The following is a 43,731-nucleotide window of genomic DNA, read 5'->3' as shown; positions in this document are numbered from 1 at the left end:
TGGGGACCGGTGGGGCGACGGGTGGTGGGTGGGGCGGGAGAATGGGGGCCATGGCCGACCTCGACGCCCTGCGTCTCCGCTTCGCCCGTGCCCTGGAGGCAGCCCGCGCCCCCGGCGGCGGCCCCGACCCCGCTCCCTACGCCGACGACCTGCTCGCCCGCTGGCAGGAACCGCAGCGCCACTACCACACGGTGTCGCACCTCACCGCCGTACTCGACCACGTCGACACCCTGGCGGAGTACGCCGCCGACCCGGACCTGGTCCGCCTGGCCGCCTGGTTCCACGACGCCGTCTACCTCCCCGAGCGTTCGGAGAACGAGGAGCGCTCCGCGCGGCTGGCCGAGCGCGCCCTGCCGGAGGCCGGCGTGCCGGACACCGGCACGGCCGAGGTGGCCCGGCTGGTCCGGCTCACCGTCACCCACGACCCGGCCGACGACGATCACGACGGCCAGGTGCTGTGCGACGCCGACCTCGCGATCCTGGCCGCGCCCCCGTCCGGGTACGCCGCCTACGCCGCCGCGGTCCGCGAGGAGTACCACTTCGTACCGAACGACGCCTTTCGTGCGGGACGCGCCGCAGTGCTGCGCCAACTGCTGGAGCTGCCCCGGCTGTTCCGGACCCCGTACGGACAGCGGCGGTGGGAGGCGACGGCCCGCTATAACCTCGCCGGTGAGCTGGAAATGCTGTCGACCTGAGCGGTCGGCCCGCCTAGGGTGCGGTCCATGCGTGCCATGGGCGGGGAACAGGTGGAAGAGGCGGTCGCGGGCTGCGTTGCGGCACTGCGGCCGGCGGTGGACCGGGACTGGAGCGAGGTGACGGCCGCCGGGCTTAAGTGGAGTTGCCACGAGACGGCGGTCCATGTCGCCGACGATCTCATCGCGTACGCGGGCAACCTGGTGGGACGCGCCCAGGACGACTACGTCCCCTTCGAGCTCAAACTCGACGACGGCACCGACAACTCCGGCCTGCTGCACGTCATCGAGACGACCGGCGCGCTGCTCGCCGCCGCCGTCCGCACCGCCCCGCCCGGCGTCCGCGCCTTCCACCCCTACCCCTTCGGCAACGCGGACCGGGTCGGCTTCGCCGCCATGGGTGTCGCCGAAGTCCTCCTGCACACCCATGACATGACCCAGGGGCTCGGTCTCGCCTACGAGCCGTCCGCGGACCTCGCCGAGTCCCTCCTGGCCTGGCTCTTCCCGCACGTCCAGCCCGGCCCCGCGCCCTGGCCGACCCTGCTGTGGGCGACCGGCCGGGGCGAGCTGCCCGGCCGCGCCCCGGTCACCGAGTGGCGCTGGCGCAACAACCTGGTCCTGCCCGCCGAGCGCGTCACCCTGACCGGCATCCGCCCGGCCGCCGCGGACGACCTGCGCCTGGGCGGCACGGGCGGCTTCGACTGGGTCGAGGGCGGCCCGTACGAGGGCACCCGGCAGGCCTGCTCGTACCTGATGAAGGCCTACGAAGCCGGCGTGCACCGGCCGGAGTTCGGGGTCTTCGCCCTGGTGCGGCCCGAGGACGGCCGGACCGTCGGCGGCATCGGCTTCCACGGCGTCCCGGACGAGGAGGGGCGGGTGGAGATCGGCTACGACCTCGTCGAGGGCGCCCGCGGCAACGGCTACGCGACCGAGGCGCTGCGCGCACTGGCCGGGTGGGCACTGGCCCGGGAGGAGGTCGACCTGGTCTTCCTGACCATCGAGCACGACAACGCCCCCTCCCAGGGCGTGGCCCTCCGCGCCGGGTTCACCCGGGCGACCGTGGAGGAGGAACGGATCGCGCACGACGAGCACGACATGGACGCCGGGCTCCGGCTCTACGTCCTCCGCGGCTGACGCCGGACTCCGGCTCCGCCCCCACTGCGCCCACCGCGCGTGACGCCGGGCGTCGGGCGTCAGGCATCAGGCATCAGGCATCAGGCATCAGGCATCAGGCTGGGACGTCTGGCGTCTCTTCGGCCTGCGCAGGCCCGACGCCCGCAGCAGCCGCACCACCTCGCGGCTGCTGACCTCCACCGCCCCGGCGGCCACCGCGTCCGCGTAGCGGTGCGCCGGAAGGTCGTAGTGGTCGCGCTCGAAGGCCCGCCTCGGCACGCCCAACCCCGCGGCGAACACATGGAGTTCGTCGTACGAGGCGTCGCTGACCAGGTGCGACCACATACGGCCGTGGCCGGGCCAGGAGGGCGGGTCGATGTACAGCGTCACGACGAGACCGCCCCGCCGGCGGCCGACCCCAGCGAGCCCACCGACGCCACCCGCACGCCCGCCTTGTGGCACACCCAGTGCGGATCGGGGCCCAGCTCCGGCTCCACGTCCAGCGCGTGCGGGTCGCCGGAGCCGCACACCGGGCACAGCGGCCAGCGGCCGTACCGCTCCAGCAGCGCGTCCTGCACGTCCTGGGCGACCAGCCCCGCGACGAAGGCGACGCCGTCCGGCCACTGCTCGACCCACCAGCGCCGCTGGACGATGGACTCCTCCACCAGTGAGACCACGTCCGCCTCGGCGACCTGGCCCGCGACGAGATCGGCGAGCACCAGGGCGCGGGCGGCGTGCAACGCCTGCTCCAGGGGGCTGATGGGGTCCATGCCCCCCATTGTGCGCACTCTTGACCGCGACACCGAACCGAAAATATCTTTCAATCGTGACCCAGGACGTGAAGGAAATTTTCGGCAGTCCGGGCGGCTCCCTCGCCGCCAAGGTGCGCACGCTCGCCCCGTCCATGACCCGGTCCATGCAGCGCGTCGCCGAGGCGGTCGCGAACGACCCGGCCGGCTGCGCCGCCCTCACGGTGACCGGCCTCGCCGAACTCACCGGCACCAGCGAGGCCACGGTCGTGCGCACCGCCCGGCTGCTCGGCTACCCGGGCTACCGCGACCTGCGTCTCGCCCTCGCCGGCCTCGCAGCCCAGCAGCAGTCCGGGCGGGCGCCGGCCATCACCACCGACATCGCCGTGGACGACCCCATCGCCGATGTCGTCGCAAAGCTGGCCTACGAGGAGCAGCAGACCCTCGCCGACACCGCCGCCGGACTCGACACCGTGCAGCTGGGCTCCGCCGTCACCGCGCTGGCCGCCGCCCGCCGCACCGACGTGTACGGCATAGGGGCCTCCGGGCTCGTCGCCCAGGACCTCACCCAGAAGCTGCTGCGGATAGGGCTCATAGCCCACGCGCACAGCGACCCGCACCTCGCGGTGACCAACGCGGTGCAGCTCCGTTCGGGTGACGTGGCGATCGCGATCACCCATTCCGGGTCGACGGGCGACGTCATCGAGCCGCTCCGGGCCGCCTTCGAGCACGGGGCGACCACCGTGGCGATCACCGGCAGGCCCGACTCGCCGGTCACCCAGTACGCCGACCTCGTGCTGACCACGTCGACCTCGCGGGAGACGGAGCTGCGGCCCGCCGCGATGTCCTCCCGGACGAGCCAGCTGCTGGTGGTGGACTGCCTGTTCGTGGGCGTGGCGCAGCGGACGTACGAGACGGCGGCGCCCGCGCTGGCCGCGTCGTACGAGGCGTTGGCGCACCGCCACCGGAGCGGATCGCGATAGACCGCCGAACCGGCCGTTCGCGAGGAACCGCGGGCCGGACACGGCCGGACGCGCCCCGCGGCCCGGCCGCACACCGGGCGCACACCGGCCGGTGAGCGGCCACGGCCTCGCGCCCCTCAGGAAACCGCACGTCCCGTGACGGAGAGAGCCACCCCCCAATGACCTCTCATGACCTGCGCACCCAACTGGCCTCGCTGACCACCGAGGCCTTCCGGCCCGAACTCGCCGGCATCGACCGGTTGCCCACCCTCGACATCGCCCGGCTGATGAACGGTGAGGACGCGGGCGTACCCGCTGCCGTGGCGGCCCAGTTGCCCCGGATCGCCGCCGCCATCGACGCCATGGCCGCACGCATGAGCCGCGGCGGACGGCTCGTCTACGCCGGTGCCGGCACCGCCGGACGGCTCGGCGTACTGGACGCCTCGGAGTGCCCGCCCACCTTCAACACCGACCCCGAGCGGGTCGTCGGCCTGATCGCGGGTGGTCCCGCGGCCATGGTCACCTCGGTGGAAGGCGCGGAGGACTCCGGCGAGCTGGCCCGCCGGGACCTCGACGCGCTGAAGCTCACCCCCGACGACACCGTGGTCGGTGTCTCCGCCTCCGGCCGCACCCCCTACGCCGTCGGCGCCGTCGAACACGCCCGTGCCCTCGGGGCCCTGACCATCGGTCTGGCCTGCAACGAGCACAGCGCGCTCGGGGCCGCCGCCGAGCACGGCATCGAGGTCGTCGTGGGCCCGGAACTGATCGCCGGCTCCACCCGGCTGAAGGCGGGCACGGCCCAGAAACTGGTGCTGAACATGCTGTCGACGATCACGATGATCCGGCTCGGCAAGACGTACGGGAACCTGATGGTCGACGTGCGCGCCTCCAACGACAAGCTCCGCGCCCGCTCGCACCGGATCGTCTCCCAGGCCACGGGCGCGTCCGACGCCGAGATCGAGAAGGCCCTCACGGAGACCGGCGGCGAGGTGAAGCAGGCGATCCTGACCCTGCTCGCCGGCGTCGACGGCCCGACGGCCGCCCGCCTTCTGGAGGAGTCCGGCGGTCATCTGCGTGCCGCGCTGGCGCACGCGCCCCGCTGACCCGCACGCTCGGGGCGTGCGCAACGACCCCGCCTCCACCGCGACCGCCGTCCTCGCCCGGGTCGGCGGTCCGGCCAACGTCACCTCCGTGACCCACTGCATGACCCGGCTCCGGCTGGCCCTCGCCGACCCGGCGGCCGCGGACGAGCGGGCCCTGCGGGCCGTACCCGGGGTGCTGGGTGTGGTGGCCGCCGGAACCGACTGGCAGATCGTGCTCGGGCCGGGGGCGGTGGACGCGGTCACGGCGGCGGTGACGACGGCGGTGACGACGGCGCCGGCCCGGCCGGCGTCCGCCCCCGCCCCCGCCCCCGGCGCCGGCCCCGCCACGGACAGCGGCGCCGGTCCGGACGGTGGCACGGCCGATCAGGAGGCCCGCGCGGCCGGTCAGGGTGCCCTGGTGAAGGAGCGGTTGCGCCGGCGCGACGCCACGCCGTTCAAGGCCGCCCTGCGCCGCGTGGCGAACGTCTTCGTCCCGCTCATCCCCGCCCTGATCGGCTGCGGCATCCTCGCCGGTCTCAACGGCCTGCTGCTGAACGCCGGCCTGCTGCCCGGCCTCACCCCCGCCCTCTCCGCGATCGCCTCCGCCTTCATGGCGCTGATCGCGGTGTTCGTCGGCGTCAACACGGCCAAGGAGTTCGGCGGTACGCCCGTACTGGGCGGCGCGGTGGCGGCCGTAGTGGTCTACCCGGGCGTGGCGAAGGTGACGGCGTTCGGCGTGCACCTGGCGCCCGGACAGGGCGGGGTGCTCGGCGCGCTCGCGGCGGCGTTCCTGGCGACGCGGGTGGAGAAGTGGTGCCGGGGCCGGGTGCCGGGCGCGCTGGACGTGCTGCTCACCCCGACCGTGACGGTCCTCGTCCCCGGCCTGGTGACGCTGTACGGCCTGATGTACGCGGCCGGCGCGGTGGCGACGGCGACCGGCACGGCCGCGAACTGGCTCCTCACGACCACCGGAGCGGTGGCGGGACTCGTCCTAGGCGCCCTCTTCCTGCCGCTGGTCATGCTGGGCCTGCACCAGGCCCTGATCCCCCTGCACGCCACCCTGATCGACCAGCAGGGCTACACGGTCCTGCTCCCGCTGCTGGCCATGGCGGGCGCGGGCCAGGTCGGCGCGGCCCTCGCGGTCTACGTCCGCCTGCGCCACGACGTCCCGCTGCGCACGACGATCCGCTCGGCGCTCCCGGCCGGTCTGCTGGGCGTCGGCGAACCCCTGATCTACGGCGTCTCCCTGCCCCTCGGCCGGCCGTTCCTGACCGCTTGCGCGGGCGGGGCGGCGGGCGGGGCGTTCGTCGGGTTCTTCGCGATGCTCGGCACCGAGGTCGGCGCCACGGCGATCGGCCCGTCGGGCTGGGCCCTGTTCCCGCTGCTGACCGGGAACAGGGGGCCGGGTGCGGCGGTGGCCGTCTACGGGGGCGGGCTGCTCACCGGGTACGCGGTGGGCTTCGCGGCGACATACCTGTTCGGCTTCACGCACCGGCCCCGGACCCCCGCGGATGCGTGACACCGACGGCAGCGGGGGTGAGGCGCCGACGGCCGTGGGAGCGTGGTCCGACCGTCGCGGGAAGTGGTCTGACCGTCGCGGCTGGGTGACGCCGGCCGCCGCGGGTGGATGACGCCGGCCGTCGCGGGGGTGTGGCGTCGGTCGGCGCGGGTGCGTGACGCTCCGTCATGGCGGGTCGTTTGCCGGGCATGATGACGAAGCTTCTGGCCACCGCCGCCCTCACGGTCTCCGTCGCCGCGCTGGCCGCTCCCGCCCACGCCGACGGCCACTGGACGGCCACCGGTACCGCCCTGTGCGCCGGTGGCATGGCCGCCGGTCCCGTGGTCAGGACCGTGTCCCCGGTGCCGCTGACCGGCGCCGCCCCCGCGTGCGACAAGGGAAGCCTGCTGCACCACGGCGGCTGATCCCCGGCGCGGTGGCCTCAGCGCTCCGACGGCTCCGCCGGTGCCCGCCAGACGAGGGTGTAGCGCCAGAAGAGGCGGCGCCGCAGCCGGGCACCGGGCAGCAGCCGGCGTGCCGCACCGGAGATCTCGGCGAAGGTCTCCTCCGGCGCCCGGGTGCGTGCGGTCATGGACACGGGCGGGAGCGACGCCGGCCGGCCGCGGTTCTTCACCCAGCCCAGGAGCGGGTTGAGCGCCAGGGCCACGAGGCCGAGTGCGTGGTCGGCCGGCCCCGACGCCCGCGCACAGCCGACGACCACCAGGGTGCCGCCGGGCGCGAGCCGCCCCCGCAGCCGGGTGAGGGTCTCGGGGAAGGGCAGGTGGTGGAGCACGGCGACGCAGGTGATCACGTCGTACGGGCCGGCGGGGAGGTGGCGGGAGGCATCGGCGACGCTGTACCCGACGGCTGCCGTCCCGTTCGTCAGCTCCCGCGCCCTGGCCACGATTTCCGCGTCGGCGTCGATCCCGTGCACCTCCCGGGCGCGCCGGCCGAGCAGCCGGGCCAGCTCGCCGCTTCCGCAGCCGACGTCCAGTGCGGTGCCGAATCGACGGGGCAACCGCCGCAGCAGCCACGGGTGGTAGCGGGCGTTGTGGTCCCAGGGGTGGGCGGCGTTGAAACGGTGGAGGGCGGCGAGGATGCGGTCCGTGAAGGTCGTCGTCACGCGGCCCACTCCACCACGGCGCCGCCGGCCCGGTCCGTCGGCACCGGACTCGGGGGGCCGGGGCCGAACTCGGGGGCTGGGGCAGGACGCGGGGGGCTGGGGCAGGACGCGGGCGGCCGGGGTCGGGCGGGGCAGGGCACCATGGAGGGGAGGAGGCGACCTACCGATATGAACCACGCCCAGCTCACCGCCCTCGGACGGGCTCTCCGGCTGCTCGGCGAGCACGGGGAGGCCCTGACCGCCGACACCCCGGACGCCCGGCTGCACGAGATCAAGGACGACCTGCGGCGGGCCCTCGATCTGCTGGACGACAGTGTCACCACCGCGGCGCCCACCACCCGGTGCCCCGAGCATCCCCAGGGCCCCGTGGACGAGAGCGCGCCCGATCTGTGCCTGCTGTGCGAGACCCGGCGCCGGGCCGCACGGCGTTCGGAGTTCCAGGGCGGCAGGTCCCGCCCGGGGGACCCGGTCCCCACCGGGCCCTCCCGGTACGGCGTCCGCGGGGACCGTCCACAGCCCCAGCAACGGTGGCTGCCGGAGCTGTGGAACGGGCAGGAGTGGCAGCTGTGCGGCACACCCCGCCGGGACCGGCACGAGGCGGAGGCCTATCTCGCGGCCCAGCGCCGAGGTTCCCGGCCCGCCATGGCATACCGGCTCGTCCACGAGTTCACGGACTACGAGGTGCTGCGGGTGTGGGGGACACCGGTACGCGTGGACATCGAGCCCATGGGCAACCTCTAGGACCCGTCCGTCCGGCCATCGGCGGCGCCGTCCCGAGGGCGGTCCCGTTGCGTGTCGGGTGCGCGCACCCGGCGGACGGAGCGGTCAGCTCAGGCTCTGCAGCGCCGCCGCGTCGTACGGCTTCAGCTCCTCGAAGCGGTCGGCCAGGACCTTGGCCGCCCACTCGGGGTCCTGGAGCAGCGCGCGCCCGATGGCCACCATGTCGAACTCGTCGGCCTCCATGCGGTCCAGGAGGTTGTCGATGCCCTTGACCGGGGAGCCCTCGCCCTGGAAGGCGTTGATGAAGTCGCCGTCGAGGCCGACCGAGCCGACGGTGATGACCGGCTTGCCGGTGAGCTTCTTCGTCCAGCCGGCCAGGTTCAGGTCGGAGCCGTCGAACTCGGGGAGCCAGTAACGGCGGGTGGAGGCGTGGAAGACGTCGACGCCGGCCGCCGCGAGCGGCGTGAGGATGGCCTCCAGCTCCTCGGGGGTCTCGGCGAGGCGGGCCGTGTAGTCCTGCTGCTTCCACTGCGAGTAGCGGAAGATCACCGGGAACTCGGCGGACACCCGCTCACGGACCGCGGCGACGATCTCCGCGCCGAACTTCGCGCGGGCCACCGGGTCGCCGCCGTACGCGTCCGAGCGGGTGTTGGTGCCCGCCCACAGGAACTGGTCGACGAGGTAACCGTGGGCGCCGTGGATCTCCACGCCGTCGAAGCCGATGCGCTCGGCGTCCGCCGCGGCCTGCGCGAACGCGGCGACGACGTCGTCCAGGTCCTGCTGGGTCATGGCCTTGCCGGTGGCCTCGGCGCCGGCGTTGACCAGGCCGGAGGGGCCCATCGCGGGGGCGTCCGGGTAGGGGTTCTGGCCCTGCTCGCGGACCATGCCGATGTGCCACAGCTGGGGCACGATGGTGCCGCCGGCCGCGTGCACGTCCTCGGCGACCTTCGCCCATCCCGCGAGCTGCTCCTCGCCGTGGAACCGGGGCACGCGCGAGCTGTTGCCGGCCGACTCGTGGCCGACGTAGGTGCCCTCGGTGACGATGAGGCCGACGCCGGCGGCGGCGCGGCGGGCGTAGTAGGAGCGCACGTCCTCGCCGGGGACGCCGCCCGGGGAGAACATGCGGGTCATCGGCGCCATCGCGATCCGGTTCGGGACGGTGAGACCGTTGAGCGTGATCGGGCGGGACAGGATCTGGGCCGCGCGGGACGTGGCGGAGGGCGTGACGGTCACGTGGGGGGCTCCTCGTGAAGGGCGATGTTAACCGGGCGGTATGTGAGCACGCATTGTTGCAGCTCCTTAAGTAACCGCCTATGCGCTGCCCCACATTCCGCCCCCACGAAGTACTTCACGTGACACCGCTCACGCTCTCCCCGGTCAGCCCTCGCATCCGGCCGCTTCTCCAATCACCGGTGGAGACGACGACGCCGCCCGGATACGGCCGAGGGCGGTACCCCCGGCCAGAAGCTGGGGGTACCGCCCTCGGTTCGAAGGACAGGCGATCAACCGTCAGGTCGATCAGAAGTCCATGTCACCGCCCGGCATGCCGCCGCCGGCCGGCGCGGCGGCCTTCTCCGGCTTGTCGGCGATGACGGCCTCGGTGGTGAGGAACAGCGCGGCGATGGAGGCGGCGTTCTGCAGCGCGGAACGGGTCACCTTCGCCGGGTCGATGATGCCCTCGGCGACCAGGTCGACGTACTCGCCGGTCGCGGCGTTCAGGCCGTGGCCCGGGGTCAGGTTGCGCACCTTCTCCACCACGACACCGCCCTCGAGGCCGGCGTTGACGGCGATCTGCTTCAGCGGGGCCTCCAGGGCGATGCGCACGGCGTTGGCGCCGGTCGCCTCGTCACCCTCGAGCTCCAGCTTCTCGAAGACCTGGGAGGCCTGCAGCAGGGCCACGCCACCACCGGCGACGATGCCCTCCTCGACGGCGGCCTTCGCGTTGCGGACGGCGTCCTCGATGCGGTGCTTGCGCTCCTTGAGCTCCACCTCGGTGGCGGCACCGGCCTTGATGACCGCGACACCGCCGGCGAGCTTCGCCAGGCGCTCCTGCAGCTTCTCGCGGTCGTAGTCCGAGTCGCTGTTCTCGATCTCGGCGCGGATCTGGTTCACCCGGCCGTTGACCTGGTCCGAGGAACCGGCACCGTCGACGATGGTGGTCTCGTCCTTGGTGATGACGACCTTGCGGGCGCGGCCCAGGAGGTCCAGGGTCGCGTTCTCCAGCTTGAGGCCGACCTCCTCGGAGATGACCTCGCCGCCCGTGAGGATGGCGATGTCGCCGAGCATGGCCTTGCGGCGGTCGCCGAAGCCCGGGGCCTTGACGGCGACGGACTTGAAGGTGCCGCGGATCTTGTTGACGACCAGGGTCGAGAGGGCCTCGCCCTCGACGTCCTCGGCGATGATCAGCAGCGGCTTCCCCGACTGCATGACCTTCTCCAGCAGCGGGAGCAGGTCCTTGACGGAGCCGATCTTGGAGTTCGCGATGAGGATGTAGGGGTCCTCGAGCGACGCCTCCATGCGCTCCATGTCGGTCGCGAAGTAGGCGGAGATGTAGCCCTTGTCGAAGCGCATGCCCTCGGTGAGCTCGAGCTCCAGACCGAAGGTGTTGCTCTCCTCGACGGTGATGACGCCTTCCTTGCCGACCTTGTCCATCGCCTCGGCGATGAGCTCGCCGATCTGGGTGTCGGCGGCGGAGATGGACGCGGTGGAGGCGATCTGCTCCTTGGTCTCGACGTCCTTCGCCTGCTCCAGCAGGGCGGCGGAGACGGCCTCGACGGCCTTCTCGATACCGCGCTTCAGGGCCATCGGGTTGGCGCCGGCGGCGACGTTGCGCAGGCCTTCCTTGACCAGGGCCTGGGCGAGCACGGTCGCGGTGGTCGTACCGTCACCGGCGACGTCGTCCGTCTTCTTGGCGACTTCCTTGACCAGCTCGGCGCCGATCTTCTCGTACGGGTCCTCCAGCTCGATCTCCTTGGCGATGGACACACCATCGTTGGTGATCGTGGGGGCGCCCCACTTCTTCTCGAGGACGACGTTGCGGCCCTTGGGGCCGAGCGTCACCTTGACGGCGTCCGCGAGCTGGTTCATGCCGCGCTCGAGGCCGCGCCGCGCCTCCTCGTCGAACGCGATGATCTTGGCCATGTGAAGTGGTCCCTCCAGGACTGGGGGTGATTCCTTCGGACCGCGCCCGCGCCCGCGACGGACGGCTCGCCGGCCGCGTGGTTCCTTGCCCCACTTGGCCTGCGGGCCTCACCGACCCGGTCCTTCGTTGTCACTCTCACCTTCAGAGTGCTAACGCAATGATTAGCACTCGGCATGGCCGAGTGCAAGCTCCTGACGGGGGTCCGGGGCACCCGTCAGCCCCCCGCGAACACCGGGGTGCGGGCACGACGAAGGGCCCGCACCCTCTGCGAGGTGCGGGCCCTTCGTACAAGAAACGTTCAGGCGCTGAGGCGAACCATGTCGGCCTGCGGGCCTTTCTGGCCCTGCGAGATCTCGAACTCCACCCGCTGGCCCTCTTCCAGGGTGCGGTAGCCGTCCATCTGAATGGCGCTGTAGTGGACGAAGACGTCCGCACCACCGTCGACCGCGATGAAGCCGTACCCCTTCTCCGCGTTGAACCACTTGACGGTGCCCTGAGCCATGCCTAACTCCCCTATTACTGGCCCTTGCACAGATCCACACTTCGCGGACCCGGGTCAGACCTCACCCCCCATGGGACGGGGGCGTGCGCCGGAACGCGTCGACCGCGGCTGAATGTATCTGTCCAACTGCCGTCTGCAACAGGTCAATCGGACGAGAATTCTGGACGCCAACGGTCCGGAATGTGGTGAGAATTCGCCTGACTTCAGGGCAAGTCGGGCCCCATGAAAGCCACAAAAGCCGCAGACAACCCCCACACTTTGGCTACTTCTTGTCGGGGGCGCGGCATGAATCCAGGGCTCGCAACCCGGAGGTCGCGACCGTGTTCCCCAACTCTACCGCGCTCAATCACGCAGAATTGCCCCCTCCGCTTCTCTCACGGAGGGGGCAATCGGATGAACAATCGGTAACCGGCGTTACCGACGGTAATAACGGGGCCGTATCAGCCGCCCGCGACCGCCGGGATGATCGAGACGCCGGCGCCGTCGGGGGTCGCCGTCTCCAGGCCCTGCTCGAAGCGGACGTCGTCGTCGTTGACGTACACGTTCACGAACCGGCGCAGCTTGCCCTGGTCGTCCAGGACGCGGGCGGCGATCCCGGTGTGGTTCTTCTCCAGGTCCTCGATGACCTGGGCGAGGGTCCCGCCCTCGGCGCTCACCTCGGCCTGACCGCCGGTGTAGGTGCGCAGGATGGTGGGGATGCGAACGGTCACGCTCATGCGAGGCCAGCCTCTCGGAAGGAGTCCAGGGTCGGGCGGATGGTGGCGGTGAGGCCGGTGCCGGCCACCGCGTCGAGGGTCTTGAGACCGTCGCCGGTGTTGAGGACGACCGTGGTCTTCGCCGGGTCCAGCACGCCGTCCTTGAGAAGCTTGCGGGTGACGCCGACGGTCACCCCGCCCGCCGTCTCCGCGAAGATGCCCTCGGTGCGGGCGAGCAGCTTGATGGCGTCGACGACCTCGGCGTCCGTCACGTCCTCCACGGCGCCGCCGGTGCGGCGCGCGATGTCGAGGACGTAGGGGCCGTCGGCCGGGTTGCCGATGGCGAGGGACTTGGCGATGGTGTTCGGCTTCTGGGGGCGGACGACGTCGTGGCCCGCCTTGTAGGCGGTCGACACCGGCGAGCAGCCCTCGGCCTGCGCGCCGAAGATCTTGTACGGCTTGTCCTCGACCAGGCCCAGCTTGATCAGCTCCTGCAGGCCCTTGTCGATCTTCGTGAGCTGGGAGCCGGAGGCGATCGGGACCACGATCTGGTCGGGCAGCCGCCAGCCGAGCTGCTCGCAGATCTCGTACGCGAGGGTCTTGGAGCCCTCCGCGTAGTACGGCCGCAGGTTGACGTTGACGAAGCCCCAGCCCTCGCCGGCCGGGTCGCCGATCAGCTCGGAGCAGAAGCGGTTCACGTCGTCGTAGTTGCCCTCGATGCCGACGAGCTCACCGCCGTAGACCGCGGCCATGACGACCTTGCCCTGCTCCAGGTCGTGCGGGATGAACACGCAGGAGCGGAAGCCGGCCCGGGCGGCGGCGGCGCCGACGGCACCGGCCAGGTTGCCCGTGGAAGAGCAGGAGAGCGTGGTGAAGCCGAACGCGCGGGCGGCCTCCAGGGCCTGGGCGACGACCCGGTCCTTGAAGGAGTGCGTCGGGTTGCCGGAGTCGTCCTTCACGTACAGGCCGCCGGTCACACCCAGCTCACGGGCCAGGTTGTCGGCCTTGACGAGCTTGGTCCAGCCCGGGTTGATGTTGGGCTTGTCGGCGACGTCCGCCGGGACGGGCAGCAGGGGCGCGTACCGCCAGATGTTCGCGGGGCCGGCCTCGATGCGCGCCCGCAGCTCTTCGGTGTCGTAGGCGGAGAAGTCGTAGGCGATCTCCAGCGGGCCGAAACACTCCTCGCAGGCGAAGACCGGGCCGAGCGGCACCCGGTGACCGCATTCGCGACAGCTCAGGGCGGCGGCGGGACCGAGGTCTACGGTGGAGTCGGTGCTGGTTGCAACTGTCTGCACAGCCATGGAGGCGAGGCCCTTTCTCCTCATCTTCCCCACGACGCATCTCGTCGTGAGACGGATTTGGCACCTTCCCTAGCCGGGAGCCTCGCGAAAACGATCAAGAATGATCTACGAGAACCGACTGGAGGGTTGCCGGGGCTTCATCGGGCCGTTTCCCTCTGCCCCTCTGGATGAGCTGTATGTGGTTGTGGACGCTCGAGACCCCCGACATGCGATGGTCATCGGCGTTGTTCAAGACTGTAACCGAAGGCCAGGACAGTTGAGATAGTCGTCCGAACCGCGAGATGGATCACACGGTTCGCCCGTGTGGTCACGAACAGTGAGGAGCCGCAGACCGTGCTGGAAGAAGTCGAGCGCTGGCTGGCCACCCGCTCCTGGTCCGTGGCCGATCGCCCGCTCCACCGGCTCCTGTCCGCCAAGCAGCGCACGGGCCAGACGATCAGCGTCGTGCTGCCCGCGCTCAACGAGGAGGAGACCGTCGGCGACATCGTCACGGTCATCCGTCACGACCTCATGGAGCGGGCCCCGCTCGTCGACGAGATCGTCGTCGTGGACTCCGGCTCCACCGACCGCACCTCCGCGGTCGCCGCCGCCGCGGGCGCGCGGGTCGTTCACCGCGACGAGATCCTGCCCCGCCTCCCGGCGGTCCCCGGAAAGGGTGAAGTGCTCTGGCGCTCCCTGCTGGTGACCGGCGGGGACATCCTCTGTTTCGTCGACGCCGACCTGAGGGAGTTCTCCTCCGACTTCGTCCTCGGGATCGTCGGCCCGCTGCTCACCGAGCCGGACGTGGACCTGGTCAAGGCGATGTACGACCGCCCGCTCGCCGCCGGACCGGAGGCGCTCGCCGCCGGCCCGACCGCCGGGCAGGGCGGCCGGGTCACCGAGCTGATGGCCCGACCGCTGCTGAACATGCACTGGCCGCAGCTGGCCGGCTTCGTGCAGCCGCTGGGCGGCGAGTACGCGGCCCGCCGCTCCCTGCTGGAACAGCTGCCGTTCCCCGTCGGCTACGGCGTGGAGCTCGGCATGCTGGTGGACGCGCTGCACCTGGTCGGCCTGGACGCGCTGGCCCAGGTCGACGTCGGCGTGCGCAAGCACCGCCACCAGGACGGCCAGGCCCTCGGCCGGATGGCCGCCGCGATCTACCGCACGGCCCAGCTCCGGCTGGCCCGCGGCCATCTGGTGCGGCCCTCGCTGACCCAGTTCGTACGGGGCGAGGACGGCTTCGAGCCGCGCACCTACTCGGTGGACACCGAGGAACGGCCGCCCATGCTGGAGATCGTGGAGTACGCCGACCGGAAGGTGGCGTGAACGGGCCGTATACGGTGCCCTTCCCTCCCCTTACCGGACGGAACGCACGTTTGAGCGTTTCCGGGCCGGGCTAGGTTGAGGCGTATGGCTTCCACGCGCGGTGCTGCCGAAAAAGCTCAGGTGCTGGTCGCGTCGAATCGCGGCCCGGTCTCCTATCAGATGCACGACGACGGCTCGCTGCACGCCAGGCGGGGCGGTGGCGGGCTGGTCTCGGGGCTGTCCGCCATCGGGCCGGACGCGGACTCGGTGTGGGTGTGCGCCGCGCTGGGCGACGGCGACCGGGCGGCCGCCCGGCGGGCGGACGGCGGGCTGCTGCCGGCCGGCGACACGGGCGGGCAACGGGTGCGGATGCTCGACATCGACGCGGCCGTGCACGCCGACGCGTACAACGGCGTGGCCAACTCGGTGCTCTGGTTCGTCCACCACATGCTGTACCAGACCCCGCTGGAGCCGGTCTTCGACGCGGAGTTCCGGCGGCAGTGGGCGTCGTACGAGAGCTACAACCGGGCGTTCGCCGAGGCGCTGGCCGAGGAGGCGGCCGAGGGCGCGGCGGTGCTGATCCAGGACTATCACCTGGCCCTCGCCCCCCGCATGCTCCGCCGGCTCCGCCCCGATCTGCGCATCGGACACTTCTCCCACACCCCGTGGGCCCCGCCGGAGTACTTCCGGCTGCTGCCCGACGACATCGCGGCCGAGCTGCTCAGCGGCATCCTGGGCGCGGACCGGGCGGCGTTCCTCACCCACCGGTGGGCGGACGCGTTCCGGGACTGCTGTCACGCGGTGCTCGGGCCGGGCATCCCCTCCGGCACCCGGATCGGGGTGCACGGGCTGGGCGCGGACGCGGAGTTCCTGCGCAAGCGGGCCCACGAGGACGACGTGAACGAGCGGATGGCGGCGCTGCGGGAGGAGATCGGAGCGGACCGCAGGACCATCGTCCGGGTCGACCGCACGGAGCTGTCGAAGAACATCGTGCGCGGGCTGCTGGCGTACCGGCAGCTGCTGGACGACCACCCGGAGTGGCGTGAGCGGGTCGTCCACGTGGCGTTCGCCTACCCCTCGCGCCAGGACCTCGCCGTGTACCGCGAGTACACCGCCGAGGTGCGGCGGGTCGCGGACGAGATCAACGAGCGGTACGGCACGTCGGGCTGGACGCCGGTGGAGCTGCATGTGAAGGACGACTTCGCGCGCTCCCTGGCGGCGTACCGACTGGCCGACGTGGCGCTGGTGAATCCCATCCGGGACGGCATGAACCTGGTCGCCAAGGAGGTCCCGGTCGTCTCGGACGAGGGCTGCGCGCTGGTGCTGTCGCGGGAGGCCGGGGCGCACGAGGAGCTGGGCGAGGACGCGTTCACGGTGAATCCCTACGACATCGGCGGGACCGCGGAGGCGTTGCACGAGGCGCTGAGCCTGCCGGCGGAGGAGCGGGCGGCCCGCTCGAAGCGGCTGGCCGCCGCCGCGACCGCGCTGCCGCCGGCCCAGTGGTTCCTGGACCAGCTGAGCGAGCTGACCGGCCGGCCTGGATGAGCTGACCGGCCGGCCGGGACGAACCGACCCGTCGGCCGGGATGAGCCGACCGGCCGGCCTGGTCGACCTGACCGGTCAGCCGAGGTGATCCGCCAGCCGCCGCAGCAGGTCCACGACTCCCTCGGGGCCGTCCACCACCAGGTCGGCCCGCTGGGCCAGTTCGGTGACCTCGGTGCTGCCGCTGCAGACCAGCAGGCCGGGGGTGCCGTTCTTGCGGAGTTCGTCGACCGCGGCGAAGGCGGGGAGGTCGCCCAGGTCGTCGCCGGCGTAGACGACGCAGCCGGCGCCGGTGGTGCGGGCGTGGTCGAGGAGGGCCACGCCCTTGTCCATGCCCGGCGGGCGCAGTTCCAGGACCATGCGGCCGGGTTCCACGATCAGGCCGTGCCGGGCGGCGAGGCCGGCGAGGGGGGTGCGCAGGGACTCGAACGTGGCCTGCGGGTCGGCGGCGCGGCGGGTGTGGACGGCGACGGCCCGGCCCTTCTCCTCGATCCACGTGCCTTCGCCGGCGCCGATGCGTTCCAGCAGGGCCGGCAGTTCCGCGCGGACGGCGGCGACGCCGGGGTGGGGGGCGGGCGCGGTGAGGGTGCCGGTGGCCGCGTCCCAGCGTTCGGCGCCGTAGTGGCCGAGGACGGTCAGGTGTTCCAGGCCGGGGACGCCGTCGAAGCCGCCGTAGCGGACCGCGAGCTCGGCCGGGCGGCCGGTGATCACGGCGACGGAGGCGATCTTGGGGGCGAGGGCGGCCAGGGCGGGTACGGCGGCGGGGTGGGCGCGGGCCTGTTCGGGGTCGGCGACGATGGGGGCCAGGGTGCCGTCGAAGTCCAGGCCGATCAGTGCGGTGCGGGGCTGCGCGAGCAGGGCGGCGAGTCCGTCGCGGCCGGGCTGGGTCTGCGGGGTCGGCAGAGGGTCCATACCGCGACAGTATCCGGCCCGGGGCGTGGTCACTCCCGGGGCTCCGCCCCTGGACCCCGCCTTGCCCACCCGCCACCCGACTCGCTCGGCCGAAAAGACAACGGTCAGCGTTCTGTGCGGCGGGTGGCTCGGATTCGTCTCAGGCGGTTCACGGTGACCGGGTCGTGGGCCAGGGCCCGCTCGTCGTCCAGGAGCGCGTTGAGGAGCTGGTAGTAGCGGACCGGGGCGAGGCCCAGTTCCTCGCGGATCGCCCGTTCCTTCGCGCCGGCGCCGGGAAAGCCCCGGCGCTCCAGCGCGAGGATCGCCTTCTCACGGCTGCCCAGTTCCATGCGAGCCACCGTAACGCCGGGCACCGACAGTCCCCGGCCCGCCCTCCCCCGGTCCTAGCTCGCGCTGCTGCTGTCGGCCGCCATGGCCGTGGCCTGCAGCCGGGTCAGGACGCCGGAGGGGCTGCCGCCGGGGACGACCGCCTGGCCGATGTTCTGCTTCACGGCCGCGCTGACCGCCGCCCAGGAGGTCTTGCCGGCGGGGTACAGCTCGGAGGTGGGCAGCTGGTCCAGGAACGGCCGCAGGGTCTTGTCGGTGGTCTGGCCGGACACGCTCATGGCGTTGGAGGCGGAACCGGTGACCGGCAGCAGCCCGTACGTCCGGGAGAACTCGAGGACGTTCTTCTTCGCGTAGACGAAGTCGAGGAAGTCACCGATCCGGTCGGCGTGCCCGTTCTGCTTGAAGCCCATCATCCAGTCGGAGACGCCCATGGAGGCCCTGGCCTTGCCGGTGCGGCCCGGCATCGGCACCATGCCGAACTTCACGCCCTTCTTCGTGGCCTGCTGGATCAGCGTCGGGTGCCCGTTGAGCATGCCGACCTGGCCGTCGGCGAAGGCGGCGAACGCGGTGGCGCGGTTGAGCTTGCCGGGGGCGACCGGACCGGTCAGGTCCTTGCCGACCAGCTCGTCCTTGAGCCAGGCGAAGGTCGAGACGTTCGCCTCGGAGTTGATCGTGTAGGTGCCGATGTCGTCGGTGTAGCCGCCCCCGCCGTTGCCCCCGCTGAGCAGCCACTGCATGGTCTCGGCCTGGGCCTCCTCGGGGCCGAGCGGCAGGGCGAAGGGGTACTTCACGCCCTTGCCCTTGAGTGCCTGGGCGTCGGCGGCCAGCTCGTCCCAGGTGGTGGGCGGGGTGATGCCGGCCTGGGCGAACAGGGTCTTGTTGTAGAAGAGCACGCGCGTGGAGCCGGCGAAGGGGATGCCGTACTGCGTGTGCTCCCACGCTCCGGCGTCGGAGAGCTGGGAGAGGAAGTCGGCCTGGGTACGGATGGAGAGCAGGTCCGAGGCCGCGTAGAGCTTGCCGGCGGCGGCGTAGTCGGCGTAGGCGCCGATCTGGGCCATGTCGGGGGCGTGGCCGGCGTCGACCATCTCCTTGACCTTGCGGTCGACGTCGTTCCAGGAGTAGACGCTGACCTCGACGTTCACATCGGGGTGCTGCGACTCGTAGTCCTCGACCAGGGCGTCCCAGTACTTCTTGGAGCTGTTGGCGGCGGAGTCGCCGTAGTCGGCGGCGACGAGTCTGAGGGTCACGTCGGAGGAGCCCGTGCTCCCGCAGCCGCCGAGGACCACCGTCATGCCCAGTGCGGACACCACCGCGATCATTCCTGCCGTACCCCGACGCACGCTCAAAGCCCCAACCCTGCTGTCTGACCGTTCAATATATGGACACATAAGGTCTACACCACGTGAGTGGACTAGACCTCTCCCGGGTGGGAGGGCCACACTAGGCCCCGTGGTGAGACATGTCATCGCCCTCGACGTGGGCGGTACCGGGATGAAGGCCGCCCTCGTCACGGACGGCGGCGAGCTGCTCCACCGCGCCCGCCGCGCCACCGGACGCGAGCGCGGCCCGGACGCGGTGGTCGCGACGATCCTCGACTTCGCCGCCGAGCTGTACGCGTACGGCGCCGAGCACCACGGCGCCCCGGCCCTCGCCGCCGGCCTCGCGGTCCCCGGCATCGTCGACGAGGAGCACGGCGTCGCCGCCTACGCGGCCAACCTCGGCTGGCGGGACGTACCGCTGCGCGCACTGCTCACCGAGCGGCTCGGCATCCCCGTCGCCCTCGGCCACGACGTGCGCACCGGCGGCCTCGCCGAGGGCCGGATCGGTGCGGGCAAGGGCGCCGACCGGTTCCTGTTCGTGCCGCTCGGCACCGGGATCGCGGGCGCCATCGGTATCGACGGCCGGGTGGAGGCGGGCGCGCACGGCTTCGCGGGCGAGATCGGCCATGTCGTCGTGCGGCCCGGCGGCACCGACTGTCCCTGCGGGCAGCGCGGCTGCCTGGAGCGGTACGCCTCCGCGTCCGCCGTCAGCGAGGCCTGGGCGGCGGCCTGCGGGGACCCGGACGCCGACGCCGCCGACTGCGCCAAGGCCGTCGCGTCCGGCGACCCGAACGCCGTCCGGGTCTGGCAGGAGGCGGTGGACGCGCTCGCCGACGGGCTGGTCACCGCCGTCACCCTGCTGGACCCCCGCACGCTGATCATCGGTGGCGGGCTGGCCGAGGCGGGGGAAGTGTTGTTCCAGCCGCTGCGGGACGCCGTCCGGCGCCGGGTCACCTTCCAGAAACTGCCCACCATCGTCCCCGCCGCCCTCGGCGACACCGCCGGCTGCCTGGGCGCGGGACTGCTCGCGCGGGACCTGCTGACGACCACCCACCCCACGACTGCGGAGGTAAGCACCTGATGGCCACTGAGCGGGACAGTCGATCGCCGGGTGGGAGCAGCGCCCCCGAAGGGGCGCGGGGCGCCGCTGATCAGCGGCTCCACCGCGGGGCGCGCTCAGCCCCCACCGGCCCGCAGGTGCTCACCGGCGCGAACGTGGTGCTCCCCACCGGGACCGTGGCAGGCGGCCGGCTGGCCGTGGACGGCAGGCGCATCGCCGCCGAGCCCCCGGCCGGCGCCCAGGCCGTCGACGTCACCGGCCACTGGCTGGTCCCCGGCTTCGTCGACATCCACAACCACGGCGGCGGCGGAGCCTCCTTCTCCGGCACGGCCGACGACATCCTCAAGGCCATCGGCACGCACCGCGCCCACGGCACCACCACCCTCGTCGCCTCCACCGTCACCGACGAGATGGACCTGCTGGTCGGCCAGGCCGGACTGCTGAGCGAGCTGGCCGAGCAGGGCGACATCGCGGGCATCCACTTCGAGGGGCCGTTCATCTCGCCGTGCCGCAAGGGCGCGCACTCCGAGAAGCTGCTGCGCGACCCGGAACCCGCCGAAGTCCGCAAGCTGATCGACGCGGCACGCGGCCAGGCCAGGATGGTCACCCTCGCGACCGAACTGCCCGGCGGCATCGAATCCGTACGGCTGCTCGCCGAGCACGGCGTGATCGCGGCGATCGGGCACACCGACGCGACGTACGAGCAGACGGTACGGGCCATCGACGCGGGCGCCACGGTCGCCACCCACCTCTTCAACGCCATGCCCGCCCTCGGCCACCGCGCGCCCGGCCCGGTCGCCGCGCTGCTGGAGGACGAGCGGGTCACCGTCGAGCTGATCAACGACGGCACGCACCTGCACCCGGCCGCGCTGGAGCTGGCGTTCCGGCACGCGGGAGCGGACCGGGTCGCGTTCATCACCGACGCGATGGACGCGGCCGGCATCGGCGACGGCCGCTACATGCTCGGCCCGCTGGAGGTCGAGGTCAGCGAGGGCGTGGCCCGGCTGGTGGAGGGCGGCTCGATCGCGGGCTCCACGCTCACCCTGGACCGCGCGTTCCAGCGGGCGGTGACGGTCGACAGGCTGTCGGTCGAGGACGCGGTGACGGCCCTGTCGGCCAATCCGGCCCGCCTGCTCGGCCTCTCCGACCGCATCGGTTCCCTGGAGCCCGGCAAGGACGCCGACCTCGTCCTGCTGGACGCGGACTTCGGGCTGAAGGGCGTGATGCGGCGCGGCGAGTGGCTCGTCACGCCGCAACTGGCCTGATCCGTCCCGGTTTCCTCGCACGGCGGCCGACCTGGGTCTGGGCCGACCGCCGTGTCTTTGGCATGATCGGGTCCCCGGAAACCGAGTGACAGGCACAGGGACTTCGAGGGAGGTCGGCCCGGGTGATCCTCACGGTCACACTGAACACCGCTCTCGACATCACCTATCGCGTGCGGTCGCTGCGGCCGCACGCCTCGCACCGCGTCTCGGAGGTCGTCGAGCGGCCCGGCGGCAAGGGCGTGAACGTGGCCCGGGTGCTGGCCGCCCTCGGCCACGAGGTGACGGTCACCGGGTTCGCCGGCGGCGCCACCGGCGAGGTGGTGCGCGACCGTCTGTCGGCCGTGCCGGGCCTGACGGACGCGCTGGTGCCCGTCGCGGGAGCGACCCGGCGCACCATAGCCGTCGCCGACGAACTGAGCGGTGACACCACCCAGTTGAACGAGCCGGGGCCGGCGATCGAGCCCGCCGAGTGGGGTGGCTTCCTCGACCGGTACGAGGAGCTGGTGGCCGGGGCCTCGGCGGTGGCGCTGTGCGGCAGCCTGCCGCCCGGGGTGCCGGTGGGGGCGTACGCGAGCCTGGTCCGCACGGCACGGTCCGCGGGAGTGCCGGTGCTGCTGGACACCAGCGGCGAGCCGCTGCGGCGCGGAGTGGCCGCCCGCCCGGACATCATCAAGCCCAACGCCGACGAGCTGGCCGAACTCACCGGTTCCCACGAGCCGTTGCGCGCCACCCAGGACGCCCGCCGCCGCGGCGCCCGCACGGTCGTCGCCTCGCTCGGCGCGCAGGGCCTGCTCGCGCTCACCCCGGAGGGCGACTGGCGCGCGGTCCCGCCCGCCCGTGAGCACGGCAACCCCACTGGCGCGGGCGACTCGGCGGTCGCCGGCCTGCTGTCCGGCCTGGTGCACCGACTTCCCTGGCCGGACCGCCTGACCAGCGCCGTCGCCCTGTCGGCCGCGACCGTACGGGCCCCGGCCGCGGGCGACTTCGACCGTGTGGCCTACGAGAAGCTCCTGGCCCGCGTCTCGGTGACGGCAGCGTGAGAACATCCCGGCCCTCGCCGGACTTGCCCGGTCCGACCTGACATCAGGTCCGTTCAATGCGTGAAGACGGCCTCCAGTCCGTGCTGGTAGGGCCGTCTTCGTGCTGAGGGTGGCCGCTGGTGCCAACGCGCCCTAGCTGTCGCGCGTGACCTGGCCCTTCTTCAACCAGAACTGGTCGAGCAGGACGTTGCACTTGTCACCGGGCTGGCAGGAGAGCGAGATGGTGTTCGACCCCTTGTTCAAGGTCAGCCAGGCGTAAGTCTCCATCCAGGCCTGTGCCGGGTCCTTGATGCCGGCGAAGTTGCCGAGGTTGAACTTGCGGTCGATCGGCTTGCCGTTGACGGTCAAGGTCATCGCCTGATCCTCACCGGCATTGTTGAACCGTCCGAAGAGCGTGTACGCACCGTCCTCGGGGATGTCGTTGAACGTCCAGGTCATCGAGGCACCGACGGTGTTCAGGCCGCCCACGTAGGTGCCGCCCGCGGCCTGCGCTCCGGGGACGTCCGAGGCAGGGGCCGCACCCCCCGACAGCTGGACCGACTTGTCCACGGCGGCCACCTTCGGCAGCTCGCCCGGTGCCGCCGAACCGCTGCCCGAAGGGCTGGGGTCCTGGCTCTGGGACTGGGTCGGGTTCGCGTCGGCCTGGTTGCCGGACTTGTCGTCGTCCGTGTTGCCGTTGATCATCGCGACGCCGATGCCGATGACGACCGCGGCGACCACCGCGATCGCACCGATCAGCAGGCCCTTGGTGTTCGGGCCGCGGCGGCCGGTGTCCCCGGCGGGCGGCGCGGACCGGCGGCCGGCCGGCGCACCGCCGGGCAGCGTCTCCGGCGCCTGGTAGTTCGCGTTCGGCTGGCCGTAGGCACCCTGCTGCGGCACGGTCTGGCCGTAGGCGGCCTGCGGCGGCTGGCCGTACGGCGCCTGCTGCTGGCCGTACTGGCGCTCGCCGACCGCGCGCACCCTGCTCCTGCTGACCGAGTTCGGGTAGCCGTAGCCACCGGACGGCGGCTGTGCTCCCCGGGCCTGGCCGTCTGCGTACAGGTAGCCGAACGGGTCGTCGTCCTCGGGCGTGCTCGCGCCGTTGTCGCCGGGCGTCATCCCTTGGTACTCCTCAACAGGTGCGGGCGGATGCGGTACAGGTTGGAATGGCGAGCCTACCCGCTCTGTCTCGCCCAAACGGGTGACTCACACCGCATCAACTCTCTGACCTGCGGATCATCCGGCGCGCCGATGTTGTTTGGGACGAGATCGTTTCTCTACGTACATCCGCTCGTCCGCGGACTTCAGCACTTCGTCCGCCGTCATGCCGCAATGTGCCCACCCGATGCCGAAGCTCGCGCCCACCCGGACGGCCCGGCCCTCGGCCCGGATCGGCTGGATGATCTCGTTGCGCAGCCGTACGGCGAGGTCCTGGGCATCGGCCCGGCCGAGGCCGTCGGCGAGGATCACGAACTCGTCGCCGCCGAGGCGGGCCACCGTGTCGCCGTCACGGACACCTCGCGTCAGGCGCCGGGCGACCTCGATGAGAACCGCGTCACCCGCGTTGTGCCCGAAGCGGTCGTTGATCGACTTGAAGCCGTCGAGGTCGCAGAAGAGGACCGCGAGGCCCTTGGTGCCGTCGTCGCGGCCGTCCTCGGGGGCGATGGTGTGCACATGGTGGTCGTAGGCGTCGTACGCCTGTGTGCCCGGCGCGAAGTCGAAGCCGTGGCCGGCGGGGGCGTCGAAGACCGGGTGCCCGTAGGCCGCGTCCAGGGACTCCATGGCGTCGGCGTGGGCGGGGCGCTGGCAGAGCCGGGCCGACAGGCGCGAACGCAGCTCGGCGGAGTTCGGCAGTCCGGTCAGCGAGTCGTGGGAGGCGCGGTGGGCGAGCTGCAGCTCGCGCCGCTTGCGTTCCTCTATGTCCTCGACGTGGGTGAGCAGGAAGCGGGGGCCGTCGGCGGCGTCCGCGACGACGGAGTTGCGCAGCGACACCCACACGTAGCTGCCGTCCCGGCGGCCGAGCCGCAGCTCCGCGCGGCCGCCCTCCGCCGAGGTGCGCAGGAGGGTGCCGATGTCCTCGGGGTGGACGAGGTCGGAGAAGGAGTAGCGGCGCATCGCGGAGGCGGGCCGGCCGAGCAGCCGGCACAGGGCGTCGTTGGTGCGCAGGATGCGGCCGTGCTGGTCGCCGCCCATCTCGGCGATGGCCATGCCGGAGGGGGCGTACTCGAAGGCCTGACGGAAGGATTCCTCGCTGGCGCGCAGGGCCTGCTGCTCGCGCTCCAGGCGGACCAGGGCGCGCTGCATGTTGGCGCGCAGCCGGGCGTTGCTGATCGCGATGGCGGCCTGGAAGGCGTACATCTGCAGGGCCTCACGGCCCCAGGCGCCGGGACGGCGGCCGTTGCGCGGCCGGTCGACGGATATGACGCCGAGCAGTTCGCCGGAGGAGCCGCCCTGCACACCGGGGGTGTACATCGGCGCGAAGAGGCGGTCGGAGGGGTGCCACTCGTCCTCGAAGCGCGGCGCGGGCCCGTCGGTGTACCACTGCGGGACGTCGTCGTCGTCGAGGACCCAGCCCTCGGTGTGCGGTATGAACACGAGGTCGCCCCAGCGTTCGCCCATGTTCAGCCGGCGCTCCCAGGACTCGCGGGAGCCGACGCGGCCGGTGATCAGGGCCTCGGCGGCGGAGTTGCCGGAGAAGGCGGCGACCACGAGGTCGCCGTCGGGGCGTACGAGGTTGACGGCGGCCATCTCGTACCCGAGGGCGCCGACGGCGCCGTCGGCGACGGTCTGCAGTGTGTCCGCCAGGCTGCGCGCCGTGTTCATGTCGGCCATGACCTGGTGCAGCTGCCGCAGGGACGCAAGGCGGACATACGGCTCCGACTCGGTCTCCATGCTCGCCCTCCCCCCGAGACCTCGCAGCGAATCAAGGGTTGTCTTCGGCGCTTCTCCCGCGTCTTGCGCGGCGGCTCATTACGGTGTTCTTCGCGGCTTCCCAGCCACTGAATCACAGCGCGCTGCCCACTCGGTACACAGGGTCAACAATTACTGCCTCTTGTGACTCAAGTCACAGGAGAACGTGAACAATTGAGTGGAGTTTCTGCATTTGATCCGCGCGTTCACCGAACGCGGAGCGTGCGGATATGAGCGCATCTTGCACACACGCATGCGCCTCTGGTCCTAGGACCCGGCTCCGGCGAAGGGCCGATGCGTCGCGCGGCGCGCGAAGACTAGCGTTTCCGGCGTGCTGAAGACTCCCTCCCCCACCGCCCCCCTGCCCACCGGGCATGCTGAGGGGGTGAGCAACGACGAGTTCCGGGCCGCGATGTCCCGGCTGGCCGCGGGTGTGGTCCTGGTCACCGCGCAGGAACCGCCGCTCGACCCGGACGACCCCGGGGCGCCGGGCGTGGAGGACGTCGGCATGACCGCCACCGCCTTCATGTCCGTCTCCCTCGACCCGCCGCTGGTGCTGGTCAGCCTGCGCGAGGGCGCCCGCATGGACGACCTGCTCGCCGAACAGCCGCTGTGGGCGGTGTCGGTCCTCACCGAGAGCCAGCGGCACATCGCGGGCCGCTTCGCCATGAAGGGCCGGATCAGCGACCGGCTGCTCTTCGAGGACATCCCCTGCACACGCGGCGAGGCCACCGGCGCCCCGCTGGTCGGCGGCGCCCTGGCCACGCTGGAGTGCCGCACCGAGCAGCGGGTGAGCGCCGGGGACCACACCCTGGTCATCGGCCGCGTCCTCACCGCGCACGTGCCCAGCGCCGAGGGCGGCCCGCTGATGTACTTCCGCGGCCGGTACCGGCAGATGGGCTGAGCCGGAGACGGCGCCCAGAGGCCGGACGAGAGACCCTAGACCTCCTCGACGGTGAGGTCCGCCAGGCGGGACGGCTCCGAGACGATGTCGATCACCGAGATGCGGTCGGCGACGAAACCGAAGGCCAGGACCCGCTCCGGGCGGCCGTCGGCGAACACGGCCAGACCGGTCGCGCCGTCGACCAGCACCGGACGCGCGACGCGCGCCAGATGGGCGAAGCTCGCCGCACCGGCCGCGACCCGCCGCGCACCGCTGTTCACGCCGCCCTCGCTGCGGGCCACCACATCCGGGTCGAGCACGGCCAGCAGCCCGTCGAAGTCGCCGTCCCGGGCGGCGGCCAGGAAGGCGTCCACCACCTCCCGCTGCCGGGCCAGGTCGGTCTCCGGCGCCTGGACACCCCGCACCCGGCGCCGGGCCCGGCTGGCGAGCTGCCGCGCCGCGGCCGGGTTGCGCCCGAGGATGCCGCCGACCTCCTCGAAGGGCACCCCGAACAAATCGTGCAGCACGAACGCCAGCCGCTCGGCCGGCGAGAGCGTGTCCAGGACGACCAGCAGGGCCAGTCCGACGGAATCGGCGAGCAGGGCGCTCTGCGCGGGGTCCGGCTCGGCGGACGGCGCCGGCTGCCAGCTGTCCAGGGACTCCTCACCCCGGGAGCGGCGGGAGCGGAGCATGTCGAGGCAGACCCGGCCGACCACCGTCGTCAGCCAGCCGCCGAGGTTCTCCACCTCCCGGGTGTCGGACCGGCTCAGCCGGAACCACGCCTCCTGTACGGCGTCCTCGGCCTCGGCGGCGGAGCCGAGCATCCGGTAGGCGACGGCCCGCAGGTGCCCGCGGTACGCCTCGAACCGCTCGGCGAGAAACTCGTTGTCGCTCATTCGGGGAACCGGCCTCTCCGTCGTCGTCCAGCGCGCTGCTGCACCACACTGACGCCGTGGAAGCCGCCGGTGTGACAGCCGTGGAAGCCGAAGGTGTGACAGCGCGGTGGACGCCGCCGGTGGGACAGGACTCCCGGACCGGCCGGCGCTCAGCCCCAGTCCCGGCCCGTGCGGCCGCGCTTCGTGTCCGAGCGCTGCTTCTTCTCCCGCAGCCGGCGCTCGTTGATGCCGCGCGGGATGCGGGTCGGCCTGCGGGGCTTCGGCGGCGGCGCGGTGGCCTCCGCCAGGAGCGAGGCGAGGCGTACGGCGGCGGTCTCCCGGTTGCGCCACTGCGAGCGGTGCTCGGAGGCCCGTACGGACACCACCCCGTCGACCAGGCGGCCGGCCAGCCGCTGCAGCGCCCGCTCCTTCCACACCTGGGGGAGCGCCTCGGTGCGCGCCAGGTCGAAGCGCAGCTCCACCTGCGAGTCGCTGGTGTTGACGTGCTGTCCACCGGGCCCGGACGACCTGGAGAAACGCCATATCAGCTCGGCCTCGGGAAGCGAGACGGAGCCACGGATGAGGTAAGGCCCGGACATGCATCCCATGTTCCCGGTCCGGCCCGGCTCACGTCATCCGGATTTCCGGATCGGTAAAAAAGGTAAAGGGATCCGGAACCATCGGGACCCCCCTCGACGTTCTCCCGGGTGACGGTAGCTTCGTCGGCACAGATACACAGATATCAAGGGAAGGTACTCCCAACATGGCTGTAAGCCTGTCCAAGGGTGGCAACGTCTCGCTCACCAAGGAGGCCCCGGGCCTGACCGCCGTCACCGTCGGCCTCGGCTGGGACGTCCGCACCACCACCGGCACGGACTTCGACCTGGACGCCTCCGCCATCGCGGTCAACACGCAGGGCAAGGTCTACTCGGACGCCCACTTCGTGTTCTTCAACAACAAGCAGACGCCGGACAACACCATCGTCCACACCGGCGACAACCGCACGGGCGAGGGCGCCGGCGACGACGAGGCGATCAACGTCAACCTGGCCTCGCTCCCGGCCGACATCGACAAGATCGTCTTCCCGGTCTCCATCTACGACGCGGAGAACCGCGGCCAGAACTTCGGCCAGGTCCGCAACGCCTACATCCGCATCGTCAACCAGGCCGGCGGCGCCGAGATCGCGCGCTACGACCTCTCCGAGGACGCGGCCACCGAGACGGCCATGGTCTTCGGCGAGCTGTACCGCAACGGCGCCGAGTGGAAGTTCCGCGCGGTCGGCCAGGGCTACGCCTCGGGCCTGGTCGGCATCGCCCAGGACTTCGGCGTCAACGTCTGACATCCGGTCGCGTCCGAGCGGAAGCCCCGGACCGGCCACGGGCCGGGACCCGGGGCTACCGATCCACGGACGAGGCACCGGCACTGACGTCCGGGCTTGAGGCACCGGCGGGCGGTCCGCGGGCTAGATTGCCCCCTGTGATCCTGGACCCCCTTTCCCCCGGCCGGGACATTCCCGCCCCGCTGCTGGCCGACATCACCGCGCTGTTCGCGTCCAACCGCGAGTTCCACCGGCTCAGCGGGGACTTCCCCGACCCGGACGACGTACGGCCCGAACAGGTCGCGGCGAAGCTCGCCGAGGAACTGGCCGTGCCGGGCGCCGAGGTACTGCTCGCCCGCGCGGAACGGGGGCGCCTCGTCGGACTCGCGGCCACGCTCGCCCACCACCCCGACCCCGCCGACCCGGACCCGTGGATCGGGCTCCTGCTGGTGGACGCGGCCGAGCACGGCAAGGGACACGGCCGGACCCTCGCGGGACTCGTCGAGAACCGCTTCCGCACCCAGGGCGGCCGCAGCGCGGTTCGGCTCGCCGTTCTCGACAACAACCCCAAGGCGCTGGCCTTCTGGACCGCGCTCGGCTACGAGACGATCGGCCACCGCCCCGACCGCGCCCTGGGCCGCCCCTGCGCCGTGCTGCGCAAGGCGCTGGACGGGACGCCGCGCACCCCGAGGGAGGCGGCCCGGATCGCCGTCGTGGCCCCGGACGGCGCCGTGTTCCTGTTCCGGTACGACAACGACGAGATCGGCGTCCACTGGGCCCTGCCCGGCGGCGGCCTGGACCCCGGTGAGGGCCCGCGCGAGGGCGCCGTGCGCGAACTGGCCGAGGAGACCGGCTGGACCGACCTGGACCCGGGCCCGCTGCTGTGCACCTGGGAACACGACTTCACCCGCATGGGCATCCCCGTCCGCCAGCACGAGCACGTCTACGTCGCCCGCGGCCCCCGCCGCGACCCGGCCGGCCGGCTGACCGCCGCGCACGCCGCCGACGGCATCCTCAGCGGGCGATGGTGGACGAGGCGGGAACTGGCCGAGGAGACCGAGCCGGTGTGGCCGCCCGGGCTCGGACGGCTGCTGGACACGTGGGAGGCGTGAGCGGCCGGCCCGGTGGATCACCCCGGACGGCCGCCGTCCGGCCCGGGCGGCCGGTCACGGGCGGTCCGGCTTGCGGTCGCCGTACAGCCAGTCCCGCCAGATCCCGGAGAAGTCCTCGTCCGGGGCCGAACGCTCCACGTACGCGGTGAAGTCGGCGGTGCTCGCGTTGCCGTGCCGGTGGGCGGCGGCCCAGCCCTGGATGATGTCGTAGAAGGTGTCGTCGCCGGTCTTCTGCCGGATCTTCTGCAGGACCATCGCGCCCCGCTCGTAGACAGGGGTGTCGGAGATGTGGGCCGCACTCGACGGTTTCCCGGGCGGGAAGGCCCACAGGGCCTCGTCGTCGCCGTCGTAGAGGTCCATGAAGGTCTCCTGGGCGCTCGGGCCGCCGAAGTCCTCCTGGTACAGCCACCACGCGTAGGTCGCGAAGCCCTCGTTGAGCCACATGTCCTGCCAGGTCTCCGGGGTGACCGAGTCGCCGTACCACTGGTGCGCGAGCTCGTGCACGAGCGTTTCGGTGTCGAGCTGGTCGGCGGGGAAGACGGGCCGGTTCTGGGTCTCCAGGGCGTACCCGGCGTCGCCCGGCCGGTCGACGATCGCGCCGGCCGAGGAGAAGGGGTACGGACCGAAGTTGGTCTCCTCCCAGTCGATGATCCCGGGCAGCTTCGCGAGCACCTTCCCGCTCGCCTTCTCCTGGGTGGGGTCGACGGCGGTGAGGACCGGCAGCCCGTGCGGGCCCGTGCTGCGGGTGAGGCGGAAGCGGCCGACGGCGACCGTGGCGGCATAGCTCGCCATGGGCTGGGCGGTGTGCCAGTGGTAGGTCGCCCGGCCGCCCTTGACGGACCGGCCGGTCAACTCCCCGTTGGAGACCGCCTGCAGGCCCTCGGGGACAGTGACGGTGAGGTCGTAGGCGGCCTTGTCGGAGGGATGGTGATTGCCGGGGAACCAGGCCATGGTGCCGGCCGGTTCCCCCAGGCCGAGGGCGCCGTCGGCGGTGGTCAGCCAGCCCTCCTCGGCGCCGTCGGCGTCGGTGAGGGTGCGGGGGCTGCCCGAGTAACGGACGGTCGTGCGGAAGGTCTCACCCTTGCGCAGATCGTCGTGGGGGCGCACGGTCAGTTCCTGGCCGGCCCGGTTGAAGAGGGCACCGCGGCCCTCGACGGTGACCGACTCGACGTCCAGCCCGGCCAGGTCGAGGTCGAAGGCGGACAGCGCCCGGGTGGCCCGGGCGGTGATGACGGCCGTGCCGGTGAGGCGGCGGGTGGCCGGGGTGTAGTCGAGGGTGAGGTCGTAGTGCCCGACGTCGTAACCGCCGTTGCCGGCCTTCGGGAAGTACGGGTCGCGTACGCCGGAGCCGCCCGGGGTGCCCCGCACTCCGCCGTCACACGCGGTGGCGGTGAGAGCGAGCAGGGCCAGGGCGGCCGGGACAAGGCGCACGGATCTGGACATGTCATCGATCCTATGTGCCGGGTCCGGCACACCGGCGTGACACCATCTCTTCCGTGCTCGACATCGGCTACGCCCTCTCCAACCGGTTCCCGGACCCGCCGCAGACCGACTACCGCCACGCGGACGTCCACGCCCTGCGGCACGACCTGTTCTGCGGTGACGTGTATCTCGCGGACACCAAGTCGGACCGGGAACTGTCCACAGCCTGGGGATGGGTGCCCGTGCTGGACTTCGCCTGGGCGCTGTGCGACATCGTGGAACGGCTGGACCGGGACCCGATGGGCTCCCGCGCCGCCCGGCCCCAGCGGGCGGAACTGGACTTCACCGAGTCCACCGACCGGATGCTCTTCGAGCGCCGCTTCGGCTGGGTGGACATCACCGCCGACTGGGTGCCGGCCGAGGAGTCCCCGCTGTCCTTCTCCCACACCGAACTGCGCCGCGAGGCCCGCGACTTCCTGCACGACCTGATCGCGGACCTCACCGACCTCCACGAGGACCTGGCGGACAACCCCGCCGTCTGGACCCTGCAGGCCCGCTTCCCGCGCGTGGGATGACCCCGCGGGGCCCTCCCGCTACTCCACCCGCATCCCCAGCTCCGCCGCCAGCGCCGGTGCCAGATCCAGCAGCTGACCGGTGCTGATCACCGCACCGGACAGGCGGCCCAGACCCCGGGTGATCTCCAGCGGAGCGGCACCGCGCAGATCCACGTCCTCCAGCGTCGCGTTGCCGAAGTCCGCCGCTCTCAGGGCACAGTCGGCGAACTCCACCCGCTCCAGGCGCGCACCCGCGAAGTCCGGCTCGACCAGGACGCACGACTCGAAGACCACATCCGTCAGACGGGCCTCACGGAGATTCAGAAAGTCGATCTTGCCGCCCCGGATCACCACCCTCTCCAGCACGGCACCGTGCATCTGGGCACCGCCCAGACGCGCGTCGACCAGCTCGACATCACGGAACGTGGACTCCGCGAGCTGGGTGCCCACACCCCGCAGCCCGGTCAGGACCGAGTCCAGCACCCGCGCCCGGCCCAGCCCCGCCTCGTCCACCACGCAGCCCGTCAGCGCACAGTCCATGAACCGGGCGCCCGCACCGTCCTGACCGGCCAGGTCCGCCTCCCGGAACTCCAGCCCGTCGTAGTCACCGTCCGGCTCCAGCCCGCCGCCGGACCACGCCCGCAGCTCCGGCAGCCGCACCTCCGGCCGCCGCGCGCCCCGCACCGCCCCCCGGCCCGCGGACCGGCTCCCCATCGCTCGCCTCACCATGCGCCCATGCTGCACCCGACCACTGACAATCCGCCCGACCAGGCAGGACACGGCCCGCGCGACCGCGATGTCACATTCCGGGCCGGCCGAACCGTCGTACCCACGGAGCAGGTGAACGGACCCAGGGAGACTCCATGCGCCACATCACCGTCATCGGCGGCGGCTTCGCCGGGCTCACCGCCGCGATCACCGCGGCCGAGGCCGGAGCCAAGGTCACCGTGTACGAGGCCCACCACACCCTGGGCGGACGCGCCCGGACGGCGGACGGACCGTACCGGACCAACGAGGGACCACACGCCTTCTACGCCGGCGGCCCCCACTGGACCTGGCTCGGACAACGCGGCCTGCTCGGCCCCCTCGCCACCCTGCCGCCCCTGGAGGCCGCCCGGCTGCGCCTGCGCCACCACGGCACACTGCGCCGCACCCCGCCCTTCGCCCTGCTCAAACTGCTGCGCCCGCGGCTCGGCCCGGCCCCCGTCGACACCGACTTCCTCGGCTGGGCGAGCGGCGTCGCCGGCGAGGAGGGCGCCCGCGCGGCCGCCAACTACGCGGCCGTCGCCCTCTTCCACCACGACCCCGGCAGCCTGTCCGCCGCCTTCGTCCACCAACGCCTGCGCCGGGCCGCCAAACTGCCACCGGAGGCGCACTACCCGCGCGGCGGCTGGGGCGCGGTCATCGACCGCATGGCCGCACGGGCCTGGAACCTCGGCGTACGGATCGAGACCGAGGCCCGGCTGGACGACCTGCCGGCCGGCACCCCGGTCGTCGTCGCCACCCCCCTGACCACCGCCCGACGACTCCTCCGCGACGACTCACTGACCTGGTCCAGCGGCCGCACCCTCCTCGTCGACCTCGCCGTACGCACCCGGCGCGGCGACGCCTTCGCCGTCTCCGACCTCGACCAACCCGGCTGGCTCGAACGGTTCACCGCACAGGACCCCTCCCTCGCACCCGCCGGACAGCAACTGATCCAGGGGCAGATGCCGATCGCACCCGGCGCGCCCCGGACCGACGGCCTCACCCGCGCCGAAGAACTGCTCGACCTGGGATTCCCCGGCTGGCGGGAGCGGCTCACCTGGCGGCGGGACGCCATGGCGGACGGCCGCACCGGCGCCGTGGACCCGCCCGGACACAGCTGGCGGGACCGGCCGTCCGTGGACCGCGGTGACGGCATCTACCTCGCGGGCGACCAGGTGGCGGCCCCCGGCGTGCTCGCGGAGGTGTCCTTCAACAGCGCGGTCACCGCGGTCTCCCTGATCCTCGGCCGCCCCGCCCTTGACCTCAAGCCCGCTTGAGGCCCGACGCTGAAGCCACAAAACGCCCGCCGCCCACCGGCCGAGGCACACCGCCGCGGGGACGGGGGCGGCGAGCCGTCACCGAGATCGAACGACTGCACGACATCCCCGGCCCGGCCGGCCGGTCACCGCCACGGCGGATCAGTGGCGCCCCGCCACCCGGTCGGCCAGCTCCGCCAGCCGCGAGGACCCCGCACCCGGACGAAGACGTTCACGCTGGTCGGCGGTGCGGTACGTGGCGTACATGCCCTGCACGCCCAGCCAGCGCAACGGCTCCGGCTCCCACTTGCGGACCTTGTGGTTCACCCAGGGAAGATCCGTCAGCTCCGTACGGCCGCCCTGACCCGAGTCCTGCTGGACCAGATCACGCAGCGTACGGGCGGCCAGATTGGCGGTGGCCACACCCGAGCCCACGTAACCACCCGCCCAGCCGAGGCCGGTGGAACGGTCCAGCGTCACCGTGGCGCACCAGTCCCGCGGCACACCCAGCACACCCGACCACGCATGCTCGACCCGCACCCCCACCAGGGACGGGAAGAACCGCGTCAGGATCTCGTGCAATGCCTCGACGGTCGCCGCCTGCGTCCGGCCGTCGTTGTCGGTACGCGAAGCGAAACGGTAGGGCACCCCACGCCCCCCGAGCGCGATCCGGCCGTCCGCCGTCCGCTGCGCATACATGTACGCATGCGCCATGTCACCCAGCGTCTCGCAGCCCGCCCAGCCGATCCCCGCCCACTGCTCCTCCGTCAGCGGCTCAGTGACGATCATCGAGGAATTCATCGGCAGCCACGTCCGCCGCTGCCCCTTCAGCGAGGCAGTGAAGCCCTCGGTGCAACGCAGCACGTACGGCGCCCGGACCGTGCCGTACGGAGTGACCGCGTGCTTCGGCCGGATCTCCGTCACCGGCGTCGACTCATGGATCGTGACACCCGACGCCTCCACCACCGCCGCGAGCCCCTTGACCAGCTTCACCGGGTGCAACCGGGCACCGTGCGGAGTCCAGGCCGAACCCACCGCGTCCGCGACCCGGATCCGCTCGGCCGTCTCCCGGGCCCCGTACAGCTCCCGGTCCTTCTCCCCGAACGCCACCTCATGCTCGTGGAACGCCCTCAGCCGCGCCAACTGCGCCGGGGTCGTGGCCACTTCGAGGACCCCGCCCTTGTGCACCCCGGCGTCCACACCCTCCGCCTCGGCCACCGCGATCACCTCGGCCACCGTGTCGTTCATCGCCCTCTGCAGCCGCACGGCCGCCTCGCGACCGTGCAGCTTCGCATACCGGTCCCGGCCCGCGATCCCGTTGTACAGCCACCCACCGTTACGCCCGGAAGCGCCGTACCCGCAGAACTTCTGCTCCAGCACGGTGATCCGCAGAAAAGGCGCCGCCTTCTTCAGGTAGTACGCCGTCCACAGACCCGTGTAACCCCCGCCGACGATCACCACATCGGCCGACGCGTCCCCGGACAACGGCTCCCGCACCACCGGAAGACCGTCGTCCACGTACCAGAACGACACACCACCGTTCACGACACTGCTCGCCCAGCTGCTCATGGCCGGGACGTTAACCCCTCGGAGCAGCCAGTGTCTCCTTCGGATTCCATGCTTTTCCCCGCCCCCTGACCAGCGGATAACAGGCGAGACCGATCAGCGCCGCGACGAAATGACCGACATCGGTGAACGACGGACCCGCGGCCAGCGGCAGCGCGAACACCACCAGCACCACCAGCACGTACACATACCGCCACGGCACCGCGACCCGGTACCCGAGCACCGCGATCACCCCGGCCAGCGCGTAACTCACCCCGATGTCCAGCGTGTCGACCGCCGCGGCCGGGGCCATACCCTTCCGGATCGCCGCCAACAGCATCGCCTCGCTGATCAGAGAGGCCAGCACATGAGCGGCCGCACACACCCCCAGCCAGCGCACCGTCCCCAGCCAGCGCTCGGCCGACGCGTGGAACACCGTGTACAAGAAGGCGTACGGCAGCCAGTGCCCGCTCTCGATCCACATCGCGCTCGTCACCAGCACCCGCACCGGACTGCGCGACAGCTCATGGATGTTCGTCGACCGGTGCCGCAGGAAATGCTCCTCGAACTCCGCCGGCATGAGATGCAGCGCCACCGTCGTCACCAGCAGGATCCCGAGCCACACACAGGTGCCGGGAGCACCACGGACGTACGCCCACACCGCCCCCGGGCCCCGGACAATTCGCATGAGCCGATTCACGCACGCCGGTACCGTCCGAACCGTGATTGACATCCCCGGAGAGCTGGCCGAGGCACAACAGACCTACAACGGCGCGGCGGGCAAGGCCTTCATCACCGCGCTGCCCGGCCTCGCGGCCGGCTTCCTCGACCGCTGGCGGCTACGACTCGACGGACCGCCGATGAACGGCGTCAGCGCCCTCGTCCTGCCCGTCCTCCGCGCCGGCGGCCACCGAGCGGTCCTCAAACTCCAGCTCCGCGACGAGGAGAGCGAGGGCGAACCGGTCGCCCTGCGCACCTGGAACGGCGACGGAGCCGTACGGCTCCTCGACCACGACCCGGACACCGGCACCATGCTCCTGGAACGCCTGGACGAGACCCGGATGCTCGCCGGCCTCGCCGACACCCGCGAGGCCGTCCTGGTCATCGCCGGACTGCTGGCCCACCTGACGTCCTTCCCCGCCCCGCCCGGCCTGCGCCGCCTCGGCGACCTCACCGAGGCCATGCTGGAACGGACCCACCAGGCCCTGGAGCGCATCCCCGACCCGGCGGTCCGCCGCACGATCGCCGACTGCGCCGCCGCCGTCCGCGAGGTCGCCGCCGAACCCGGCGACCGGCTCCTCCACTGGGACCTGCACGACGAGAACGTCCTCGCCGCCGACCGCGCCGACTGGCTCGCCATCGACCCCAAGCCGCTGGCCGGCGACCCCGGCTTCGAGCTGTGGCCCGCCCTGGACAACCGCTTCGACGCGGCCGAGGTCCGCTGGCGCTTCGACGCCATGACCGACGTCCTCGGCCTGGACCGGGCCCGGGCCCGCGCCTGGACCCTCGGCCGCCTCCTCCAGAACGCCCTGTGGGACGTCGAGGACGGCCGCCCGATCGAGGCCCGCCAACTGGAGATCGCCCACCGACTGGCATGAGAAAGCCCAGGTGGGAACAGATCCCACCTGGGCCACCAGAGCCCCCTGTCGGATTCGAACCGACGACCTTCGCTTTACAAGAGCGGCGCTCTGACCAGCTGAGCTAAGGAGGCCCGCACGCGCGTGCGGCGCGTCCGTGCCTGTGCAGTGTACCCAGGTCCCGGTACGGTCCCGGCGAGAATTTCCGGGAAGTTCACAGGGGTGGAAGTACTGACAGGGCCGGTGAACGGGAGGTACCGTCCTGAGCCAGTTCACCTGTGTGGACTACACCAACCACCTTCCTACAACGGATCGTCCGGCACGTTCCTGCCGGTAGAAGGGGGCCTCTGAGCCATGGCCACTGTCACGTTCGACAAGGCGACCCGTATTTACCCGGGTTCCACCAAGCCCGCCGTCGACGGTCTCGACATCGCGATCGAGGACGGCGAGTTCCTCGTCCTGGTCGGCCCGTCGGGTTGCGGAAAGTCCACCTCGCTGCGGATGCTCGCGGGTCTGGAGGACGTCAACGGCGGCGCCATCCGCATCGGTGACCGCGACGTCACGCACCTGCCGCCCAAGGACCGGGACATCGCCATGGTGTTCCAGAACTACGCCCTCTACCCGCACATGTCGGTCGCCGACAACATGGGCTTCGCGCTCAAGATCGCCGGCGTCAACAAGGCGGAGATCCGGCAGAAGGTCGAGGAGGCCGCGAAGATCCTCGACCTCACGGAGTACCTGGACCGCAAGCCGAAGGCGCTCTCCGGCGGTCAGCGTCAGCGTGTCGCGATGGGCCGCGCGATCGTGCGTGAGCCGCAGGTCTTCCTCATGGACGAGCCGCTGTCCAACCTGGACGCCAAGCTCCGTGTGTCGACGCGTACGCAGATCGCGTCGCTGCAGCGCCGCCTCGGGATCACCACCGTCTACGTCACCCACGACCAGGTCGAGGCGATGACGATGGGCGACCGTGTGGCGGTCCTCAAGGACGGTCTGCTGCAGCAGGTCGACTCGCCGCGGAACATGTACGACAAGCCCGCGAACCTCTTCGTCGCCGGCTTCATCGGCTCGCCCGCCATGAACCTGGTCGAGGTCCCGATCACCGACGGCGGCGTGAAGTTCGGCAACAGTGTCGTCCCGGTCAACCGGGAGGCGCTGAAGGCAGCCGCCGACAAGGGTGACCGCACGGTGACCGTGGGCGTCCGTCCCGAGCACTTCGACGTGGTGGAGCTGGGCGGCGCCGTCGCGGCCTCCCTGTCCAAGGACTCCTCCGACGCCCCGGCCGGCCTCGCCGTGTCCGTGAACGTCGTCGAGGAGCTGGGCGCCGACGGCTATGTGTACGGCACCGCCGAGGTCAGTGGCGAGGTGAAGGACCTGGTGGTGCGCGTCAACGGCCGTCAGGTGCCGGAGAAGGGCTCCACGCTGCACGTGGTGCCGCGGCCGGGCGAGACCCATGTGTTCTCCACGTCCACGGGTGAGCGGCTGTCCGACTGACGCGTCCGACGGCAGGGCCCCGCGGTCTGACCGCGGGGCCCTTCGCGTGGGTGCGGATACCCCGGCAGAGGGATCATTTCGGGCGGTTGCCGTCAACCCACTACCCAGAAAGCGGCGCCATCTCATCCCCCGTAAGGGTGACTCGTTGTCTTCGCGTCATTACCGGGCGCTACCCTCACACGCGTGAAGCACTCCACCACCCCACAGACGCGACGCGGCCACCGGGGCGGCCCTGCCCGCCGGATCGGCCGCACTCTTGCCCTCGTCCTGCCCGTCGTCATGGTGCTCTCCGGGACCCTCGCGGTCACCCGGGTCAACTGGACGGGGAATCCCGCCGGCTCGGTGCTGACCGCCTCCGACGTCTCGTCGGCGGAGGCCCCCTCCAGGACGGCCGCCCGTGCCCCGCAGGACGTGCTCCGCGACCAGCTGATGACCGAACTGCAGGACAAGGACCCCGGCGTGGTGCTCACCCACCTCCAGCGGGCCGTCAACGGACACCCCTCGCTGGCCCGGCACTGCTCCTCCATCGCCCGCGCCCTCGGCACGGCGGCGGTGCGTATCTACGGCGCCTCGCGCGCCCAGTCGTACGCCCGCCCGGTGTGCGACACGGCCTTCGCCTCGGGCGTCCTGGCGGCGCACAGCTGAGGTGGGCCGGGGCGACGGCTCCCCATGGAGCACGCTGCCGCCGGCAGCCCGCGGTGGGGCGCCACGTACAGTGCGGTCATGACCCATCCGAACGCCGCATCGCGCCCCACTCAAGCCGTGGTCCTGGCCGGTGGCCAGGGCTCCCGGCTGCGTCCGTACACCGACGACCGGCCCAAGCCGATGGTCGAGATCCCCGGCACGGGCACTCCGATCATCGGCCACCAGCTCACCTGGCTGGCCGAGGAAGGTGTGACGGACGTGGTGGTCTCCTGCGGCCACCTCGCCGACGTCCTGCAGAAGTGGCTGGACTCGGCCGACCTGCCCGTCTCCGTCACCACCGTCGTGGAGAGCGAGCCCCTCGGCCGCGGAGGCGGTCTGCGGTACGCGGCGGCGCATCTGCCGCATCCCGACCGGCCCTGGTACGCGACGAACGGTGACATCTGGACGCGGTTCTCCCTGCGGGACATGGCCGACTTCCACACCGAGCGGGGCGCGGTCGCGACCCTGGCGCTGGCTCGCCCGCGGATCCCGTGGGGGGCGGTGCAGACCGACGGGTTCGGGCACATCACCGACTTCATCGAGGCGCCGCCGTCGACGTTCGAGATCAACGCGGGTGTCTATGTCTTCTCGCCCGAGTTCGCGTCGCTGCTGCCCGAGCGGGGGGATCACGAGCGGACGACGTTCCCGCGGCTGGCCCGGGAGAAGAGGCTCGCGGGCTTCCCGATCCCGCAGGGTGCGTACTGGCGGGCCATCGACACCGCGAAGGACCTGACGGAAGCGGCCAAGGAACTGACCGCACTCGGTCGCTGACGACCCGCCGGGCACGGGCGGGTGCCGTCCGAGGCCGCTGACGGTCCCACGGGCACGGGCGCGTGTCGTCCGAGGCCGCTGACGGTCCCACGGGCACGGGGAGCGTCCGAGGTCGCTGACGGGCAAGGCTCGCTCCGTGCGAAGGGCCCCGTACCTGGCGTGGTACGGGGCCCTCTGCCTGTTCCGGTGCGGTCAGCCGAGGAGGCCGCCCACTAGGCCGGGCTGGCCGGAGGAGGTGCTGCCGCCGCCGGAGCTGGTGGTGCCGCCGCCCGTGGAGGACGTACCGCCGCCGGTCGTGGTGGAGCCGCCGGTGCTCGTCGGACCCGCCGTCGTGCTCGGGGCGCCGCCGGTGGGGGCCGTCTGGCGGGGCGGCACCTGGCCCGTGGTGCCCTGGGTCTGGACGGGGGTCGTGGTGGTGGCACCGGTGCTGCCGTGGCTCGCACCCGGGGTGGTCGCCGCGCCGGAGGGGCTCGCGCCGGCCGTGGCGTCTCCCGTCGGCGAGCTGGAGGCCGAGGGGCTCTCCTTGTGCCGGGTGCCGGGTTCCTGCGGGAGCGGGGAGCCGGGGAGGTGGTTGCGGGGGGCCTCGCCGGGGCCGGGGACGACCACGCGGCTGGAGTCGCGGACCGCACCGCCCAGCAGGGAGCCGACGAGCAGGGTCAGACCGATCGTGATGACGGTGATCAGCGCACCGCGGCGCAGGACGTAGCGGCGCAGTTCCCAGATGTCGGAGCGGGGGCCGAGGCGGCGCCAGGCGCTGCCCGCGAGGCGGCCGTCCACGGAGTAGACGGGCGCGCCGGCGATGATCAGCGGGGACCAGGCGGCGAGGTAGATGATGTCCGGGGCGTCGTAGGCCGGGACGGTCTTCCAGCTGACGGTGACGATCAGGGCGGCCGAGAGGAGGGCGCCGACCACGGCGGCCACGCGCTGCCAGCAGCCCAGGACGGTCAGGACGCCGACGACGACCTGGAGGAAGGCGATGACCAGGCCGGAGCCGACCGGGTGGTGCAGGGCGAACTGACGCAGCGGCTCGGCGACGTCCCAGGGGTGCAGGGTGTTGAGCCACTTGACCATGGAGCCGCGTTCGCCGCCGTCGAAGTAGACGGGGTCGCAGAGCTTGCCCATGCCGGCGTAGATGGAGATGAAGCCGAGGAAGACGCGCAGGGGCAGGAGGACGACGCCGAGGTTCATCCGGCGCCCGGGGTAGTAGGCGTGCCGGGCGGGGTCGTCGCCCTGGCGCCTGGCGGTGCGCGGGGTGTCGGTGTCCGGGCCGGTGTCGGCCGGGTAGGTGTCGTACGGGTCGTCGTAGGCGTCGGGGTAGCCGTCCGGGTAGGCGTCGGCGGGGTAGGTCGGCCGGTCGTACGCACCGGGGTGGGCGGGTGCGTCGTAGGCGCCGGTGACCGTGCGCATGTGTGGGAGCAGGCGGGTGCCGTCGGCGTCGGGGGCGGTGCGCTGGTGGCCGACGACCGGGGTCTCGACGGTCTGGTCGAGTTCGTCGTAGGTGTCGGCGTAGCCCGTCTGGACGCGTGGGATGACCTGGGTGGCGCCGGCCTCGGCTTCGTCGGCATGGCGGACGCTGCTGCCCCGAACGGCCTGGAGGAGCCGGTGGGCGCCGGTGTCGTCGGGGGCGGACTTGCCGCTCCACACGACGGGGCGGCGGCGGCCCGTGGTGCCTGCCCGGCCTGCCGTGCCCATGACGGGCATCCGGGCGGCGTCCTGGCCGGCGTTCAGGTGTCTGGCGATCCGCGGGGATTGGGTGCCCCTCGCCGTCACGCCCAGCTGCACGCGGAAGCTGGCGTGATTGACGATGACCTGCGCCGGATCGCTCGGCACCTTCACCATGCTCAGCGCGGGAGCGTCGTCGGGCCCGGACTGGAATCCCGATGAGCGGTCCCCCGTGGGTGTGCGGGGTGTTCTGGTGTCCACACTCATCTAACCGAGTGATGTGGCGTTAGGACACTGCTTCTAGCGGCCGGATGTGTCCGGACTCCGTCAAAGCGGCCCGGGACGCCGTATGGGCGCCTGAATTGCCCCGCAAGGGCGAAGTTCCGGACGGGTGTTCAGCCCGTCCGGAACATTGTTCAGCTCCGCCTGCGCGCCGCCTCGTACAGGACGATGCCCGCGGCCACACCGGCGTTGAGCGACTCGGCGCCGCCCGGCATCGGGATCCGGACCCGGAAGTCGCAGGTCTCGCCGACCAGGCGGGACAGGCCCTTGCCCTCGCTGCCGACGACGATGACGACCGGGCCGTCCAGGGCCTGGAGGTCACCGAGTTCGACCTCGCCGTCCGCGGCGAGGCCGACGACGGTGATGCCGGCCTTCTTGTACGCCTCCAGGGCCCGGGTGAGGTTGGTGGCGCGGGCGACCGGCGTGCGGGCGGCCGTGCCGGCGGAGGTCTTCCAGGCGCCGGCGGTCATGCCGGCCGAGCGGCGCTCGGGGACGACGACGCCGTGGCCGCCGAAGGCGGAGACGGAACGGACGACGGCGCCGAGGTTGCGCGGGTCGGTGACACCGTCGAGGGCCACGACGAGCGGGTCCTCGCCCTCGTCGTAGGCGGCCGCGGCGAGGTCCTCGGGGTGCGCGTACTCGTACGGCGGGACCTGCAGGACCAGGCCCTGGTGGTTCAGGTTGTTCGTCATGCGGTCCAGCTCGGGGCGCGGGGCCTCCATGAGGTTGATGCCGCCGCGCTCGGCGGCGAGCTGGAGGGCCTCGCGGACGCGCTCGTCGTTGTCGATGAACTGCTGGACGTACAGGGTCGAGGCGGGGACGCCCTCGCGCAGCGCCTCGACGACCGGGTTGCGGCCGACGACCAGCTCGGAGGCGGACTTGCCGCCCCGGCCGCGCACCACGGGGCGGCGCGTGGCCTGCTTCGTCTTGGCGGTGGCGATGCGGTTCTTCTTGTGTCCCTTGCGCATCTCGGCGGGCGGGGTCGGGCCCTTGCCCTCCAGGCCCTTGCGCCGCTGGCCGCCACTGCCGACCTGCGCGCCCTTCTTGCCGGACATGCGACGGTTGTTCGCGGCCATGACCTACCTGTCTCTGTGGTGCGTCGGATGTGTACGTCTATGCAGTGTGCCGCCCGGAGGTCCGGGCGGCACAATCGATCACCGGATCGCCGGCGGACTCAGCGCGGCCCGAGGGTCCAGCGCGGGCCCTGCGGGCTGTCCTCGATGACCAGTCCGGCCTGGCCCAGCTGGTCGCGGATGGCGTCGGCGGTGGCCCAGTCCTTGCGGGCGCGGGCGGACTCGCGCTGGTCGAGGACGAGCCGGACGAGGCTGTCGATCACGCCGTTCAGGTCCTCGCCGCGGTCCCCCGCCCCGTCGGCCCAGTGCGGGTCGAGCGGGTCGAGGCCGAGGACGCCGAGCATGGCGCGCACCTCGGCGAGCCGGGCGACGGCGCCCTCCTTGTCGTCGGCGGCCAGCGCGCTGTTGCCCTGGCGGACGGTGGTGTGCACGACGGCGAGAGCCCCCGGGACGCCCAGGTCGTCGTCCATCGCCTCGGCGAAGGCGGGCGGGACCTCGGCGGCCGGCTCGACGGTCTTCCCGGCGAGTTCGGTGACCCGCTGGACGAAGCCCTCGATCCGCGCGAACGCGGACTCGGCCTCGCGCAGCGACTCCTCGCTGTACTCGATCATCGAGCGGTAGTGCGGGGTGCCCAGGTAGTAGCGCAGCACGATCGGGCGCCACTGCTTGACCATCTCGCCGACCAGCACGCTGTTGCCGAGCGACTTGGACATCTTGTCGCCGGCCATGGTGACCCAGGCGTTGTGCACCCAGTACCGGGCGAAGTCGTCGCCGTAGGCCTTGGCCTGGGCGATCTCGTTCTCGTGGTGCGGGAAGATCAGGTCGAGGCCGCCGCCGTGGATGTCGAAGGCGGTGCCCAGGTACTTGTGGGCCATCGCCGAGCACTCCAGGTGCCAGCCGGGCCGGCCGGGGCCCCAGGGGGTCGGCCAGGTCGGCTCGCCGGGCTTGGCGGACTTCCACATGGCGAAGTCGCGGGGGTCGCGCTTGCCGGTCTCGCCCTCGCCGGACGGCTGGAGCAGGTTGTCCAGCTCCTGCCGGGACAGCTGCAGGTAGCCGGGGAAGGAGCGCACGTCGAAGTAGACGTTGCCGTCGGACGTGTAGGCGTGGCCGCGCTCGATGAGGCCCTGCATCATCTCGATCATCTCGGTGATGTGGCCGGTGGCGCGTGGCTCGTACGTCGGCGGCAGGCAACCGAGGGCGTCGTAGCCCTCGTTGAAGGCGCGCTCGTTCTCGTAGCCGATCGACCACCAGGGCCGGTTCTG

43 protein-coding genes, 1 tRNA gene and 1 riboswitch (1 of these 45 only partly in view) are annotated in these 43,731 nt (G+C 72.2%); of the genes, 21 read left to right on the top strand and 23 right to left on the bottom strand.

The window, feature by feature from the left end:
- The first annotated feature begins 50 nt into the window (after positions 1-50).
- Together FHS34_RS15955 and FHS34_RS15950 are read left to right on the top strand one after the other, a co-directional pair.
- Complete coding sequence (locus FHS34_RS15955; protein ID WP_184965656.1) at positions 51-695, top strand: HD domain-containing protein; 645 nt, start codon at positions 51-53, stop codon at positions 693-695.
- A gap of 27 nt (positions 696-722) precedes the next feature.
- Entirely contained in the window at positions 723-1,826 is a 1,104-nt protein-coding gene (locus FHS34_RS15950; RefSeq protein WP_184965655.1) for a GNAT family N-acetyltransferase, read from the top strand.
- An 87-nt stretch (positions 1,827-1,913) separates the two neighbouring features.
- Here the strand turns inward: FHS34_RS15950 and FHS34_RS15945 are convergent, their stop codons facing one another.
- Both FHS34_RS15945 and FHS34_RS15940 read right to left on the bottom strand, forming a co-directional pair.
- Positions 1,914-2,195, bottom strand: a complete 282-nt coding sequence (locus FHS34_RS15945; RefSeq protein ID WP_184965653.1) for a DUF4031 domain-containing protein — start codon at positions 2,193-2,195, stop codon at positions 1,914-1,916.
- Entirely contained in the window at positions 2,192-2,575 is a 384-nt protein-coding gene (locus FHS34_RS15940; RefSeq protein WP_184965650.1) for a DUF8819 family protein, read from the bottom strand. Before FHS34_RS15940 ends, FHS34_RS15945 begins: the two co-directional genes overlap by 4 nt.
- Positions 2,576-2,631: 56 nt before the next feature.
- Between FHS34_RS15940 and FHS34_RS15935 the strand changes: the two genes are divergently transcribed.
- The 4 genes from FHS34_RS15935 (at position 2,632) to FHS34_RS15920 (ending at position 6,521) form a co-directional block, all read left to right on the top strand.
- Entirely contained in the window at positions 2,632-3,537 is a 906-nt protein-coding gene (locus FHS34_RS15935) for a MurR/RpiR family transcriptional regulator (protein WP_184965648.1), read from the top strand.
- Between the two features lie 158 nt (positions 3,538-3,695).
- Positions 3,696-4,619 (top strand): N-acetylmuramic acid 6-phosphate etherase, encoded by a 924-nt coding sequence (gene murQ, locus FHS34_RS15930; RefSeq protein WP_184965646.1) that lies wholly within the window; start codon positions 3,696-3,698, stop codon positions 4,617-4,619.
- Positions 4,620-4,635: 16 nt separating this feature from the next.
- Entirely contained in the window at positions 4,636-6,117 is a 1,482-nt protein-coding gene (locus FHS34_RS15925; RefSeq protein WP_184965644.1) for a PTS transporter subunit EIIC, read from the top strand.
- 188 nt (positions 6,118-6,305) lie between these two features.
- Positions 6,306-6,521: a hypothetical protein gene (locus FHS34_RS15920; RefSeq protein WP_184965642.1), complete on the top strand. Its 216-nt coding sequence runs from the start codon at positions 6,306-6,308 to the stop codon at positions 6,519-6,521.
- A 17-nt stretch (positions 6,522-6,538) separates the two neighbouring features.
- Here FHS34_RS15920 and FHS34_RS15915 read toward each other — a convergent pair whose 3' ends face one another.
- Positions 6,539-7,219 (bottom strand): class I SAM-dependent methyltransferase, encoded by a 681-nt coding sequence (locus tag FHS34_RS15915; protein WP_184965640.1) that lies wholly within the window; start codon positions 7,217-7,219, stop codon positions 6,539-6,541.
- 168 nt (positions 7,220-7,387) lie between these two features.
- Here FHS34_RS15915 and FHS34_RS15910 point away from each other — a divergent pair, with 168 nt between their 5' ends.
- On the top strand, positions 7,388-7,960 hold the full coding sequence (locus FHS34_RS15910) for a hypothetical protein (RefSeq protein ID WP_184965638.1): 573 nt from the start codon (positions 7,388-7,390) through the stop codon (positions 7,958-7,960).
- An 84-nt stretch (positions 7,961-8,044) separates the two neighbouring features.
- Here FHS34_RS15910 and FHS34_RS15905 read toward each other — a convergent pair whose 3' ends face one another.
- From FHS34_RS15905 to thrC, 5 genes are all read right to left on the bottom strand, one after another.
- Positions 8,045-9,172, bottom strand: a complete 1,128-nt coding sequence (locus FHS34_RS15905; protein WP_184965636.1) for an NADH:flavin oxidoreductase — start codon at positions 9,170-9,172, stop codon at positions 8,045-8,047.
- A gap of 285 nt (positions 9,173-9,457) precedes the next feature.
- On the bottom strand, positions 9,458-11,080 hold the full coding sequence (groL, locus tag FHS34_RS15900; RefSeq protein ID WP_184965634.1) for a chaperonin GroEL: 1,623 nt from the start codon (positions 11,078-11,080) through the stop codon (positions 9,458-9,460).
- A 299-nt stretch (positions 11,081-11,379) separates the two neighbouring features.
- Positions 11,380-11,583, bottom strand: coding sequence for a cold-shock protein (locus tag FHS34_RS15895; RefSeq protein WP_004929928.1), 204 nt, complete (start codon positions 11,581-11,583; stop codon positions 11,380-11,382).
- Between the two features lie 440 nt (positions 11,584-12,023).
- Positions 12,024-12,299, bottom strand: a complete 276-nt coding sequence (locus FHS34_RS15890; RefSeq protein ID WP_184965632.1) for a MoaD/ThiS family protein — start codon at positions 12,297-12,299, stop codon at positions 12,024-12,026.
- Entirely contained in the window at positions 12,296-13,579 is a 1,284-nt protein-coding gene (gene thrC / locus FHS34_RS15885; protein WP_184965630.1) for a threonine synthase, read from the bottom strand. Before thrC ends, FHS34_RS15890 begins: the two co-directional genes overlap by 4 nt.
- Positions 13,580-13,596: 17 nt before the next feature.
- A riboswitch (SAM riboswitch) is annotated at positions 13,597-13,753 on the bottom strand.
- Between the two features lie 159 nt (positions 13,754-13,912).
- Between thrC and FHS34_RS15880 the strand changes: the two genes are divergently transcribed.
- Together FHS34_RS15880 and FHS34_RS15875 are read left to right on the top strand one after the other, a co-directional pair.
- A complete protein-coding gene (locus tag FHS34_RS15880; protein WP_184966333.1) occupies positions 13,913-14,884 on the top strand; it encodes a glucosyl-3-phosphoglycerate synthase in 972 nt (323 codons plus the stop codon).
- Positions 14,885-14,968: 84 nt separating this feature from the next.
- Complete coding sequence (locus FHS34_RS15875; RefSeq protein ID WP_184965628.1) at positions 14,969-16,408, top strand: alpha,alpha-trehalose-phosphate synthase (UDP-forming); 1,440 nt, start codon at positions 14,969-14,971, stop codon at positions 16,406-16,408.
- 75 nt (positions 16,409-16,483) lie between these two features.
- Here FHS34_RS15875 and otsB read toward each other — a convergent pair whose 3' ends face one another.
- From otsB to FHS34_RS15860, 3 genes are all read right to left on the bottom strand, one after another.
- Complete coding sequence (otsB, locus tag FHS34_RS15870; RefSeq protein ID WP_184965626.1) at positions 16,484-17,317, bottom strand: trehalose-phosphatase; 834 nt, start codon at positions 17,315-17,317, stop codon at positions 16,484-16,486.
- 104 nt (positions 17,318-17,421) lie between these two features.
- Positions 17,422-17,646: a DUF3263 domain-containing protein gene (locus FHS34_RS15865; protein WP_184965617.1), complete on the bottom strand. Its 225-nt coding sequence runs from the start codon at positions 17,644-17,646 to the stop codon at positions 17,422-17,424.
- Positions 17,647-17,700: 54 nt separating this feature from the next.
- On the bottom strand, positions 17,701-18,963 hold the full coding sequence (locus FHS34_RS15860; RefSeq protein ID WP_184965615.1) for an extracellular solute-binding protein: 1,263 nt from the start codon (positions 18,961-18,963) through the stop codon (positions 17,701-17,703).
- 133 nt (positions 18,964-19,096) lie between these two features.
- Between FHS34_RS15860 and FHS34_RS15855 the strand changes: the two genes are divergently transcribed.
- From FHS34_RS15855 to FHS34_RS15845, 3 genes are all read left to right on the top strand, one after another.
- On the top strand, positions 19,097-20,044 hold the full coding sequence (locus tag FHS34_RS15855; protein ID WP_225817499.1) for an ROK family protein: 948 nt from the start codon (positions 19,097-19,099) through the stop codon (positions 20,042-20,044).
- Between the two features lie 116 nt (positions 20,045-20,160).
- Positions 20,161-21,288: an N-acetylglucosamine-6-phosphate deacetylase gene (gene nagA / locus FHS34_RS15850; RefSeq protein ID WP_184965611.1), complete on the top strand. Its 1,128-nt coding sequence runs from the start codon at positions 20,161-20,163 to the stop codon at positions 21,286-21,288.
- Between the two features lie 122 nt (positions 21,289-21,410).
- The gene (locus tag FHS34_RS15845) at positions 21,411-22,328 is read left to right on the top strand and encodes a 1-phosphofructokinase family hexose kinase (protein ID WP_184965609.1); all 918 of its coding nucleotides are present in this window, start codon (positions 21,411-21,413) and stop codon (positions 22,326-22,328) included.
- Positions 22,329-22,460: 132 nt separating this feature from the next.
- Here FHS34_RS15845 and FHS34_RS15840 read toward each other — a convergent pair whose 3' ends face one another.
- Together FHS34_RS15840 and cdgB are read right to left on the bottom strand one after the other, a co-directional pair.
- A complete protein-coding gene (locus tag FHS34_RS15840) occupies positions 22,461-23,426 on the bottom strand; it encodes a carbohydrate-binding protein (protein ID WP_184965607.1) in 966 nt (321 codons plus the stop codon).
- A gap of 117 nt (positions 23,427-23,543) precedes the next feature.
- The gene (gene cdgB / locus FHS34_RS15835) at positions 23,544-25,199 is read right to left on the bottom strand and encodes a diguanylate cyclase CdgB (protein WP_184965605.1); all 1,656 of its coding nucleotides are present in this window, start codon (positions 25,197-25,199) and stop codon (positions 23,544-23,546) included.
- Between the two features lie 349 nt (positions 25,200-25,548).
- Between cdgB and FHS34_RS15830 the strand changes: the two genes are divergently transcribed.
- Positions 25,549-26,121: a flavin reductase family protein gene (locus FHS34_RS15830; RefSeq protein WP_225817479.1), complete on the top strand. Its 573-nt coding sequence runs from the start codon at positions 25,549-25,551 to the stop codon at positions 26,119-26,121.
- Positions 26,122-26,156: 35 nt separating this feature from the next.
- Here FHS34_RS15830 and FHS34_RS15825 read toward each other — a convergent pair whose 3' ends face one another.
- Together FHS34_RS15825 and arfB are read right to left on the bottom strand one after the other, a co-directional pair.
- Entirely contained in the window at positions 26,157-26,996 is an 840-nt protein-coding gene (locus tag FHS34_RS15825; protein ID WP_184965595.1) for a sigma-70 family RNA polymerase sigma factor, read from the bottom strand.
- A 149-nt stretch (positions 26,997-27,145) separates the two neighbouring features.
- Positions 27,146-27,583, bottom strand: a complete 438-nt coding sequence (gene arfB / locus FHS34_RS15820) for an alternative ribosome rescue aminoacyl-tRNA hydrolase ArfB (RefSeq protein ID WP_184965593.1) — start codon at positions 27,581-27,583, stop codon at positions 27,146-27,148.
- Positions 27,584-27,738: 155 nt separating this feature from the next.
- Between arfB and FHS34_RS15815 the strand changes: the two genes are divergently transcribed.
- Entirely contained in the window at positions 27,739-28,314 is a 576-nt protein-coding gene (locus FHS34_RS15815; RefSeq protein ID WP_184965591.1) for a TerD family protein, read from the top strand.
- A gap of 137 nt (positions 28,315-28,451) precedes the next feature.
- Positions 28,452-29,405, top strand: coding sequence for a bifunctional GNAT family N-acetyltransferase/NUDIX hydrolase (locus FHS34_RS15810; protein WP_184965589.1), 954 nt, complete (start codon positions 28,452-28,454; stop codon positions 29,403-29,405).
- Positions 29,406-29,459: 54 nt separating this feature from the next.
- On the opposite strand, the gene FHS34_RS15805 is transcribed toward FHS34_RS15810, so the two are convergent.
- Entirely contained in the window at positions 29,460-30,848 is a 1,389-nt protein-coding gene (locus FHS34_RS15805) for a M1 family metallopeptidase (RefSeq protein ID WP_184965587.1), read from the bottom strand.
- Between the two features lie 53 nt (positions 30,849-30,901).
- On the opposite strand from FHS34_RS15805, the gene FHS34_RS15800 reads away from it, so the two are divergent.
- Positions 30,902-31,402, top strand: coding sequence for a hypothetical protein (locus FHS34_RS15800; RefSeq protein ID WP_184965585.1), 501 nt, complete (start codon positions 30,902-30,904; stop codon positions 31,400-31,402).
- An 18-nt stretch (positions 31,403-31,420) separates the two neighbouring features.
- On the opposite strand, the gene FHS34_RS15795 is transcribed toward FHS34_RS15800, so the two are convergent.
- Positions 31,421-32,110, bottom strand: a complete 690-nt coding sequence (locus FHS34_RS15795) for a pentapeptide repeat-containing protein (protein ID WP_184965582.1) — start codon at positions 32,108-32,110, stop codon at positions 31,421-31,423.
- A 134-nt stretch (positions 32,111-32,244) separates the two neighbouring features.
- On the opposite strand from FHS34_RS15795, the gene FHS34_RS15790 reads away from it, so the two are divergent.
- Complete coding sequence (locus tag FHS34_RS15790) at positions 32,245-33,405, top strand: FAD-dependent oxidoreductase (RefSeq protein ID WP_184965580.1); 1,161 nt, start codon at positions 32,245-32,247, stop codon at positions 33,403-33,405.
- A 141-nt stretch (positions 33,406-33,546) separates the two neighbouring features.
- Here FHS34_RS15790 and FHS34_RS15785 read toward each other — a convergent pair whose 3' ends face one another.
- Together FHS34_RS15785 and FHS34_RS15780 are read right to left on the bottom strand one after the other, a co-directional pair.
- Positions 33,547-34,953, bottom strand: coding sequence for an NAD(P)/FAD-dependent oxidoreductase (locus tag FHS34_RS15785; protein WP_184965578.1), 1,407 nt, complete (start codon positions 34,951-34,953; stop codon positions 33,547-33,549).
- A gap of 10 nt (positions 34,954-34,963) precedes the next feature.
- On the bottom strand, positions 34,964-35,617 hold the full coding sequence (locus FHS34_RS15780; protein ID WP_184965575.1) for a rhomboid-like protein: 654 nt from the start codon (positions 35,615-35,617) through the stop codon (positions 34,964-34,966).
- On the opposite strand from FHS34_RS15780, the gene FHS34_RS15775 reads away from it, so the two are divergent.
- Positions 35,616-36,527 carry an aminoglycoside phosphotransferase family protein gene (locus FHS34_RS15775; RefSeq protein WP_184965573.1) on the top strand — a complete coding sequence of 304 codons (912 nt, stop codon included), beginning with the start codon at positions 35,616-35,618 and terminating at the stop codon, positions 36,525-36,527. The two genes, FHS34_RS15780 and FHS34_RS15775, sit on opposite strands and share 2 nt — an antisense overlap.
- Before the next feature lie 39 nt (positions 36,528-36,566).
- Here the strand turns inward: FHS34_RS15775 and FHS34_RS15770 are convergent.
- Positions 36,567-36,640, bottom strand: a tRNA-Thr gene (locus FHS34_RS15770).
- A 220-nt stretch (positions 36,641-36,860) separates the two neighbouring features.
- Between FHS34_RS15770 and FHS34_RS15765 the strand changes: the two genes are divergently transcribed.
- The 3 genes from FHS34_RS15765 (at position 36,861) to FHS34_RS15755 (ending at position 39,452) form a co-directional block, all read left to right on the top strand.
- Positions 36,861-37,997: an ABC transporter ATP-binding protein gene (locus FHS34_RS15765; protein ID WP_184965571.1), complete on the top strand. Its 1,137-nt coding sequence runs from the start codon at positions 36,861-36,863 to the stop codon at positions 37,995-37,997.
- Between the two features lie 183 nt (positions 37,998-38,180).
- Entirely contained in the window at positions 38,181-38,642 is a 462-nt protein-coding gene (locus tag FHS34_RS15760) for a hypothetical protein (protein ID WP_184965569.1), read from the top strand.
- Between the two features lie 78 nt (positions 38,643-38,720).
- Positions 38,721-39,452, top strand: a complete 732-nt coding sequence (locus FHS34_RS15755) for a nucleotidyltransferase family protein (protein WP_184965567.1) — start codon at positions 38,721-38,723, stop codon at positions 39,450-39,452.
- Between the two features lie 192 nt (positions 39,453-39,644).
- Here the strand turns inward: FHS34_RS15755 and FHS34_RS15750 are convergent, their stop codons facing one another.
- The 3 genes from FHS34_RS15750 to cysS form a co-directional block, all read right to left on the bottom strand.
- The gene (locus FHS34_RS15750; RefSeq protein ID WP_184965565.1) at positions 39,645-41,381 is read right to left on the bottom strand and encodes a DoxX family membrane protein; all 1,737 of its coding nucleotides are present in this window, start codon (positions 41,379-41,381) and stop codon (positions 39,645-39,647) included.
- A 149-nt stretch (positions 41,382-41,530) separates the two neighbouring features.
- Positions 41,531-42,472 carry a 23S rRNA (guanosine(2251)-2'-O)-methyltransferase RlmB gene (rlmB, locus tag FHS34_RS15745; RefSeq protein ID WP_184965563.1) on the bottom strand — a complete coding sequence of 314 codons (942 nt, stop codon included), beginning with the start codon at positions 42,470-42,472 and terminating at the stop codon, positions 41,531-41,533.
- Positions 42,473-42,570: 98 nt separating this feature from the next.
- On the bottom strand, positions 42,571-43,731 hold the 3' portion of the coding sequence (gene cysS / locus FHS34_RS15740; RefSeq protein ID WP_184965561.1) for a cysteine--tRNA ligase. It continues 243 nt past the right edge of the window; only the last 1,161 of its 1,404 coding nucleotides appear in the window; its start codon lies off the right edge, out of view — the gene reads right to left on this strand; the stop codon is at positions 42,571-42,573.

Origin of the sequence: Streptomyces echinatus, from assembly GCF_014203595.1 — a bacterium.
Lineage (GTDB): Bacteria > Actinomycetota > Actinomycetes > Streptomycetales > Streptomycetaceae > Streptomyces > Streptomyces echinatus.
The sequence above is the reverse complement of the archived record's forward strand: the minus strand, read 5'-3'. Positions and strand labels throughout refer to the sequence as shown.

Bases quoted from the DNA above. Each gene is read 5' to 3' on its own strand.
- FHS34_RS15955 (WP_184965656.1), top strand. From the start codon at position 51: ATGGCCGACCTCGACGCCCTGCGTCTCCGCTTCGCCCGTGCCCTGGAG.
- FHS34_RS15950 (WP_184965655.1), top strand. From the start codon at position 723: ATGCGTGCCATGGGCGGGGAACAGGTGGAAGAGGCGGTCGCGGGCTGC.
- FHS34_RS15940 (WP_184965650.1), bottom strand. From the start codon at position 2,575: ATGGACCCCATCAGCCCCCTGGAGCAGGCGTTGCACGCCGCCCGCGCC.
- murQ (WP_184965646.1), top strand. From the start codon at position 3,696: ATGACCTCTCATGACCTGCGCACCCAACTGGCCTCGCTGACCACCGAG.
- FHS34_RS15920 (WP_184965642.1), top strand. From the start codon at position 6,306: ATGATGACGAAGCTTCTGGCCACCGCCGCCCTCACGGTCTCCGTCGCC.
- FHS34_RS15910 (WP_184965638.1), top strand. From the start codon at position 7,388: ATGAACCACGCCCAGCTCACCGCCCTCGGACGGGCTCTCCGGCTGCTC.
- groL (WP_184965634.1), bottom strand. From the start codon at position 11,080: ATGGCCAAGATCATCGCGTTCGACGAGGAGGCGCGGCGCGGCCTCGAG.
- FHS34_RS15895 (WP_004929928.1), bottom strand. From the start codon at position 11,583: ATGGCTCAGGGCACCGTCAAGTGGTTCAACGCGGAGAAGGGGTACGGC.
- FHS34_RS15890 (WP_184965632.1), bottom strand. From the start codon at position 12,299: ATGAGCGTGACCGTTCGCATCCCCACCATCCTGCGCACCTACACCGGC.
- thrC (WP_184965630.1), bottom strand. From the start codon at position 13,579: ATGGCTGTGCAGACAGTTGCAACCAGCACCGACTCCACCGTAGACCTC.
- FHS34_RS15875 (WP_184965628.1), top strand. From the start codon at position 14,969: ATGGCTTCCACGCGCGGTGCTGCCGAAAAAGCTCAGGTGCTGGTCGCG.
- otsB (WP_184965626.1), bottom strand. From the start codon at position 17,317: ATGGACCCTCTGCCGACCCCGCAGACCCAGCCCGGCCGCGACGGACTC.
- FHS34_RS15865 (WP_184965617.1), bottom strand. From the start codon at position 17,646: ATGGAACTGGGCAGCCGTGAGAAGGCGATCCTCGCGCTGGAGCGCCGG.
- FHS34_RS15860 (WP_184965615.1), bottom strand. From the start codon at position 18,963: ATGATCGCGGTGGTGTCCGCACTGGGCATGACGGTGGTCCTCGGCGGC.
- FHS34_RS15840 (WP_184965607.1), bottom strand. From the start codon at position 23,426: ATGACGCCCGGCGACAACGGCGCGAGCACGCCCGAGGACGACGACCCG.
- cdgB (WP_184965605.1), bottom strand. From the start codon at position 25,199: ATGGAGACCGAGTCGGAGCCGTATGTCCGCCTTGCGTCCCTGCGGCAG.
- FHS34_RS15825 (WP_184965595.1), bottom strand. From the start codon at position 26,996: ATGAGCGACAACGAGTTTCTCGCCGAGCGGTTCGAGGCGTACCGCGGG.
- arfB (WP_184965593.1), bottom strand. From the start codon at position 27,583: ATGGGATGCATGTCCGGGCCTTACCTCATCCGTGGCTCCGTCTCGCTT.
- FHS34_RS15815 (WP_184965591.1), top strand. From the start codon at position 27,739: ATGGCTGTAAGCCTGTCCAAGGGTGGCAACGTCTCGCTCACCAAGGAG.
- FHS34_RS15805 (WP_184965587.1), bottom strand. From the start codon at position 30,848: ATGTCCAGATCCGTGCGCCTTGTCCCGGCCGCCCTGGCCCTGCTCGCT.
- FHS34_RS15795 (WP_184965582.1), bottom strand. From the start codon at position 32,110: ATGGTGAGGCGAGCGATGGGGAGCCGGTCCGCGGGCCGGGGGGCGGTG.
- FHS34_RS15790 (WP_184965580.1), top strand. From the start codon at position 32,245: ATGCGCCACATCACCGTCATCGGCGGCGGCTTCGCCGGGCTCACCGCC.
- FHS34_RS15785 (WP_184965578.1), bottom strand. From the start codon at position 34,953: ATGAGCAGCTGGGCGAGCAGTGTCGTGAACGGTGGTGTGTCGTTCTGG.
- FHS34_RS15775 (WP_184965573.1), top strand. From the start codon at position 35,616: ATGAGCCGATTCACGCACGCCGGTACCGTCCGAACCGTGATTGACATC.
- FHS34_RS15780 (WP_184965575.1), bottom strand. From the start codon at position 35,617: ATGCGAATTGTCCGGGGCCCGGGGGCGGTGTGGGCGTACGTCCGTGGT.
- FHS34_RS15765 (WP_184965571.1), top strand. From the start codon at position 36,861: ATGGCCACTGTCACGTTCGACAAGGCGACCCGTATTTACCCGGGTTCC.
- FHS34_RS15755 (WP_184965567.1), top strand. From the start codon at position 38,721: ATGACCCATCCGAACGCCGCATCGCGCCCCACTCAAGCCGTGGTCCTG.
- FHS34_RS15750 (WP_184965565.1), bottom strand. From the start codon at position 41,381: ATGAGTGTGGACACCAGAACACCCCGCACACCCACGGGGGACCGCTCA.
- rlmB (WP_184965563.1), bottom strand. From the start codon at position 42,472: ATGGCCGCGAACAACCGTCGCATGTCCGGCAAGAAGGGCGCGCAGGTC.